A 53,610-nucleotide genomic window follows, 5' to 3' on the forward strand; every position below is an offset into this window, starting at 1 on the left:
AGGTTGCCCGTCGGCTCGTCCGCGAAGACGAGGTCGGGCGCCGTCGCGAGGGCGCGGGCGATGGCCACGCGCTGCTGCTGGCCGCCGCTGAGCTGGTCGGGGCGGTGGTGCACGCGCTCGACCAGGCCCAGGGCGTGCACGAGGTGGTCGATGCGGGCCTGCTCGCTGGAGGACGGGCGGCGCCCGTCGAGATCGAACGGGAGCAGGATGTTCTCGCGGGCGGTCAGAGTCGGCACGAGGTTGAACGACTGGAAGACGAAGCCGACGCGACGTCGCCGGAGGACGGTGAGCTCGTGGTCGGAGAGGCCGGTGATCTGCTGCGAGCCGAGCCAGACGCGCCCGCTCGTGGGGGCGTCGAGACCCGCCATCATGTGCATCAGGGTGGACTTGCCCGACCCGGACGGGCCCATGATGGCGACGAACTCGCCGCGGCGCACCGCGAGGCTCACCCCGTCGAGGGCGTGGACGGCGTTCTCGCCGTCGCCGTAGGTCTTGGTCAGCTGTTCTGCGCGGGCGGCGTAGTCGCCGTCGGTCATCGGAGTGGTCATGGCTCCCACGGTAGGAACGGGGGTGCCCGGCCCGCGTCGGCTCCGCGGACGACATCGCTGGCCCCGCGTCATCCTCCCGGTGGACCGGGTGAAGCAGGGCGAGGGACGGTCGGCGGGACTAGCGTGGGCTCCGTGACTCCTCGACGCCTCTGGCAGATCGCCGTCTGGGTGGCCCCCGTGGTCGCCGTGGTCGTGCTGGTGTCGGTGCTGCGCGGGGCGGGGGTGCCGGTGACGCTGCCGGTGGTGGCCGCCGTCATCGCGGTGCTCGTGGTCGTGCGGCTCGTCGTGGGCCGGCGTCGGCGGCTGCGGAATCGCGGGCGAAAGAACGGGTGAGATGCCCGGCCGCGACCCGGGTCGCACCTGAATACGCAGGTATACATGTTCATGTGCGCATCTGGGCCGGGTCAGGCTGGACCCATGACGACTGCCCCCGACCCTTGGGACGACTTCGCGAGAGAGCTGGGCCTGGCCCTGCTGCGTGCTCGCGGCGAGAAGCGACTCTCGCAGGAGCAGGTCGCGCACGACGCGGGCATCTCGACGTTCACCTACCGCAAGCTCGAGAAGGGCGAGTCGAACCCCGGTACGCCGGCCAACCCGCGTCTGCGGACCCTCGTCGCCCTGTCGGGCGTGCTGGGCGTCCCGCTCACCGAGCTCATTCCCGAGCCCCCGTCGGGGGTGACGGCCGGCCGCTGACGGCGAGTGTCGGAGGTTCGCGTTTAGATTCTCCCGTGCCCACCAACGATCAGTCCGCCCTCCCCCGGGCGAAGCTGCATGAAAGGTCGCGGCATGTCTCGTCAGAATCCCCCCTCCTCCTCTCCCGCCGTCGCTCCCTGCGCGCACCCGTGGTGCGTCACGGCGCACGGTCGCACCCTGCACCCTGACGACGAGACGCACCGCAGCGCGGGCGTCGCGTTCGAGGCGCGGGTGCGGCGCGCGGACGGCCGCGGCCCGGGTCGCGGCACGACGGTCGAGGTGGGGGTGCTGCGCCGCCCGGATGACGACGGGGCCTGGCTCGTCCTCGACGACGGCGGAGACGTGTCGATCGCCCTGTCCGCCGAGGGAGCGCGCGAGCTGCGCCGTCTGCTGAACGAGGACGATGACGTGCGTTCCCTGCTGGACGGCCCGCAGGGCTGACGCGCGCGGGCCCGCCGTCAGCCGCGAGAGGTCGGGGCGCCGTGGGCCGGCACCGCGACGCGCGGGGCGCCGTCCCGGCGCCGGGCGAGGCGCTCCGCCGCGACCACACCCAGAACGCCGAGAGCCGCACCGAGGGTGTTCGCGGCGACATCGAGCGCGCTCGACGTCCGGCCCGGCAGCAGGGTGCCCTGGATGATCTCGATCGTGAGCGACACGGCCCAGCCGAGTCCGACGACGGCGAGCCGGCGGCGCCGCAGCAGCGCGGCCAGCAGGGCGCCGAGCGGAACGAAGAGGACGATGTTGAGGGCGAACTCGACGCGCGGGTAGGTCGCGACCGGCACGAGGCGCTGCAGCCAGGAGTAGGCGGCGCCGGCGTCCTTGTCGATGTGCTCGGGCCAGAGCACCGCGAACGCGAGCCCGACCCCGTAGACGGCCAGCACCGCCCAGATGAGGCGTCGACGTGTCCGCGGCGTCAGGCTCATGGCATCCCGGATCAGGCGGCCGGGGCCGTGGCTTCCTGCAGGACGGGCCGCAGGCGCTCGGCGATGCGCGCGTGCCCGGCGTCGGTCGGATGGATGCCGTCCGCCCCGACGAGTCCGTCACGGTCGGCGAACCACCCGTCGGCGATGGGGTCGATGAAGACGACGCCCGCCGCGCTCGCGGCCGCGGCGACGGCGTCCCGCCGGGCGATCATGCTGGCGGCGACGGCGTCGGGCGAGCCGGTCCACGGGGGACCGACGACGATGAGGCGGCTCTCGGGGGCGGCGGTCCGGGCCGCGGCGATCGCCGACTCCACGCCCGCCTGCAGACCGGCGACGGGGTCGTCGCCGCCGCCGAGGAAGACGATGACGTTCGTGGTGGCGGGCAGGGCCGCCGCGCGGTCCGCGAAGGTCGCGCCGGCGCCGCCGACGAGGTAGCCGGACTCGGCGACGCCCTGGGCGGTGACGTCCGCGTCGAGTCCGAGCAGGGCCGGCCATTCCGGTCCGGTGTTCTGCGCGGTGCCGCTGGTGAAGTCGTCGCCGATGACGACGACGGACGGGGTCGCGGCGGTCGGCGTGGGCGTCGGACCGGCGCCGTAGGTGGGGACGGGCGCGGCTGTAGCGCCCTCGTTGACCCCGGTGTCGCGGCCGAGCGCGAGAGCGGCCGTGCCGACAGCGACGACGCCGAGCACCGCCACGGCGATGATCGCGACCAGACGCGCGCCGGCGTCGTTCTGCCAGTCCCGCCCCGCCGTTCCCCGCGCCATGGTCTCAGAGTACGGGTCTCCGGCTGTGCGTCCGGACGGGACGACGTGTGCGTCAGTCGCGCCGCGCGAAGGAGCGGCGGACGACGCGCAGCAGACCGAGGAATCCGAACAGCCCGATCACCGCGCCGAGCACGGCGAAGAGGGTGACCGAGCCCCCGAGCACCGGCCCGCCGCCGGAGATGATGAGCACGACCGCGAGCACCACCGCGGCGATGGAGACGAGGGTGGATGCCACCTCGCCGCTGATCCGGGTGAGGACGCCGCCCGCGTCGGTGCCGTCCTCGGAGCGCAGGGTGATGCCGATCGAGCCTCGCTCGATCCCCGTCAGCAGGGCGTCCAGGCGGCGGGGGAGCCGCTGCAGTCGCGCGAGGGCGATGGCGGAGTCGGCCTGCATGTCGGTCGCGACGCGGCGCAGCGAGACGGTGCGCCGCATGAGGGCGGGCATGAGGGGGAGCGCCTCGCCGACCATGTCGTAGTCCGCGACGATGACGCGGAGGCATCCCTCGAGGGTCGCGAAGCTGCGGAACGCCGACGCGAGCTCGCCGGGCAGGGCGATGCGGTGCTGACGGATGACGTCGACCATGCGGGTGAAGATCGACCCGGTCGCCGCGGACGCCAGGTGCTCGGTGGTGAGCACGAGACCGATGTCGCGCCGGAACGCCTCGAGGTCGACGTCGGCGGGAGCGTCGACGATTAGCAGCAGCGCGTCGGTCGCGGCGACGTCGTTCTCGCTGAGCGACGCCAGCAGCAGGGCGGTCAGGTGCTGGCGACGGCTGCGCTCGATGACGCCGACCGCGCCGAAGTCGATCATGCCGAGGGTGCCGTCCTCGCGCAGCAGGACGTTGCCCGGGTGGAGGTCGGCGTGGAAGACGCCGTAGACGAGGATCTGCTCGATCACCGTCGCCATGAGCGTCCGGGCGAGGGTCTCGCGCTCCTCGGGACGCAGGGCGGCGAGACGGTCGGCGGACTCGGTGAGCGGGCGCCCGTCGACGAGCTCCATCGTGAGGACCCGGGGCGCGGAGGCCTCGGGGAACGAGCAAGGGATGGAGATGAGCCCGGGGCGGTGGCCCGGCGTCCGCTCGATCCGGGTGAGCGTGGCGCGGATCATCTCCATGTTGCGCGCCTCGATGCGGTAGTCGAGCTCCTCGAGGAGCGTCGTCGTGAAGCCTCGCGCGACGGACTCGATGCGGAGGTCGCGGCCGACGCGGGTGCGCGCCTCGGCGCGGTGGGCGAGGCGGCCGATGATGTCGGCGTCCGCCTCGACCTGCGCGCGGGCGGCGGGCCGCTGCACCTTGACGACGACGGGCGTGCCGTCGCGCAGCGTCGCACGGTGGACTTGCGCGACGGAGGCGGCGGCCAGCGGCGTCGGGTCGACGTGCGCGAACACCTCGTCGAGCGGTCGCCCGAGGTCGCGTTCGACGACCTCGCGGACGACGTCCCACGACAGCGTGGTGGCGTTCGTCTGCAGGGATGCCAGGGCGCTCAGGTACGGCTCGGGGATGAGGTCGCGTCGGGTGGCGAGCACCTGGCCGAGCTTGACGAAGCTGACGCCGGCGTCGTTGATGGTCGCGACGATCGCCCGGGCGCGCTCGTCGGACGTGCTGAGGTCGCGTTCGACCCGGCTGTGCCCGCCGTGGAAGATCCAGCCGACGCCGTGGCGGGAGGCGATGGTGAGGATCTGCAGGTAGCGCCGGGTGCGCTTGCGCTGCCGCAGCGCCGCGCGGACGAGGTCGACGGGGTTCGGCAGCGGTCGGGTGGGGAAGATGGCCTCGCTGGCCACCAGCGCGGCGACCCCGAGGGCGAACATCCAGGCGATCGCCAGGGCGATGATCCCGAGGGCGATCCAGACCTGATCGGGGGTGATGGTGTCGACGGTGGTGCCGTCGGGCCCGCTCAGCGCGGTCTGCCGCAGGACCCATTCCGCGAAGGGGATGCCGAGGGCGAAGACGAGCAGACCGATCACGATGCTGCGCGGCCAGCCGACCGGGGTCCCGAGGACGCGTCGGGCCACGAAGCCCACGAGGACCGCCGAGACGACGGCGGCGAGGGCGATCAGGGCTTGGGCGAGCACGGGGTCAGCGTAACCCGCGCCTCACGCGACGACGAGGAGTCCGCAGCCGGGGCAGCGCCAGACGGCGCGGTCTCCGACGACGTGCGGCTCGAGGGTGAGGAGGCAGCCGGGACAGGTGGGGGCGAAGCCCTGCGTGGTGTCGTCCACGTCCTCGGAGGAGAGCGGGAAGGGAGGCGGGTCGATCGTCCGTCGCGTCATAGCAACATGTTCACATGCCCCACCGACACGGCCGCTGGGAGAGCGGCGTCCCGTGTCCGCTGGGGCGTGACCCGTGTCCGCCGGGTGAAAGAAGAACGGGGGAGGGCGCTGAGCGCCGTCTCCCCCGTTCCGCGGTGGTGGTGTGTCCCTTAGCGGGTCGCACCCCGGCGGCCGACGATGAGGCCGTAGATCAGAAGGACGATGATCGATCCGCCGATGGCCAGCAGCCACGTCTGGATCGAGAAGAAGTCCTGCAGCGGAGCGTTGAACAGAACGCTGCCGAGGAAGCCGCCGAGCAGCGCGCCCACGACGCCGAGCACGAGGGTGATGATCCAGCCGCCGCCCTGCTTACCGGGGAGGATGAGCTTGGCGATGGCGCCGGCAGCAAGACCGAGGATGATCCATCCGAAGAATCCCATTGCTGTGTCCTTTCAGTGGTGTTGCGTGGGCGAGTCCCCCACGTCCAGGTGACCCCCAGGAAGGGGTACTGGTAAAACTGTGGCCCCTGTGACCTATTTGTGGGAACTACTTGCGCAGGCGCCGAAAAGTGCTTTTACTTCTGCGCGCGAGGGCCTTGGCGCGCTTTTCGGCCGATTTGCGCTGCTCCGACGCGAGCTCGGCGACCCGCTTCGCCCGCCGCTCCGCGTTCTTGCGACGCTCCTTCTTCGCCTTCGGGTCGTTCCAGAGCCGGACGAGCTGGTGCCCGACCGACTCGCGCTCCTTCACGCGCACGCGGGGCGTCCGGGTGCCGACGATGAACGCGAGCAGGGCGACCCCGCCGACGAGGATGATCTTGTTGCGCATGGTGGTCTCCGTTGTCGTCCGGGCGGTCAGCGCACGCGGGTGTTGTCGTGGGCGAGCTTCGCGCGCAGGCCGCTGTGGATCGAGATGTAGGTGCGGAAGGACTGGCCCGTCAGCGTCCCGAGGTTCGAGACGAGCGTGTCGACGTGCGTGGCCACCTCGCGGGGCGAGGTGTTCTGGCGCGGCGTGACGGCCACGTGCAGGACGGGCTCGTCGCGGACCTCGCCGGAGGTGATGCGGGCCGAGAGGATCTCGTCGCGGTCCGACAGGGCGTTCTGCAGCGCCTCGGAGGCGAAGCCGTTGGTGACGGTGATCCGGCCGGAGCCCTCGTCGCTGCCGGTGGCCTGCAGCGGAACGCCATGGCGACCGCGGACGGCGGCGGCGGCGATGATCACCAGTAGGACGGCGAGGACCGCCAGGATCGCGACGACGATCCAGCTGAAGGCCGGCTGGCCGACGCTCTCCGCCCAGCCGCGGACCCCGTCCGTCACCGACGTGTACGCACCGGCGGTGCCGGGGAGTGCGACGAGCAGGACGAGCAGGGCGCCCTTGGCCAGCAGGATCAGTCCGACGATGAACAGCAGGGTGCGGTTCACGCCGCGGTGGGTGTTTCTCATCGCAGGGCCTCCTTCGTTGCCGGGGTGGTGGCGGTGGTCGGCAGCGCCCCCGTGGGACGGGCGGCCGCGGCGGGGCGCGCGGCGCCGTCGTCGTCGCCGTCCTTCGGGCGATCGATGCGCACGCGGGTGCGCACGCTCGGGGTCAGGCGGTACGACTCGATCTCCGTCTCGACGCTGCGGCGGACCGCCTCCGCGTCCACGGGGATGCCGAGCGGCGGGCGCACCGTCACGTCGACCGAGCGGTGGGCGACGCCGACGACGATGTCGTCGCGGGCGATGCCCGTGTCGGCGCTCAGGCGCTGGGCCAGCGCGGACGCGACGACGCCGTTGTCGACGACGACGGCCCGCTCGCCGGCCTCCATCTCGTGGCGTGACAGGCGTCCGGGCTTGAGCGCGAGCACGACGAGGATCAGCCCGACGAGGGCGAGCACGATCCCCGCGGCGATCACCGCCCCCGGGGCGAAGGTGCCGAGCGGGTCCGCCAGCGCGTCGAACGCCGCACCGGGGGCGATCAGCAGCGGAGCCGACCCCGTCGCCGCCAGGACGATCTCGGTGCCGGCGTAGGCGAGGGCGAGGAGGAGGAGGATGACGACGGTGAGCATGGCGCCGGTGCGGGGCGAGTGGGTCTCGCGGCGTACGACGGTGCGGAGGGTGGTGTCGGTCATCAGCGCACTCGCTTTCTCTTCGGGGTGGTGGCACCGGTCAGGGTGAGGTCCACGCGGGAGACGTCGCGTCCGAACAGGCGGGTGAGGCGTGTGTGGAGGTCGGCTTGGATGCCGCGGGCGGCCTCGAGCACCGGGACGGTGGTGGTGATGGCGGGGGTGTCGTCCAGGCGTGGGATGGGGAAGGGGGCGTTGACGCGGACCACGACGGTGTCGCGGGAGCCGGTGATGTCGATGGAGACGTCGCTGCGGTCGATGCCGATGGCCTCGGCCGCGGCTTGTTCGGCGGCTTTGCGGTAGACCCGATCTGCCACATCGATCCGACCCCGCGTGGCGGCCGGTGCGCCCGCCGGGGCCGCGGCTGCGACCCCGGTGAGTGCGGTGGTCATGACGTGCTCCGCCCGGTGAAGGCGTTGACGACGTTGCGGATGTCGATCTGACCCGACACGACGCGGCCGACGACGGCGCCGATGGCCATGAACAGAGCCACGAGGATGAAGCCCCAGAAGCCGAAGAGGAGGGCGGAGACGGCGAGGACGAGCCCGACGAGGGCTCCGGTGTAGGTGGGGTTCATCGGACTCGCGAGCTCTCTTCGTTGTTGTCGTCGTCTCCGGCGATGTGGATGTCGTTCACGTCGACGTTGACCTCGACGACCTCGAGGCCGACGAGACGGTGGATGGCGTCGGCGACGTGGTCGCGGACCTGGGTGGCGACGTCCTGGATGGGCGCCGGGTACTCGACGACGATCGTGACGTCGGCGGCGGCCTGGGTCTCGCCGACCTCGACCTTGATGCCCTGGGACAGGTCCGTCGCGTTCACGGCGTCGCGGATCGCGCCGAGGGCACGGGCTCCGCCACCGCCGAGGGCGTACACGCCCGGGATCTCGCGCGCGGCGATGCCCGCGACCTTCGACACGACGCCGTCGGCGATCGTGGTCTTGCCCGCGGTGCCCGATCCGCCGGGCGCGTTCGAGAATGCGCGGTCGACGCGACCGGCCGTCGTGGTGGTCTGGTTTTCCTCAGCCATCGGAGTGTCCTTCCCGTGTACGTCGTGACCCGGGATCATGTCCGCGGGCCGAGCGAGGTTCGCTTACCGGGGAGACGGGTCGAGTCGCCGATTCGTCACGCGCGACGTCGATCTTTTTCCGCGGACGGAGAAGGGATGCCACGCCGACGACGCTCCCTATCGCGCCCGGCTCCGGGCGTCAATGGTGTGCGCGCGGTCGGGTTCTCGCCGAGGCTAAGAGAACCGGCGCGGGGGCGTCGGAGGGGGAACGGTGGGGGCTCAGCAGCGTCGGTGACCGGTCGGATTCCGGCCGGTCACCGCACTCGGGGTCGGAGCCGTCTCAGCGTCGCGGCGCGGGCTGGCGCAGCGAGACCTCCCGCTGCCCGAACAGTCCCCGACGCACGCGCGCCATCGTGTATCCCTGCAGCTGCAGATCGTCGCGCAGCTCGGGCGTGAGCGGCTTGTGCGGTACCCGGACCCACCCCGTCGGATAGCTGTATGCGTGTGTGATGCGATGGAACTGAGCCATGGCGAGTCGGCCTTCCCCCCAGAATGAGCAACGACTGTGCGCGGTGCCCGGACGGCGTGACCCCGGGGCGGTGGACCCGGCGTCGCGTCACCGGTGGCCGCGTCGCGCATCAGCGTAGCTTCGTCATGTGTCCGGCGCATGAACATGACCCGAGGGCGTGGTATGCGCGCGGTTCTGCGGGTGGGGCGTCCCGCGGCGAGTCCCTCAGGAGCCGGAGTCCTCGCCATGCGACTCGCGGATCCGCCGTCCCTCGGCGACGTCCTTCTCCTCCTTCTCGCGGGTCTTCTCGAGCTTCTTCGTGTCGCGCGGGGGGAGCTGCAGCTCCCGTTCGGCCGGGATGCCCGACTGCAGCTGGCGGCCGCGCTCGAGTTCGGCATCCAATTCCGCCCCGAAGAGGATCGCGAGATTCGCGATCCAGAGCCACAGCAGGAACACGATCACGCCGGCGAGCGAGCCGTAGGTGCGGTCGTAGTTGGAGAAGTTGGCGACGTAGAGGACGAACCCGGCCGTGGCGATCGCGAGGATGACGATCGCGGCGATGGCGCCGACGCTGATCCAGCGGAACTTCGGCTGCTTCGCGTTGGGGGCGCCGTAGTAGAGGATCGCGAGGATCACCACCACGATGGCGAGCAGCACGGGCCACTTGACGATGTTCCACACGGTGACGGCGACGTCGCCGAGGCCCAGGGCGTTGCCGACGGCCTCGGCCACGGGGCCGGAGACGACGAGCAGCAGCGCGCAGACGCTCACCAGCACGACGGTGATGACGGTGAGCAGCAGCTGGACGGGCTTGAGCTTCCAGAACGGCCGGCCCTCGTCGATCTCGTAGATGCGGTTCATCGCTCGGCTGAAGGCGCCGACGTAGCCGGACGCCGACCAGATGGCCAGCACGATTCCGGAGACGAGGGCGAACCCGGCGCCGGGGGACGAGGCGATCTGCTCGATGGGTCCGCGCAGCGTCTCCGCGGTGTCGCCGGGGGCGACGTCCTCGACGATGCCCAGGACCGTCGACACGGCGGCGTCGCTCTGACCGACGACGCCGAGGATCGAGAAGACGGCGATGAGGCCGGGGAAGAGCGCGAGCACGCCGAAGTAGACGAGGCTCGCGGCGATGTCGGTGCATTGGTCCGAGGAGAACTCGCGCAGCGTCTTCTGCAGCACGTACTTCCAGGACCGCTTGTGCAGGTCCGTCGGCGACTCGGGCTTCGCGGTTTTCGTCGACACGATGGTGGCCTTCCGTTCCGGGGGGACCTCCGGTCTACGGCGGCCCCCGTCGGGTTGCCACGACCGTTGACGCGGGGTCGTCCGGTGTGAAATGGATGCCGCCGGAGAACACATCTACGAAGGTGAGACGCCCGGCGCAACCGGTTCGTCGTCGCTCCGCGGGTGCATTACTCTGTTATTCGGCCGGAGGGAGGGGTGTCCGGTCGGTGGGATCGAACAAGGTTTCGGATGCGAAGCTCGAACGCGTCCTGGCATCCATCGCCCCGACGACGCTGCCGATGCAGGCGTTCGGACCCGGGCCCGTCGAATGGTTCGAGCGTCCGCGGCCGGTGTGGGCGTGGGTGCAGTGGCCGCATCGCTCCGCCGAGCGCGTCGCCTGCTGGGCGCACGCGGCGAACGATCGCGTGGTGTTCCTGCGGGTGCCGTGCGAGGGCGGGCACTGGGAGCCCGTGGTGTGGCGGAACGCGGTCCGTGTGCGCCGCCCCGACGAGCGCTGACCGGCGGCGCGGACCGTGTGCCCGGTGGCATCCCGTCGGACAATCCGCGCAAAACCGCCGGACCTCGAACGTCCCGAGCGCACACTGGACGCATGCGTCGGATCGTTTACGCGGGTGGGTCCTTCCTCACCACCGCCGAGATCGCCGGGACGCTCATGCGGCTCGCCGTCGGCGTCGCGGTGCTGGGCGGGACGGAGCTGGTCGAGGTGCCGGTCTGCGTGGACGCCGACCGGACGGACACCGCGCAACTCGTGATCGGCCCGGGCCTGCCGCTGCTCAACCTCCCCGTCGACTGGCGCGGCGACGAGCCGGACTTCACGACCGAGAACCTCATGCTGCAGATGCGCACGAGCTACCCCGCGACGGGCGGGAACGGAGAGGCGCTGCCGGCCGACTCCGGTGCGCCGTGGAGCGCCGACTTCGACGAGTGGTGAGGCCGTGCGTCCCTCGGGGGCGGGATGCCGGACGGCCCCGGAACCCGTGGGTCCCGGGGCCGTCGTGGCGTCGGCGCGGCGTCAGCCCAGCGGGCCGTAGGCCGCCGGGGTCGTGCGCTTGTGCGTCGCCTGCTCGTACGCATAGGCGAAGCCGAGCAGCGTGCCCTCGCTGAAGTCCCGGCCGAGGAACTCCATGTTCACGCCGCCGATCGTGCCTTCCGTCGTCTGCCCCATCGGGACCGTCACGGCCGGCAGACCCGTGTTCGGGCTGAGGCGGGTGTTGGCGGTGCTGATGGTGCCGTAGGCGTTCGCGGTCGGGTAGATGACGGCATCCAGGTTCTGGTCGTTCATCATCTGCGTGACGATCTGCTTGCCCTTGGCGAGCTGCAGCGTGTGCGACCCCTGCGGTCCGGCCCAGGCCTGGTACGCCTCCTCGGTCACGGCGGCGCGCTGCCCGTACGGGTTGGTCGCGCGGCCGGGGACGATGTTCGGCGACAGCGAGATGTCGAGCAGGCTGCGCGCCGACACGGCCGGGTTCAGGTAGCTGGCGATGTAGTTGCGCAGGTCGTGGTTGAACTCCGGACCGCTGCCGCTGCCCTCGCCCACGATCGCGGCCCAGCCCTCGGGCAGCACCACGTCGACGACCGTCGCGCCCTGCGCGGTCAGGTCCGCCTTGGCCTGTGCAAACAGGCTCCCGGTGGCGGCGTTGCTGCCGACGAGCGTCGTGAGGACGCCGATGCGCTTGCCCTTCAGGGCGTCGGTGTCGAGGTACGACGTGTAGGTGTCGGGGACGAGACCGGCCTGGCGCTGGGTCACGGGGTCGTTCGCGTCCACGCCCACGACGGTGTCGAGGGCCACGGCGGCGTCGAGCACGCTGCGGGCCATCGGGCCGCCCGTGTCCTGCGACAGGGCGAGGGGCACGATGCCGTCACGGCTGGCGAGGCCGACCGTGGGGCGCACGCCGACGAGCTGGTTGTACGTCGACGGGATGCGGATCGACCCGCCCGTGTCGGTGCCGAAACCGATGCCGGCGAGGTTCGCCGCGATCGCCGCGCCCGTGCCGCCGCTCGAGCCGCCTGCGTTGCGGGTGGTGTCGTACGGGCTCGAGACGATCGACTTCGCGCCGGCCGGCTGGAAGGCCGACCACTCCGAGGTCAGGTTGATCGCGAACTCGTCCATGCTCGCCTTGGCGACGATGACGGCGCCGTCCGCGCGCAGACCCTCGACCATGGAGGCGTCCGACATGGTCTGGTTCTCGTTCCAGCAGCCGCAGCCGGCCGTGGTCGGCATGTCGACGGTGTTGTAGTTGTCCTTCAGTGCGACCGGGACGCCGAGCAGCATGCTCGTCATGCCCTGCTCCGCGCGGATCGCGTCCGCCTCGGCGGCGGCCTTCAGCGCGACCGTGCTCGTCGTGATGATCGAGTTGAGCGGACGTCCGCCCTCCTGCTTCACGGCGCGGTCGTAGGCGGCGATGCGGTCGAGGTACTCCTGCGTCAGCGACACAGACGTGATGACGCCGGCGTTCATCGCCGACTGCATCGACACGACGTCGGCCTCGACGATCTCGAACGGGCCGTCGTCGTAGATGACGCGCTCCGACAGGGCGGCGAGGTCGGACGCGGTGATCTTCGCGTCGCCGTCGAGGTCGAGGTCGGACACCTCCGCCCAGTCCGGGGACGTGGATGCCAGCCCGATCGCGCTCGCCAGGAGGGCGAGGTCGTCGGGGGTGACCTGGTCGTCGCCCGTGAGGTCCAGCTCCGTGTAGTACGGCGCCGCGATCGGGGCGGTGGAGGAGGGAGCGGGCGCGGCGGTCGCCGCGGTCGGGGCGATGACGGCGCCGGCGACGGCGACCGAGATCGCGGCCGAGCCGGCGAACAGGCGGCGGGTCAGAGGGGTCATGGGCGCTCTTTCGCGGTGCAGGGGGGAGGAGGGGGAGGGGATGCCACGCATCACTCGCTCACCCCCTGGCGGCGACGGCGGATGACGAACACGGCGCCCGCGGCGATGAGCGCGACGCCCACGGCACCGGTGAAGAGCCACGGCGCGGCCTCGGACCCGGTGACGGCGAGGTCGCCGTCGGACGAGCCGTTCGCGGCCGGGGCCGGGGTGGCGGTCGCTGAGGGGGAGGCGGTGGGCGCGGGCGAGGCCGTCGTGGACGGCTCCGGCTCGGGCTGCGGCTCCGGCTCGGGGTCGGGGTCGGGGTCGGGGTCGGGCGTCGGCGCGGCGGCGATCACGACGGGCGCGGTCGCGGCGTTCGCGAGCGTCGTGACCTCACCGGTCGACGACACCAGGCGGACGGACGACAGGTCGATCGTCGCCGTTCCCGCTGCCAGGGTCGAGAACGGGATGACGCCGAGGGTGAGGGTCTCGCCCGGGCCCGTAGACAGGCCGGGCGAGGTGCCGAGGCGGGTGTGGGTGAGGATGAGGCTGCCGGCGTCGGTCACGGCGGAGTCGAATCCGCCCTCGGGGGTGCCGGTGATGTCCTCCGCCTCGACCGCGAGCAGCTCGTCGGGGAAGGTCAGCTCGAGGTCGTACGCGTAGAGGTTCGAGACGCCGGTGGCGGTCAGGGTGGCCTCGACCGTGTCGCCGGCCGTGGCCGTCGGCGTGACGGTCAGGGTGAAGACCGCCGTCGGGGCGGCGGCGACGGCGGCGGGGGCCGCGGCGAGGGGGGCCGCGACGGTGAGGGCGGCGACGAGGGCGGCGACGATGCGCCTCGACGTCGCTGATGCCGCGGTCGCCGCGGGGGCGGCTGCGCGGAATGCAGGCATGCGCAAGTAGGGCTCCTTGGTGGGGGTGGTGGATCGCGGCCGCACGGGCCTCTCGGCCGCGATCCGGGGGTATGCCATGACCTTGGCAGCGCGTCGTGTCGCGTTGGTCACGCCGTGTTGCGGCTTTGTGTCGTCGCTCGCGCAGAAGCCGGCGCGGCCGCTCGCCGAACTCCGGAGGTGTGGGGGCCGGCGGCGGGGCCGCTGCTCGTCGAACTCCTGAGGTGTGGGGGGCCGGCCGCGGGGCCGCTGCTCGTCGAACTCCGGAGGTGTGGGGGTCGGCGGCGGGTCGCTGCTCGTCGAACTCCTGAGGTGTGGGGGCCGGCCGCGCGCCGCGGCGCGCCGAACTCCTGAGGTGCGGGGGCCGGCCGCGGGGCCGCCGCTCGTCGAACTCCTGAGGTGTGGGGGCCGGCCGCGGGGCCGCGGCGCGCCGAACTCCTGAGTTTCGGGCTGAATGTGCGGCGACAGGCCCCGGGAGAGGCGGATCCGCCCGGTTTCTCCGGGGCGCGGCTCGCGGTTCTCAGGAGTTCGGTGAGGCAGGGCCGGGCAGAGCCGGGCGGGGCGGGGCGGGGCGCGGCTCGCGGTTCTCAGGAGTTCGGCGAGGCGGGGCCGGGCAGAGCCGGGCAGAGCCGGGCGGGGCGGGGCTCGCGGTTCTCAGGAGTTCGGCGAGGCAGGGCCGGGCAGGGCGGGGCCGGGCCGAGCGGAGCGGGGGTGCGGGGGAGTCGGGAGTTCGGCGGGGGAGGAGGGACCGGGTGAGACTGGGAGCCCGAGCGAAGGAGTCCCATGCGCACCAGGACCGTCGTCATCGCCCCCGATTCCTTCAAGGGCAGCGCCTCCGCGGCTGCCGTCGCGCAGTGGATCGGCGAGGGGTGGGCGGAACGGCGTCCCGGCGACGACATCCGCCGCCACCCGATGGCGGACGGCGGCGAGGGCACCATGGCCGCTCTCGAATCCGCGATGCCGGGAGTGGAGCGGCATCCCGTCGTCGTCCCCGGACCCACGGGGCAGCCCGTGTCTACCTGGTGGGTCGGCATCCCGGCGCCGGACGGGTCGGTCACCGGCCTGGTGGAGCTCGCCGCGACGAGCGGCCTGACCCTCGCCGCCCCGGCTCCGCTGGACGCCGGGACCGCGGGCGTGGGGCACGCCATCCGGGCGGCGCTCGAGGCCGGCGTCGACGAGATCGCCGTCGCGGTGGGAGGCAGCGCCTCGACCGACGGGGGAGCGGGACTGCTGACCGCGCTGGGGGCGTCGATCCGCGACCAGGACGGTCGTCCGATCGCGCCGGGCGCCCGCGGCCTGGCGGCGGCGGCATCCCTCGACCTGGCCGGGTTGATGTCACCGCCGCCCGGAGGAGTGCGCATCCTGGCTGACGTCACCAACCCGCTGCTCGGCGAGCGGGGCGCGGCGGCGGTCTTCGGTCCGCAGAAGGGTGCCAGCCCCGCCGATGTCGTCGCGATGGACCGGGCGCTCGCCGGGTTCGCCGGCATGGTCGGGGTCGATCCGGCGACGCCGGGCGCGGGTGCCGCCGGTGGTGCCGCCTACGCGCTGCTCGCGTGGGGCGGCCGGATGACCTCCGGCGCGGCCTTCGTCGCCGAACGCAGCGGACTCCTCGACGCGATGCACCGAGCCGACGTGGTCGTCACGGGCGAGGGGCGCTTCGACGAGCACAGCGCCCACGGCAAGGTCGTCGGATTCCTCATGGATGCCGCCACCTCACCGCTCCTGCTCGCCGCCGGGGGCATCGCGGCTCCGACCGAGCGCTTCGCCGCCGCTGTCGCGCTGAGCGAGCTGTCCGGCTCGGTCGCCGCGGCCATCGCCGACCCGGAGCCGTACCTGCGGGAGGCGGGCCGCCGGCTCGCCGCCGCGTTCCCGGCCTGACCTTCGCCGCACCGGACTCGGGATGCCGCGGCCGGCCCCGTTCCCGAGCTGCGCTCGCCGGGCCCGACCCGGCACTCATAAACGCTCTCTGCCCTCATAAACGCCGTGTGCACGCGTTTCTGAGTGCAGACAGCGTTTATCGATCGGAGCACCACGCGCGCGGCCGTCACCGGCGCCGGCCGTTGCCGGTGAGCTCGCCCCAGTCCGCGGCCGGGGCCCCGCCGGGACGCATCGACCCGAGGAACGCCATGTGCACCTTGTAGCAGGCGAGCCGCAGCGTGTGCGCCCACCCGATGACCTCGCCGCGGTGAATGGCCTTGTACATGACCTGCTGGCCGTTCATCACGCGGCGGATCTCGATGCGCCCGTACTCGTGTCCTTGCGGGTCGACCATCCGCCACACCCCGGTCGGTCCTTCGACCGCCGCCAACACCGGATGCCATTCGCCCATCGCTACGCCGGATCCTTTCTCCGGCCGAGAGAGCAGCAGGCTACGACCGACCCCCGACATCGCGCCAGCCCCCTCTGCGTGTGGCGTTGACTTGCCCCATATGTACGCCGGCGCCGGGGTGTCGCGTGCATTTGCGCCACGTCATCGCTGGAAGAGTACGGGACAGCACGGAAGCCCCGGGACAGCACGGAAGCCCCGGAACATCACGGCTGCACGCCAGCCCCCTCTGCGTGTGGCGCTGACTTGCCCCATTTGTACGCCGGGCCCTGGCGTCGCGTACATCTGCGACAAGTCACCGCCGGAAAAGGGCGCGACAGCAAGGCAGGGCGGAAGATCGCGCACCCCGCCAGCCCCTTCTCGGATGGCGCTGACTTGCCCCATATGTACGCCGGCGCCGGGGTGTCGCGTACATCTGCGACAAGTCATCGCTGGAAGAGCGCCGGAACAGTACGCAAACCCCGACGGAACAACACGGCAGCGCGCCCGCCCCACGCGGCGGACTGCGCGCGCCGTATCGCGTGTGCGGAATTCGTCCGCGCCGCGTGATCGCCGCGCAGATTCTGCCGGCGCAGCGCGCGGCCGACTCCGTTCGGCACGCCGCAAGAACCGCGGAATTCCGGGGCTGTGGACCGTCGCCGGCCTCATGGGCACCCGGCCGACGACGGCCTCATTTTCATCTAACTCGGTTCCCCCTAGTGACGCTGTCCCCCTAAAGGTGGACAATGGAATGCAGGTGACTCCTCCCCGCTCGGACGGCACCCCCGGCGGGGAGGAGCCCCTCTCCTCTGCGGTCGAGTGCGTCTCCCGCGAACGAGGATCCTGGATGCCACGGCCCCGACGGGCGGCATCCACCCGTCCGACGTGGGCTAGAACGAGAAGCCGGCGCGGTCGCCGGTGGCAGAGACGCGCCGCGCCCCGTGCGGGGTGACCCGGACGTGCTGGACGGCGTCGTCGGACTCGATGATGTCCTCGATGTCCACGCCGAGCAGGCCGATGGCCGCGATGGTCCCCGTCGGGTCGCCGCCGACCGCGCCGAGCGCTCGCAGTGCCCGCGCCCGCGTCCGCTCGACGTACGCCGCGACGGTGCGGGCGCTCGCCGTCAGGGCGACGGTCCGTCCGCTGTACGCGGTGAGGGAGCGCAGGCGGAAGACGTCGCCGCGGTCGTCGCGGTCGACGTCTCAGATCTCGCGAAGGACGGAGATGAGCCGCGTGCGGTGCGCATCCATCGTTCTCTCCTTCGTCGCGTCGGCCGACCGGGCCCGGGGTCATGACGAGGCAGGACGGCGAGAGGACACTCCGACCATAGGGCATGTATGCATGCCCGGACAAGCTTCGCGGTGACGCCGCCGCCGGGTCTGACCGCGCGGCGGTCCCACCCGGCGGGGGAGTTCCCCCCACCTGTCGGGCGCGCTCTGCGTTCCGCGCTGCCAGCGTCGAAAGGTCCGCCCCACGAAAGGTTCCTCGACCCATGTCCCAGAACCGTGAATCGACCGGTGTCCTCCTGCTCGCGCTCGCGGTGGTCGCCGCGCTGCTCGCGTGGGCGGCGCAGCTGACCATCGGCTGGTTCCTGCCGGCGGTGTTCGCCGCCGTCGCCGTCCTTCTGGCGGTCACGGGGCTGGCGTCCGCGCGGCGCCGGCGGGACCAGGACCCGACATGACGTTCGACGTCGCCGCGGCCGATCCGGCGGTCCTGCAGGCGGACGGGATGCCGCCAGGTGAACCGGCGGTCGAGATTCACGGCTGAGCGGGGATTTCCCGCGCAGCGCGACCTAACGTCGAACATCGGGCTCATCGCTCGGCATCCCACTCTCGCACCGAGGAGGTCATCCATGACGTCGCGCGAACTCGCCCGTGAGCCGAGTCACCGTTCCCGCCGAGCCGGGGGAGCGACGGGGGCCGGCGGCGCCCGACGCCGAACGTGCCGAGAGGGGGTCGCGTGATGGCCTGGCACTCCCTCTCGCTGCACCGGCAGCGCGACGGCCGCATCGAGGTGCTCGTCTACTCGCGCCCGACGCATCGCACCTGGGCGCTCGACGGGCTGCCCGAGGTCGTCTCGCCGACCGCGACGCCGAGGCAGCTGGGCGAGGCCGTCGTGCGCGGCCTGAGGCGGTCGCTGCAGGGAATGTGCGTCCGCGAGGACCCGGACTTCGAGCGCTTCCTCGCCTGGAACGGCGCGTTCAACTGGTCGAGCTACTCCCGCGGGGTGCGCGCGGTCGACGTGGTCGCCGACTTCGAGGACGAGATCGGTCCCGTCGGCCTCACCCCGCAGGTCCGCGTGCGGGACGGCGACTTCATCCCGATGATGAAGAAGACCGTCATCGTCGACGGCACCGACGTGACCGCTCTCGGCGATGCCGCCCGCCGCGCGATGATGCAAGCCGGCGGCTGACCCCCGCGTCGCCGGAAGGGCCGATGGATGCCACCGGGTGGCATCCATCCCGCGTCACTCGCGGTTGCGCAGAGCGGCGACGACGCCCATCGTCAGCGTGGTCCCGAAGAGGAGCACGAGACACACCAGGATCGCCACGGTCTCGACCTGTTCGTCCACCCGTTCCCCCTCCGGTCGGAGGCGACGGTACGCCGGGAAGATGACGTCGAGGTGACGGAGGGGCGTCGAGCCGGGGGTCTCGAAGCCGCCGCCCCCGCCCGGGAACGGGAGCCTCGGGCGGAGGCGGCCTCGAGCGGAGGCTCCAGCGAGGTCAGGCGACGAGGTCGCTGGCCCGCGCGGTCTCCCACACGGTGTCCCAGCCCCGCGAGAGCTCCGCGGCGCGCTGGACCGACAGGACGAGGCTCGCCTCGCGGGCGATGCCCTGTCCGGCGATGTCGAACGCCGTGCCGTGATCGACCGAGACGCGGACGACGGGGAGGCCGACGGTGATGTTGACGCCGTCGTCGCCGTAGACCGCCTTGAAGGGGGCGTGTCCCTGGTCGTGGTAGCAGGCGACGACCATGTTCCACTTGCCGCGCACGGCAGCGGGGATCAGCGCATCCGCCGGGATCGGTCCGTGGGCGTTGATGCCGCGCTCGCGTGCGCGCTCCACGGCGGGCGCAAGGATGTCGGCATCCTGATCCCCGAAGATGCGGTTCTCGCCGGCGTGCGGGTTGAGGCCGCACAGGCCGATCGCCTCGTCGGGCTTGCCGAGCGCGCGGACGAACGCCCCGGCGAGGGTCAGCACGTCGTCGGTCCGCTCCGGGCTCGTGCGCTCGATCGCCTGCTGCAGCGAGACGTGCGCGGTGAGGTGGAAGAAGTAGAGGTCACCGGCGGAGAGCACCAGGCTGAAGTTCTTCACACCGAACTCGTGCGCCAGCAGCTCGGTGTGGCCGGGCCACTTGTGCCCGCCGGCCTGCATCGCGGCCTTGTTGAGCGGCGCCGTGACGATGCCCTGCACGATGCCCTCCCGCGCGAGCCGGCACGCCTCGACGACGAAGCGGTACGCGCCGTCGCCCGCCTCGGGGCTCAGCTCGCCCACCGGCACGTGTCCCAGCGAGCCGCCGGTCTGCACGACCTCCACCAGGGCGGGGTCGTTCACCGCGTCGCGCGGGTCGGCGATCACACGGACCGCCGCGGGGTCGAGTCCGACGAACTCCGCACCGCGACGGAGGGCGTCCGCGTCGCCGATGACGACGGGAACGCAGATCTCGCGCAGCTCGGGGTGCTGCAGCAGCGTCTTGACGGTGATCTCGGGACCGATGCCCGCGACGTCACCCAGGGTGAGGGCGAGGACCGGGAGGGCGGGATGCTCAGACATTGTGATCTTCCTTCGGGTGGACGGGGTGGAGGACCGGGTCGGTCGGCGATTCCGACCGCAGGTGGGACACGAGGTCGACGAGGGCGGTCGGCGGGCCGAACCCGCCGGACTTGGAGACGAGGCGCACGCCGTCGGCCAGACCGCCGACGATGATCCCGGTCGGGCAGCCCGCGTCGAGGACGCCGTCAAGGCGGACGGCGGTCGCGCCCAACGCGGCGAGCACGGCGGCCACGCCGTCGCCGCCGACGACGATCAGCGCGCCGACGTCCTGTGTTTTCACGAGTGCGTTCACCCGCTGGGCGAGCTCCGCGGCGACGTCCGACGGACGGGGGCCGCGTTCCACGGGCGGTGTCAGCACGTCGACGTCGGAGGGGAGGGATGCCGCCAGCTCGCTCACCTGACGGGCGGAGACCGGGTGCAGCGAGGTGACCGCGACGACCACGCCCCCGCGGCTCGCGGATGCGACGGAGGCCCGAGCGGGATGCTGCCACCGGCGGGCGAGGGCGGAGGCGAGACCGGCGGAACCGACGGCGACGACGGCGGGGTCGTGATGGACGAGGCGGGCCAGCGCGTCCAGATCGTCGTCCGTCGTGGCATCCGCGTAGGCCCGGGCGGGCATCGACGAGATCGCGCTCGCCGGAGACAGCGGCTGGAACCCGGGCAGCAGTTCGTCGAGACGGCTGGACGTGACGGGCGCGAACGGGTCGCGGCCGGAGTCCGTCTCGCTGACCGGGATGCCGTCCACGAGGACGACACCGTCCACGACGGTGCGTCCGAGCGCCGGGAAGGCCGGGGTGACGACGGCGCGGGCATCAGGATGCCGACGGCTCCAGGCGTCGAGGGCTCCCCGCACCTGCGCGGGCACCGACCCGCGCATCGTGGAGTCGATCTTGAGGAAGAGGCGCTCGACCCCGGCCTCGGACAGTCGGCGGACCGCGGCCGCGGTGACCTGCGCGGCATCCGCGTCGTTCAGGGACCTGGCGCCGGTGGCGACCGCGAGCACGGTGCTCGGTGTCAGGGGGGCCTCATGGTCCGTGTTTGCGGGGCCCACGAGGAGCCGCACCGCCCAGCCGTGCTGCGTGAAGACGCCGGCGGAATCGGCGGCACCGGTGAAGTCGTCGGCGACCAGGCCGACCGTCGCCGGGACGCCAAGGCCGGTGTCGCAGGTCATATCGGTCTCTCCGGTGAGCGAGGGGTGCGGTGCCTCTTGAGCTTAACACGATGGCGCGCGTTTCGCGCGAGAAATTGCGCGCAACGCGCAATCAGGAGACAATCGAGCAGGTCAACAAGGAGGTTTACGCATGAGCGATGACACGTCCGCGGGCGCGATCACGATCCCCGGGACGCCCGTTCCCCTCACTACCGCCGTGCTCGGCACGATGAACATGGGCGACACCAGCGACGCCGCGGCATCGGAGGAGCTCTTCGAGGCCGCCGTGGACGCCGGGATCACCGGCATCGACTGCGCCAACGGGTACGCGCGGGGAACGACCGAGTCCCTCATCGCGCCGTGGGTGAAGCGGCACCGCGACCGCATCGTCGTGGCGACGAAGGCGGGGATGCCGCACGCCGACGCCGGTGCGGACGCGCCCCTGTCTCCCACCGGGCTGCGGGCGAGCGTCCACGGCTCGCTGCGTCGTCTCGACGTCGACCGCATCGACCTCTTCTATCTGCACCAGCCGGACCGGCTCACTCCGATCCGCGACACCATGGAGGCGGTCGCGCAGCTGCACGCCGAGGGCAAGATCGGCGCCTACGGGGTGTCGAACTTCGCGGCATGGCAGGCGCTCGAGGTGGTCCGCCTCGCGGACGAGCTCGGCATCCCGCGTCCCACGGTCGGGCAGAACGTGTACAACCTCGTCGCGCGGCGGATCGAGGACGAGTGGATCGAGTTCGCCTCCGCGTACGACCTGGCGACCATGTGCTACAACCCCCTCGCCGGCGGCATGATCGCGCGCCCTCCCCGTGACGGCGCGGCGCCGACGCGTTTCGAGGGGTCCGCCCTCGCCGAGATGTACAAGAAGCGGTACTGGACCGACGAGCTCGTCGCCGCGACGGCGGCGCTCGCGCAGGTCGCCGAGGAGGCCGGCATGCCCATGTACGAGCTGGCTCTGCGCTGGCTCGTCGGCCGTCCGGGTGTCTCCGCGGTGCTCATCGGCGCGAACCGCACCTCTCAGCTGCGCGCGAACATCGACGCGCTCGCGAAGGGTCCGCTGCCCGCCGACCTCGCCGAGGCGTGCGACGCGATCTCGTCGCCGCTGAAGGGCAGCATGCCGGCGTACAACCGCTGACGCGGAGCGCAAAGAATGCGGGCCCCGCACGTAGAGTGCGGGGCCCGCTTCTGCGAGGGGTGGGCTCAGCCCATTCCGGCCGCCTGGTCGGCGCGCACGGTCGCCGAGATCTTGGCGAGAGCGTCCTCGCTCAGGAGGTTGAACGGCGCGCGGCAGGGGCCGACGTTCTCGCCGGCGGCGTTCGTGGCCGCCTTGACGATCGTGTTCGGGTTGCCGAACACGAAGAGGTTGCGCAGCGCACGGATGGAGGCCTGCGCCGCGCGGGCGCCCTCCAGGTCGCCCGCCGCCCAGCGCCGGGAGATCTCGACCATGGTCCGCGGGTAGACGTTCGCGACGGCGGTGATGCCGCCCGCGCCGCCGGCCTGCAGTGTCGGCAAAATGAGCGAGTCGGTCCCGGCGAGGACCGCGAAGGTCTCGGCATCCGTCAGCTCGATGTACTGCAGGATGGCGTCGAAGTTGCCGGAGGAGTCCTTCACGCCCGCGATGTTGTCGATCTCGGCCAGGCGGGCGACCGTGGCGGGGGAGATGTTGTTCCCCGTGCGCGCGGGGATGTTGTAGAGCAGCACCGGCACGTCGACCGACGCGGCGACGGAGGCGAAGTGCTGGTACAGCTCCTCCTGCGATGCGGCGGCGAAGTACGGCGCGATGACGGACAGGACGTCCGCCCCCGCGGCCTGCATGCGCTCGGCGATGCGCACCGTCTCCGCGGTGCCGACCGCGCCGGCGCCGCCGTACACGGGGACACGGCCCCCGGCGGCATCCACGACGGCCTCGAGGACGGCGATCCGCTCGTCCGCCGTCTGCTGGAAGAACTCGCCGTTCGTGCCGAGGCAGAAGACGCCGTCCGCGCCCGCCTGCACGGCGCGGTCGGCGTGCACGCGCATCTGGTCGAGGTTGAGGGACTCGTCGTCGTGGAACGGGGTGACGAGCGCGTGGATGCTGCCGCTGATGGTGGTGGTCACGAGAGTGCTCCTTCGTGGCGGGGAGGGCCGGGGGTGGTGTCTGTCGAGGGGGATCCGCTATTTCTGCATGACATGGATGGCGAAGCCACCGAACTCCCCGGCGAGGTAGATGTTCTGCAGGCGTCCGTCGTCGAAGTACGCGGCCGTCGCGGCGTTGAAGCCGAAGCCTTTGCCGGTCAGCTCCTCGACGGCGGAGGGCAGGTCCGCGGTCGCCATGCCGATGTGGCCGTGCGTCCCGAGGTACTGCGAGCGCACGCACTCGAAGAAGGTGCCCGCGAATTCCGACTTCTTCCCGTGCCGCGGATCGAGGTTGAACATCAGGCACAGCAGGTCGGCCAGCTCCTGGGCGTCCGTGGCGTCGGCGTTGTTGATGCCCACATGGGCGAGCTCGAAGGTGTTCGTCATGACGGTCTCCGTTCGGATGCCAGGGGCGTCACATCGGGAAGAGGACGAGGGCGCCGGCGGTCAGGGCGAGCAGGCGGATGAAATACATCGGGATCGTGAACTTCCAGAACTGCACGAGCGAGTACTTGCCGACGCCCATGACCATCGCAGGCAGACCGTCGATCGGCAGGAAGTGTCCGTTCCAGCCCGAGATGACGATGGCGATGGCCGCGGCCGTCGGGTCGAGTCCGAGGCCGACGCAGGTCGCGATCGCCAGCGGGGCGAAGACGTACACCGTTCCGATGGTCGACCCGGTGAGCGTGGCGAGGACGCTGGTGAGGACGCAGAAGACGAAGACCAGGAGGAAGGGGCTGACGTTCCCGCCGAGCATCCCGGCGACGGTCTCGCCGACGAGCTGCGTCAGTCCCGTCGCACCGAGCGCCTCGGCGATGCCGATGACGCCGGCGGACATGAGGATGATGGGCTGGCTGATGGCATCCCGGATCTCGGCGAAGTTCAGCACCCGCGTGAGCAGCAGGATGACGACGGAGAGACCCGTGATGGCGTACCCGCCGTCGCCGATGTAGCTGTACGAGATCATGCCCGCGATCGCGACGACGAAGCTGACGTAGGTGGCCAGCTGCTGCTGGCGGGTCAGTGCCGGCGCGATCACCGTGGCCGTGGCGGTCGCGGTGGCCGCGGCATCCGCGATCCCCCCGCTGCGCGGTGCCGGTCGGCCCCCGCCCGTGGTCTCGTCCGCGGCGCGTTCCTCGTCCGTGATGGGGTGGTCGGGCAGCATGCGGTACGCGACGAGGCACCAGATGAGGAAGCCGAGGCTGAGGACGAGGTTGACGAGCGAGAACCGCACGAGGTCGACGCGCTCGTTGACCCCGGCCGCCTCGAGGACGGCGACGACGATGCCGTACTGCAGCGCGACGTTGAAGGGCAGCATCGGGTGGTTCGCGGCGAAGCCGGCCGGCATGAGGACCTTCGACGGCGGCAGCTTCTTGTTGTAGGCGAGCGTCGACAGCAGGCCGATGACCAGCACGTAGTACGCCGTCGAGCCGGTGCCGAAGATGCTGCACCCGACCATGACGAAGACGATGATCAGAACGTACGCCCGGAAGCCGCCCTTCGTCGCGAGGCCGGAGATCGTCCGTTTGAAGCCGGAGACGAGATCGGTCTTCTGCAGGGCCGCGATGACCGCCATGAAGGAGGCGAGCATCACGATCGTCGCGTTCGCGAACCCGCTGAACGCGACGTTGATCGGCACGACGTTGAACACCACCATCAGCAGGCAGGCGATCAGCGGCGGGACGCCGAACGGGAGTCGGTCGATCATGATCAGGATGATCATGAAGACGGTGATCGCGAGCGCGACCATCATGGGAACGGTCATGACCGCTGCTCCTTCGCAGAGAGGTCGGGCCCGGCGGACGTCGGCTGCGACGCCACGATCTCCGCCAGAGCATCAGCACCCAAGTGCACGTGCTTGATGGTCTTGCGGTGCCAGGTGTAGGCGATGTGGAGGCCTCCGTGGCCGTCGGTGATCACGGAGGGGTAGGACAGCTCGCGGTTGAGGCTCTCGCGGCTGTTGTTGGAGAGGCAGTACCCGTCGCCGTTCTCGATGTCGTAGGCGAGCGGCCAGCTGCGCCCGTCGTCGGTCGAGAGCGCGAGGGTCATGGGTGCGCGCGGCGCGCCCCAGAATGCGCTGGGTCCGTCCTGGTCGAGGGCGGGCTCGGCGATCCGCGGACCGTCGTCGTCGGCGAGGCCGTCGTCATCGATCTCGTCGTACAGCGAGACCCGGCGGCTGGTCGCGTCGTCCTTGCTCGCGTAGTTCATCACCATCGCGACCCGGCCGTCGCCGTAGGCCCGCGCCTGGATGGACGAGTTGTTGTTGGGCAGGTCGATCGGATGACAGGGCTCCCACGTCATCCCGCCGTCCGTCGACAGCGACTCGTAGACGTGGTCCGCCCAGCGGGAGCGGAAGCACGCCCACAGCGTGCCGTCCTGGCGGGCGACGATGTTCATGTGGACGCATCCGCCGGACGCGGGCACGGCGACCTCCGACCAGGTCTCGCCCTGGTCGTCCGAGTACCAGATCGAGGCGGTGTCGTCGTTGCCGACCCACTTCTCGCCGGGCACGGTGCGGCAGTTGAAGACGGGCAGCAGGATCCGTCCGCTGTCGAGCACGACCGGCGACTGCCGGACGAACACGCCGACCGGTGCGTCGGCGCCGAGCAGCGCGGTCGGCTCGTCCCAGGTGTCGCCACCGTCCCGCGAGATCCGTCGGCGGACCTCGGAGGTGTCCTGGTTGCCGGCGATCTGCGCGGTGTAGAGCAACCAGAGGGCGCCGTCGGGAGCCGTGAACAGGATCGGGTTCTGCTCGGAGCGCTGCGCGTCGAAGCTCAGCTGCACGGGGTCGACCCAGCGGTCCGTCCCGGCCGGCAGGCGGGACAGGTAGATGGAGATGTCCGACACGCCCTCCTGCGTGCCACCGAACCATACGCACGCGAGGTCCCCGCCCGGCAGGAAGGCGAGGTTGGCCGCGTGGCACTGCACCGTCGGGGTGGGCAGCAAGGCCTCGGCACCTCCGTCGGGGCGGCTTCGCAACAGCCCGTCGAATGCACTCATGCGGGGGTCCTCCAGTCGTCGATGACGGTGGGCGCCAATGGGGGGCGGCGCAGTTCTTCGGTGAACGTTCTTCACGGCCTCGGTCGACTCGGGATGCCGCTCGGCAGGCGTCGTCGCGCGTGTATGAGGTGTCGTCATCCTGACAGATATGCACGAAGTGCGCAACAATCCTGCGTACTACGAGCACCGCGCCGGACGTGAACGCTGCGTACGGCCCGTGTGTGCGCGCTGAGAACGCACGACGAGCGCCCCGGCGCGCGGAACGCGCAGGAGTCGCGCAGAGGTGCGGTCAGTCCGCGAGCAGGACGTCGACGCCGCGTCGACGGAAGGGCTCGAGCTGCTCGTCGGAGGCCTCGGCATCCGTCACGAGGGTCCACGGCGCCTCCAGCCGGACCCACGCGTTGAACGGTGCGGCGCCGAGCTTGGCGGCGTGCGCGACGACGTACACGCGCGCACCGGTGCGCGACATGAGCTCTTTCAAGCGGGTCTGCGTGGCCGTCGCCTCGCAGAGGCCTCGGTCGGCGCTCACCGCGTCGGCGCCGAGGAACACGGCGTCGAAGTACCAGCGCTCCAGGGAGGCCTCCGCCATCGGGCCGACGAAGCTCTGCGACGTCTGCCGGTACCACCCGCCGAGCAGGGACAGCTCGACGCCGTCCGCGTCCTGGAACTCGCGGAAGGGCGTCATCCCGTTGGTGACGACCGTCAGGGGGCGCGTCGCCCCCAGGTGGGCGGCGACGCGGGCGGTCGTGGTGCCGGCGTCGAGGAGGATCGTCTCGCCCGGCGTGACCTGCGCGGCCGCCGTCCGCCCGATGGCATCCTTCGCCCGGTACGCGTCGACCGAGCGTTCACGCAGGCTCATCTCGCGATGGTGCGACCCGACCGCGATGACACCGCCGTAGGTGCGCGCCAGGCGGTTGGACTGCTCGAGCGCCGAGAGGTCGCGTCGGATCGTGGATGCCGTGACGTCGAACGCCCGAGAGAGCTCCTCGACGCTGGCGAGCCCGTTGCTCATCGCCATCCGCACGATCTCTTCTCGCCGCTCTGACGCCTTCATCCGGGCTCTCTCCTCCTGATGCCGCGCCGTCGGGGCGCCGCATCGCCCCACGCTACCAACCGCAGCTCCGGCGGCCGGGGGAGCGGGCGGCCCCTCCGGTTCCGTCTCGGCGGGGCGGTCGTCGGCCGCGGCCTCGCCTGGACACGGAAACGCCCCCGGCAACGCAAGCGCTCGCCGGGGGCGTGAGACCTCAGAGCTGGACGGTCTTGTTCTCGGAGGGGAACTCGTCGGGGTCGTTCTTGTTGACGGCCCGGACCATTCCGAGCAGCTGCTTGACCTTGCTGCTGGAGGCGTCCCAGTACTCCGCCGTCTCGCCGTTCACCTTGAGCAGGATGAGCCCGGGGGTGTCGAGCCCGTCCGGGAACCACGCCTCGAGCGGCTTGGACCACAGCTCCTCCGCCTTGGCCCGGTCGCGGACGACCTCGGCGGTCCCGCTGATAGACGTCCACTCGCTCTTCTTCTCGTTGGCGAGGGCCACGTTGACCTGAGGCGAGGACTGGATCTGGCGGACCTTGTCGGAATCCTCGTAAGAGAAGAACCAGAGGTCGCCGTCGAACTCGACCTCCTGGACGGCCATCGGCCGGCTCACGTGCCGGCCGTCCTCGGTCATGGTGGTCAGCATGGCCGTGTGGGCCCGGTCGATCAGCTTGATGACGGTCTCGTGTGCGTCGGTGTCCGCAGACATGAGTGCTCCCTTCGAGCGGTGGTCCGTGTGGGCCCACTCTTCTCGTCACCGGGGTGCGCGTCTGCCGGTTGACAGACCCCGCGGAATCGCGTCTCAGGATGATCGGGCCGACAAAAGCGCCATCTCGCCAGTCCCGGGCTCACAACGGGTTCATGATGGCGGCGGAAAAATAATCCTGGGCTCCCCAACGATGTGCTGAGTGTCGAGAAGTACCCCGTGCATTCGGGCCTAGACGCGTAGTCGGAACGCGCACGTTGCGAGCACCAGGAACTTCAGCGCATATGCGACCGAGACACCGGTCATAGCTCCTGTTGGACCAGCTAGCAGGGTGCCGGTCACGGCGGACACGAGACCCAGGACCGCAAAAATGACTGACGTAGTCGCGACGGTACGCGCGGCACCGCGCGCTTGCAACAAGCTCGCCATGGGGGAGCTGAGAGCTGCAGCAGAGACCCCGACGAGACCGACCTGCAGAACTGAAACAGCGTCGTCGTAGCCCTCGCCGACAGTCAGCTGAACTATCGCCGGCGCAAGGGCGCCAATTGCAACTCCGACAGCACTTCCGGACCCCGCAAGTATGAGAAGGGCCAAGGCCGAGCGTCTCACCGTCCTGTTGTCGACGCCCGGTCGCGACAGCTTGGCGAGCGTCGCCTGGGCCACCGACGAAGCGATCAGCTGTGCTGGCTTCAGTATCCGCGAGGCGATTGCGAAGTCCGCCGCCGACTGCACCGAACTCACAAGCTGAACCGTTCCAACCTCGAGCTCACGAACCTGCGCCGAACCGACCGCAATCCAGTAGGGCAGGGCACGAGAGAGAACGCCAGATCCGACAACCCGGGAGCTGACAGCGGGGAGGGTGCGGCCCAAGGCGGTTCTGGCGAGCACAACGCCCACTAGGCCTCCAACCGCCTGCCCAGCAGCGAACCAGATATCTGCGCCCTCCCCCTCTGTGAGAAGAAGAAAGATGCCCATCACGCCAAGGGGAAGGACGCGTCGTAGAATGATGAGCGCAATAGTTAGTCGGTTGCGCGCGTCTGCGATCGCGAGCGCCAACCAGGTCTCAGAATTCCGCTCAAGTAGCGTCCAACCGATGAGAAGAAGCCCGACCGTTGCCGTCAGTTGACCCGAGAAGAAGACCGCGAACAAGACGCAGAGGACTATCGCGAGGGCGGTCATGCCGAGAGCATTGACTCGCAGGATTGGCCGGATTAATGGGCTTTCCTTATTGGACGCGCGCTCGCGGATGAGAAGAGTTCCGACTCCCAAATCGGCAATAGCCACGCCGAAGGTGGCAACCCCTACAAGAGAAGCTATGGCGCCGAATTCAGACGGACTGACGAACCGAGCAAGCAGCAGAAACGACACCGTCTGCGCCAGTCCGCCGACGAGTCGAGCGGAAAGCAGTGCGAGCGCGGTCATCGATCGAGCGACGCCCAGACGTCGCGCATGCGTCCTGAGAATTCCGACGTAGAGAACTTCTTTGCATACGCGTGGATCTCACGGGGATCCCAGTCCTGGGATTCGAATGCGGTCAGCGCCGCATGAAGCGCGGTTGTCGTCGGCTCTCGGAAGCGAATACCAACTCCCTCCCTAACCGTCTCGGCGGGTCCACCGCCATCCCAGGCGATAACCGGCGTCCCCGACGCCATCGCCTCGATGGGGACCATTCCGAAGTCATCCTCTGACGGAAAAATCAACGCTTTACTTCCGGCAAATATAGACGCCAGCTCGCTAGTCTTCTTGCGGCCGACGAAGGTGACATTCGGAGGTGCCGCGGATTCCAAACGCGCCCGGTCACGCCCATCGCCGACCACAACAAGCTGACGTTTAGTATTTCGAAACGCTTCAATCACGAGACCCAGCCGCTTATACGGCTCGACAATGCGGCCCGCCCATACATAGGTCTCTCCCCGCTCAATGGGTTCAGAGAAGAATCTGTCGTCGATGGGCGGCGGGACTATGGCGTAAGGGATCACTCCGTAGAATTCCGTTACGCGACTGGCAACCACCTTGTTAGTCGCGACGTATGCATCGGCGCGTCGCGCCGCCGCACGGTCAATCTTGCGAAGTGGGCCAGAAACGCCACGCAACGCTAAACGGTTCGCCAGGCGGCCTCTCGCGTAATCACCGCGTCCGGACCAAATCTGTCGTAATGGAGAATGACAGTAGACCAGGTGAAGTCCCGTCGCTCTGAGGTGATGAATGAAAGCGTATGAGGAAGATATCAGATTCCCCTCGATCAGCTCGCGGTGCAGTTTGACGGGAGCGGCTAGGGAACGGGTTCGGTAATTGTTCGCGTTTAGGCCTGCGGACCCGATAATCTTGGTCCGCTCCAACTGCAGCTCGCGCATAATGCGCTGATCGCCCCCTAGGGCTATCACTGCGCTACCTGCGAAAGTCTCATTTGCGAGCGTCGAGGTCACTCTTTCCGCGCCGCCAAATTGGAAGAAGAAGTCGTGACCCAGCGTCAAGTGGGTCATGGCTTGACGCTCCTCAAGTAGCCGTTCAATACTCGTTCGAGGGATCTTTCAGTGCCCACACGGTTTCGCGCAGCAGTCGCTAAATCCTGACGGTATTTGTCATCACGAAGCGCAATAATTGCCGCGGCGGCCGATTGTACGTCGCCGGGGGAATAAGTGAGACCTTCGACAAGGTCGGTGAAATATTCCGGGGCTCCTCCGGTGGTCGGGGTTATCGGGACCACCCCGTAGGACATCGCCTCGCCCACCGTTCGACCGCTAGGCTCGAGGGCGTTGCCAACGAATAGCGCGTCGATGGCACTATAAACTTCGCGCTGGTCCCGTCGTCCGTGCCAAAGTACTGAAGCTCCTAGTTGATGCGCCAATGACTTCATAGCCGTTTCGTATGCGTCGGAAGTTCCGAACTGCGCGCCGTAAACGTGGAGCTCAGCTTCCGCTGCCTGCGTTGCACGAATGGCAATTTCGATGTCCTTCTCGGGGGAGATGCGGCCAACAATGCCCACACGAAGGGGGCCAGCGGCTTGCCTCATGGGTACGGCAGCGACAGCATCGATTGGCCGTGGAACTACCGAGACCTTCCGAAAACCGATACCCCAGGCGGACGCGAACTCGCTAATCGATATGGCGCCTCGATAGAATTTGGCGAGCGTACGCATTGTCATGCGAGTGATTAGCTTGTCGGGGGTGTCATGTATATCGAAGAAGACTGGTGCACGACGATACAGGCCGGCTAAGGGCATGAGATCCAGGCTGAATACAATCAAAGCGTCTGGGGTAGGAAGGTTCGAGACAAGCTGCCTGACTCGAAAATTGGATTGCAGACGGTTGCCTGGTTTGTAATGAACCATGTGGGCCGTGGACTGTCCGACGTATTCAGCCGCTGCGCCGCGTGGAAATACGCAGTGAACTTCATGACCAAGCTCGATTAGCCCCTTGATTATGCGAAGTAGGCTCTGTTCAGCACCCCAGGGGTCTCTGGCCGAACTAGCGAATATCAGTCGCATCGGTTTCCTTGGTGATATTTTGTAGGCGCGCCGAAGTCAACTTCATGAAGGCGTCCTCGCTGAAACTTTCCGAACCCGACAGGACCGCAGCGCTCTGCTCGTTCCAAAGCGAAGCGTCGGTACTCAGGCGCACGCAGGCGTCGGCGAAACTTGCTGCAGTATCGAACGCGTCCAAGCGAAGGGGGGCGAGGCCACGGCGTCCAACGCTCGTTGTCACGATTGGTATCCCTAGTGATGCCGGCTGCAGCATTTTCATGTTGATGCCACTCCCGCCAAAAATCGGGTTCACGAAAATTCGGCATTTCGAGAAAAATTCGACGTCAGACTCGATCTCACCGAGGTAGTTAATGCCTGGGGTGCTGCCGAGCCGCTGGGCGACCGAGAGACTTGCCCGACGCCCGGCAATCGTGAATTTGGCGCCATCTGCCGATGCGCGGATTGTCGGCCAGACATGTTCAATGAACCAAAGCAACCCGCTCACGGTATGCGGAATATCCAAAGCTCCAAAAAACCCGAAACTCGAAGCATTTGGTGTTCGTTTTTCGACAGTCGCCGCGGCGGTGTGCGTACCAGATATCGCAGCGATGGGCGGGATTACGGCGGACTTAGAGCCGAGTCGTGCGTACATTGCGCTATCTTCCTCGGTCAACGCCCAAACTTCTGCCGCCGAGGCGGAAGCTCTGCGAATAAAACTATACGAAGTTCGTGCGGATTCCAGTGCGGAGTACAATCCGCGAACCCCTTTTGCCGACCTTGCCACATCACGCATGAATGCACGTTCATCGTTGTGGCTTCGAAGGATGATCGAGACGTCTGCAAATTTCGCCTGGACTTGGCGGGCTGCAGAAATCGACCACTCGTGGTTCGCGATGATTGCCTGCGGCGCCGCCGTTCCCGCGAGCTCGGTCAGGGCGGCTTCCGGAATGTGGCGGCTGGAGGATTGATAGGGCGTTAACGGTGATTTGAGCAGGGTCGTCTTCAAACTGCGGCGGGCTATGAACATGGCGGGAATATTGCGGTTGGCCATCCATTCCCGTGAGGCAGCAGTGCTTTCTCCGTGGTGATGGAATGCGACCACACGTAACTGGTGTTTTTGTGCTAGTGCATCTATCTCTGACGCCAGTACCAATCTATTCCCGCTGTTAGTAGGCGTCGGCAGATCGTCAGAAATCAGCAGTATGTCCATTTTTTGCTCCTGTGGCGATCGCCGTGCTTACGCCCAAGGCGCCTCCCAGAAGGAGGGCCTGGTCCCATGCGAACGGTGTTGAAAAGTATGAGCTTGCAACCACGAGGACTGTCGCACCTGCGAGGTATGCGCCGCGAGACACCACGACTCTCCCGGCCCGGCCCATGAGCGTATGCCAAGCACCGATTGCCAGAACAGCCACCCCGGGGACTCCCCAATAGACGGCTGCGAGCGCTGGCAAAGTTTTTGGAGCCAACGCGTTCCCGGATGGATTGATGCTCACGTTGAAGGCTTCCTGCATATCGCTCAGGGGAAAAGACGTACTCAGTCGCTGCGCAGCTTCCCCCACCATCGGTCTCAACCAAATGCCAGGGCCCGCATATCCTTGACCGACAGGAAATTGTCCCAGGGTCCAAGCGCCCACCGATGACCATACGGAGCGGGTTGCATCGGACAGAGCAGCGCTCATGCTGCTCCAGGCCTGGCTGGTCACCAACGTTGGAAGAGCGAAGGCGGCTGCGGCAGAGAACAGAAGGACAATGACTGACAATGTGGCGCGTGACGTGCGGGAGGGTCTTCTCCTCTCGAGAAGTAGCCAGATTCCGACCGCCGTGAGCACAGCTACGGCTACGAATGACCCCCGGCTTTGGGTAACAAGCAGTATCGTCCAGGCCGCGGTGATGAATAGCAGAATTCCAGCTCGTCGCTTAACGCGGAGCAGCGATCCCCCGAGGGCAATGAGTAGGCCGGCCCCGAGCGCTGCAGCTTCAAATCTGAATCCGCGAATTCGCTGGGCAAAGTTAGGGGTGAAATGAAGAACGCCGTTCTGTTCGATTAGTTGCGGTACGCTGGCGGAAACAAGCGCGGAGAAGAGCAAAAACACGAAGCTCAGGCAGAACGCTGCGCAAAGTACGGTTGGTGTGTGATGTGCCGCACGCACTCCTGTACGCAAGACTAGTACGAATATCAGAAGATTTAGCGCGACTCGTATGCCGCTATCTATGGGTACATCTCCAGAATTTGCGCTCGCAAGAATCGGCAGAGTGAGGAGGGTCACAAACAAGCCGCCCGCCCACAAATACAGGAGGATTTTCTCCACCCGCCGCCCGCTGGTTGAAGAGGGGGGTGGAAGAAGTAGGCCCGCGGTGACGAGAGCAATCCACGCCGGTGATTTTGCGAGGCCCCCGCCTAGTTCGGCTAGAGGGGCCAGATCATCAAACGGCATTAACAATCCGCCGGTCAATAGCAGGATTACTGCGGAGCGACGTCGGGCATTGGTAAGCGGCCTCACCCTGAGTCTTGATCGTTCAGTTCGTGAGACTGTCGAAAACGTTTCAATCACTCCCATTCGACACGATCTCGTATAATCTTTGCGGGAGCGCCAGCCACCATAGAGAACGCTGGAACGTTTCGCGTGACAATGCTTCCGGCCGCGACCACGGCGCCGTTGCCGATGGTTACGCCTTTCAAGATTGTTGACCGCGCCCCAATCAACACGTGATCTCCGATGTGCACTGGTGCTGATCTCTGGCGCGAAAGTCCGTCATGGTAATCGGTGTCCACAATACACACGTCCCAGGAGATTGCGCAGTCGGCGCCGATGGAAACTTTGGCCTCGCTGAATATCTCTACACGGCGATTGAGGTAGGTGCGAGCTCCGATATGTATCTGAGCTGCAGGGGTGTCCAGGTGAAACCTGCAATCTGGGAAGATGCGCGCGCGGTTTGCAATGGTCAGCAAACCTCCTCTTTTGGAGCGGATTGACGGCAATCCGTCGACCCTGACGAGGCCGTCTATACGCACGCAGCGGGATATAGACAGAATGACGCCTCGTAGAGCTCCGAGCAGCTTGTTTAGTGAGGTCATGAGGCAGTCTCCCCTGGCGCCAGAGCGGCCTTGGCGGTCTTGCCGAGGATGACTGCGTCGCCGAGCAGCGTCCAGTTCTCGACATACGACAAATCGAGCCGCACGGACTCCTCCCACGACAGGGAGGAGCGACCGCTGACCTGCCATAGGCCGGTGATGCCGGGCTTGGCGAGGAAGCGACGGTGGACGTGGTCGGCGTACTGGGCCACCTCGGAGGGCAGCGGCGGGCGCGGGCCCACGAGCGACATGGAGCCGCCGAGGACGTTGAACAGCTGCGGCAGCTCGTCGAGGCTGAACTTGCGCATGATGCGGCCGATAGGGGTGACGCGGGGGTCGTTCTTCATCTTGAAGAGGACCTCATTCCCGGAGTCGCGCTGCTGCTTCGCGAGTGCCTCGAGCAGGTCTTCGGCGTTGACGACCATCGAGCGGAATTTGAGCATCGTGAACTCGCGGCCGCGGTAGCCGACGCGCTTTTGTCGGAAGAGCACCGGGCCCTGGCTCGACAGGCGCACCGACAGCGCGAGGAATGCGAGCAGCGGGCTGAGCACGATGATGCCGAGCAGGCTCGCGACGATGTCGACCGTGCGTTTGAGGAACGACTGGCCCTTCGAGAACCGCGGCGTCTCGACGTGGATGAGGGGGAGGCCCGCAACGGGACGCGTGTGGAGGCGCGGGCCGGCGATGTCGGTGATGCTCGGCGCGAGGACGAGGTGCTGACGGCCGGCCTCCAGGCTCCATGAGATCTCCTTGACCTTGTCGGCCGGGAGGTCGTCGGCCGAGGTCACCGCCACGGTGTCGGCGCCGGTGGCGTCGAGGGCGGGGAGGATGGCATCCACGCTCCCCATAACCGGGACGTCGGTGCCGGGGATGGTGTCGGCCACCTTGCCGCTGGGGACGCATGCCCCGACCACGCGGTAGCCCGCGCTGGGGTTGCGGGCGAGCTCGCGGGCGAGCTGCGTCACCGATGAGAGGGAGCCGACGAGGAGCACGTTCGCGGAGTACTTGCCGCGCGACCTCTTCATGACGAGCCACTGCCGCCACAGCCATCGCGTGAAGACGAGGACGACGATGCCGACGGGGAGGCTGATGAGCAGGTACCCGCGGGCGACGTCGACCTGCGTGAGGAACGCGATGATCGCGATCGTCCCGAACAGGCGGAAGCTCGCGTCGACGATGCGGATGTACTCCTGGGAGCCGGTGCCGATCACGCGGTCGCTGCGGGAGTCGATGAACGACAGCGACCACATCCACGCGACGATCAGCACGATCGAGAAGACCCAATAGGAGATGTCGGTTATGCGGCTGTCGTTCACGGCGGCGAGCTGCGCGTTGCCGAGCCCGAACCAGGCGATCTGCGTGCCGTACACGACCCACACCAGTGCGGCGAGGTCGGTGATGATGAGGTTGCGGCGGTACTTCTGGCGCCACCGGCTCCGCACGGGCGCACCGGAGCCACTGGTCGCCCCGCGGCCAGCCGGCAAGCGGTTGGTATCTGCGCGCGGCAGCACTGCGTCATCGGCACCCTGCGACGTCGATGTCGCGCCGACCGTTAGGTCAGACGTCACAGCGCGGTGGCCCCTTTCACCCCAAAAATGCCCCAGTTTTCGGTTCTCCCCGGACGGACAGTAACACGATGCAGCGAACAGTCATGCACGGGCGAGGTTACGAAGATATTTCGCCGCGTAGCGCAACCCCTTGTTTGGTCGACGGTGCTATGCGGTCGGGCCGCAAGCGGTGTCCCCCGAAAGGTGGACAAGACGAAAGTCCCGGACAGGCAACGATTCTGCGCAGCGTGCAAAAAGACACATCCCGAACATGAGGAACCGCTAATGTGCACATTCGGGGATCTCGCAGGCTAACTACTTCCGACCCCGACAGTGGAGACGATCGGGGTGCCGAATGCGAGAGGGGGAGTGGTGACGACATCGTCCTTGGGGGTCGAGATTCTGGATGCCACCCCTCTGCGCCTCGGCATCCCGATCGCGTCCACCGCTCCGCGTCCCCCAAAGAGGGGACACCGTTTTTCCCTGACCCGCACGACAATCGATATGTGCGTTCGGGGGGTAGCCACCGCCCCCACCACCCGGGTTAGCCTCGACACCGCGGCCCGACATGTGGCCGCGACAAGGTGGCATCCCTCTCCGACGCCGATGACGCGAGGAAACGCCTTCCGCGCGCCGTCGAATCTCGCCGAACAAGGATCACCGTGAACAACACCGCCTCGCAGCTGTCGCCGGAAACGCGCCGGTGGATCACCGCCTTCGCCATCGGTCTGGTGGTGGCGCTGATCGCCGTCGTGGTCTCGGTCGTCTTCGACCATTCGGCGGTCGCGGTGTTCTACATCGGTCTCGGTGTGCTGCTCGTGGTGACGGGCCTCGCCTACGGCGCCTGCGTCCTCAAAGCCCGCCGCCGTTGAGATGAGCGCGCTCCTCGCCGAGGCCCTGTCATGACCGCGCGGAGATGGATGGCCGTCGTCGCGGGGACCGCTGCCGTGGTGTTCGGTGCGGTGACCGTCGTCTTCCTGCTGCAGCCGTGGCGGTCGTGCGAGTACGAGGACACCGCCTTCGGCTGCGCGATGCTCGCCGGAGACGTGGATCTCATGCTGGCCGCCGGCTTCGCGACGCTCGTGTGCGTGGCGGCGTTCTTCGGAGCCCTCAGCTGGAAGACCGTGCCCCGGCGCTGACGCGGCCGCGAGGAGCGGCATCCATTCCGTCGAGAAAGGGGCCGTCCCCGATCGCAGGAGCGACCGGAGATGGCGAAGGGTCAGCGGCCGAGGCCGACACGGTCGACGCGGCGGTGGTAGCGCATGCCGGCGAGACCGCCCAGGATCGCGCCGACGAGGGTCACCACGGCGGCGCCGAGGGCGGTCAGGATGCCGGTGGTCGTCGCGCTCTCGGGGGTGACGGGGATCCGCGGGAAGCTGTTCAGGTTGCCGAGGATGTCCCACTGGCTGCCGGCGATCGCGGTGACGATGGCGACGACGATCGCGATGACGACCGCCCAGATCCACACCGCGATGCCCTGCTTGAGGCCGCTGAACCGTGCCATGCGTCCCGCGACGTATCCGCCGGCGTAATAGGCGACGAACAGCACGACGGCGATGACGATGACGCCGATGATCCCGACGGTGTCCGCGTTCTGCGTCGCGGCGTCGGCTGCCTCGTCGGCGGAGCCGGTCTGGCTGAGGCCGATGCCGGCCCCGATGGCGGCGGCGAGGGCGGTGAGCAGGACGGTGAGGCCGGTGGCGGTCAGCCAGCCGAAGAACGCCGAGCCGAACTTGAAGCCGCCGAACTCCTCCTTCTCTCGGGCGACCACGTCGTGGCGGAGGGAGGAGTCGGAGTCGACGGGGACGGCAGCACTGGAGGAGGAGCTGTCGAAACGTGCGGCGGGATCGTGCCGCTCGCCGCGGGGCGTGTTGTCGTCGTTTCTGGGGGAATTCATGGGCGCGACGGTAGATGCGCGCAGAATCGCCGACCTACAACGTTGCTTACGGCGTAAGTCACGCGTACACTCCCTCCGCCCACGACGCGAGCCCCCTGTTGCGCCTCCCGGAGGTGCCAGACTGGGCCCTTCGGGAGGGGAACCGAATGGTGCAGGACGGCAAGACGACGCCGCGCGGGGGTGCCCGCAAGCTCAGCCGGGAGCTGATCATCGACGCTGCCCTCGGGCAGATCGACCGGGTCGGGGCCTCAGGCCTGTCGATGCGGAACCTGGCGCAAGAGCTCGGCGTCGAGGCGATGTCGCTCTACCGCTACGTCAACGGCCGGGAGGACCTGCTCGAAGGCGTCGTCGCGCTGCTGATGAACGATGTGCTCACGAGCATCCAAGGCGCCGTGAACGAGCAGTGGCAGGCCTTCCTGCAGATCACCGCGCACGAGATCCGCGGCATCGCCGTCGCCCACCCGCGCGCGTTCCCCCTCGTCGCCACCCGCCACCCGGCGGCTCCCTGGCTGCGGCCGCCGCTGCGCAGCGTCGACGTCGTCGAGGTCTTCCTGTCCGCGCTGATCGCGCACGGCTTCTCCGACGGGCAGGCCGTCAACGCCTACCGCGCGTTCAGCAGCTTCCTGCTCGGACAACTGCTGCTGGAGTCCGCCGTCCGCGGCGCCGAGACGGGGCCGGCGGAGGAGCCCCTCGACGAGGGCGGGGCGGACATCCCCGGCAAGGACGGCGAGGCCACCCTCGACGACGCCCCCACCGTCCGCAAGCTCCGGGCGATGCTCAGCGAGGACCGCGCCGACGAGGAGTTCGAGGTGTCGCTGGAGTCGCTCCTCGACCGCCTCGACCGCGAGCTCTCGCAGTAAGGGCGTTCGGGGGATGGATGCCACGGCATCCCTGTCCCGTATGTGACGCTCCGGCGTTCGCTGGGCTCGGGGGAGTGGCATCCCTCCCTGGAAATGACGACGCGGGCCGGCCCCGGCGGTGATGCCGGAACCAGCCCGCGTCGTGAGGGGGTCAGACCTGCGGGGGCAGCGGGGGACGCTGCGCCTGGGTGCGGGTCGTGGGCTCGGCGGTGCGGGTGGTGTCCTGCGAACGCGTGGCGTCCTGGACGGCACGGCCGGCCTGCTTCGCCTGCTCGGTGACCGAGGGAGCGCCGTTGACCTCCTGCTGGATCTTCGGGGCCTCCTCCTCGGCCTTGGTCAGGAACTTCTCCCAGCGCTCCTGCATCGGCTTGATGAGGCCACCGCCGGCGCCGACGATGATGACGCCCGCGATGATCGCCAGCACGGTGATGAGGATCGGGGTGGTGACCGTCGTGGCGACCTCGATCTGGTTCAGCGCCGCGGTGACGCCGAGGAACAGGATGAAGATCGCGACGATGTTGCCGAGGACCTTGCCGTACGACAGGCCGCCCAGGGTGTTCTGGATGAGGCCCTTGGCGCCGGCGGCGATGGCCGAGGCGATGACGATGATGATGATCGCGACGATGATCTTCGGCAGGAAGGCGATGATGCCTTCGAGCAGGTCGCTGACCGGGTTCGGTCCGAAGACGCCGAAGGCGAACTGCAGGACGAACAGCACCAGGGCGTAATAGACGATCTTCGCGACGATGTCGGACGCGTCGAGCTTGGACTTCGCCAGCGCCTTCTTGATGCCGCCGCGCTCGACGAGGCGGTCGAAGCCGACCTTCTCGAGCAGTTTCTCGAGACCCTTCGAGATGAGCTTCGCGACGATCAGACCCACGATGAGGATCAGGAGGAACAGCAGGGCGAGCGGGACGAACGCGATGACCGCGGCCAGACCGTTCTGGAGTACAGCGGGAACATTCATGGGACAGTCCTTACTTCTCTGACGCATCGCGTCCGGAAAGGCGGGTGGGGCCGCCGTTTACGCCGTAAGTCTGTCAAGGGGAATTTCTCAGCGGAAAAGCTTGAGCCGCATATCGAGCCTGTGGTATTGCCTGCGAGCATCCGGCTTGACGGTGCCGCGGAGAACCTGCATGCTGTCATACAGCTGACAGGTTGCACCCGCGGTACGCCCCGCTCGACGACGAGAGAGACCTCATGGCATCCATCCCCGATCTGGCCGCCCTTCCGCCGGTCGCCGCCCCCGATATCGACGCGCTCGCCGCGCGCGTGGCCGACAGCGGACGCGTGTTCGTCGTGCTGGACGACGACCCGACGGGGACGCAGTCCGTCGCCGACCTGCCGGTGCTCGGCGGGTGGGGCGTCGAGGACTTCGCCTGGGCCTTCGCCTCTGGCGCCCCGGCCGTCTACGTGCTGACGAACTCGCGCAGCCTCGCGCCCGCCGACGCGGAGCGGATCAACCGCGAGGTCGTGCGCGCGGCGCTTAGTGCCGCGGCGACCGCCGACATCCGCGTCGACTTCGTCAGCCGCAGCGACTCCACCCTGCGTGGGCACTACCCGCTGGAGCCGCTCACCATCGCGGACGAGGTCGCCCGCGCGGGTGGCGCCCGCATCACGAACACGGTCATCGTGCCGGCCTTCCCCGACGCGGGCCGCATCACCGTCCGCGGGGTGCACGGCGTCCTCGACGGCGACCGCTTCACCCCCATCGGCGAGACCGAGTTCGCCCGAGACTCCACCTTCGGGTTCGCGTCGTCGCGACTGGCCGACTGGGTCGAGGAGAAGACGGGCGGTGCGGTCGAGGCCTCCCGCGTCGTCGAGGTGACCATCGACGCGCTGCGTGACAGCCCCGCCGCGGTCGCCGAGATCCTGCGCTCCGCGCCGGACGGGGCGCCCATCGTGGTCGACGCCGTCGTTGAGGAGGACCTGCTGCAGCTCGCCCTCGGCCTCGAGATCGTCGAGTCCGAGGGGCGCGCGTTCGTCTACCGCGTCGGACCGCCGTTCGTGCGGGCTCGGATCGGCCAGCGACGCCGCCCGCCGCTCGACCCCGACGGCGTCATCGCCGACCGGGCCACCCGCGGCGGCCTCGTCGTCGTCGGCTCGCACGTCGGGCTCACCAGCCGCCAGCTGGCCCACCTCGTCGACCACCGCGACCTCGCCGCCGTCGTCGAGATCGACGTGCCGCGTCTGCTCGACCCGGCCACGGGGAGCGACGAGGTCGCGCGCGCCGTCGCCGCGGTGACGTCGGCGCTCGTCCGCGGCGACGTGGTGCTGCACACCAGCCGCACGCTCGTCCGCACCGACGACCCCGACGAGAGCCTCGACATCTCACGCCGCGTCTCGCAGGCCGTCGTGGACACCGTCCACGCCGTCGCCGAGCAGACCACTCCGCGCTTCGTCATCGCCAAGGGCGGCATCACCTCGAGCGACGTCGCCACGCGCGGCCTCGAGATCCGCCGCGCGCGGGTGCGGGGATCGCTGTTCCCCGGCATCGTGTCGGTCTGGGAGGCGGCGGACGGTCTGGCCTCCGGCATCCCGTACGTCGTCTTCGCGGGCAACGTCGGCGACGACACCACGCTCACCGGCGCGGTCGAACGGCTGTCCGCCGGCTGAGCTTCGAGGCCGTGCCTACGGGGCCTGCGGGCGGTTTCGGGCCCGGGATGCCACGGGTCGGGGCCGCGGGGCCTACGGCGCGGTCACGACCTTGACCTCGCGGTCGTCGAGCACGAAGCGGAGCGTCTGGCCGGCGTCGTAGCGGGCCGACAGCTCGGGCGGGGACTGCGGTCCCACCACGACCTGGACCGTCGGGCGGAGGGATCCCGACCCGCACGAGCGCTCGAACGACTCCACACTCTCGCTGCCGTCGCGCGAGACGTACAGGCACGACACCGCCGAGTCATCCAGGTCCCACCCCGTGCTGACGATGACCAGGCCGAGGAAGTCGTCGTGCCGGACCGAGTGCTCGGGGCGCGGGACCAGGGCCTCGGGCCAGGCGAGGGACGGCGCGGCCGCTAGGCGCGCGATCTCCGTCCGCTTCATCCGCGGGCCGTCGAGGGCGAACCAGAGTGCGGCGACGACGGCCGCGGTCGCGACGACCGCGATGCCGACGGCGATCCATCCCCGGCCGCCGATCCCCGCGCGCGGCCGATCGCGGAGATGCGGGGCGGGCGAGGCGTTCATCTGGGGGCCTTCATCTGGAGTCGTTACCGCGAGTGTGCGGAACGGTGCTAACGGCGACAACCCCACTTGTCCTCGACCAAGATGGGTGTATGCGGGCTCGCGCGTCGAGCCTCCGCGCATTCTTCTTCGCTCGACGGATGAAAATCGGGGTGAATGTAAGGAAACGCCTTTCTCGTGTCAACCCCATCAGGCGGAATCCTTTCTTGGTGTACCCGTGCGCGACTCGTAGACTTGCCCTGCGATTCGGCCCTTCGGTCCCTCGCGACATGACGTCCTCGCCACGGGAATCGCGGAATCGGCGGGGGAACGAGCCGCCGAGAGGATCCACCCCATGACCCACGCCCCGCCGCCGACGCGCCCGCGGCGCCGACGCTTCGGAACCGGCGGGGTCATCGCCGTCGTGATGATCGCCGTCGTCGCGATCACGGCGGTCGCCCTGGGGTCGGTGACGATCCCCGCCGTCATCACGAGCATGCGGCAGGACACCGTGCTCTTCGCGACGCCGACCCCGGAGCCGTCGAGCGCGCGTCCGACCCGGACGCCGACCCCGACCCCGACGGCGACCCCGACGCCGACTCCCACGCCGACGCCGACCCCCACCCCGCCGCCCCCGCCTCCGCCGCCGCCGGTGCCGGCGTCGCCCGCCGCCCAGGCCTGCGACGGCGGCGCGACCACGCTGACCGTCTGGGCGCACCCCGACGACGACATCATCTTCGGCAACCCGACCATCTCGGACGCGATCGCGGCCGGGCAGTGCGTGCGTTCCGTCTTCCTCACAGCGGGCGACGCCGGACGAGGGATGCCGTACGTCACCTCCCGCGAGCTCGGCATCCTCCGCGCGTACAACCACATGCGCGGCAGCGGCGAGTTCTGGACCAGCGAGGACGTCACGCTCAACACCGGCGTGCACGTCACCCGCTTCTCGCCGAAGGACAGCGCCCGCATCTCGGTGCTGTTCCTGCGGCTGCCCGACGGCAACATCACCGGCGCCGGTTTCCCGTCGACGGGCTCCGTCACCATCAGCAAGCTCATCGACGGCGCGATCCCCGCGATCGCCCCTGTGGACGGCGGCCCGGCGGTGACCGCCGCACAGCTGACCGGCAGCGTCACCGAGATCGCCGAGGCGCTCCAGCCGACGCAGACCCTCACCCACATCCCGAGAGGGAGCGCCTTCGCGCCCGGCGACCACCCGGACCATTCCGTGGTGGGCACCATCGTCCGCGGATCGGTGGGCGCGGTCGCGGCAGCGGCTCCCGGCATCCGGTATCTCGTCGGCTATCCGTCGATGGACCTGCCCGCCAACCTCGGCGGATCGCAGCTGGACGAGAAGGTCGAGACGTACCGGATCTACGCGAAGGAAGACAGCGTCATCCGCTGCGCCGACCGTGCCGCGTGCCTGGCCACCCGCAAGTTCGGGCAATGGCTGCAACGCTCCTACCCCAAAACCGAGGCCGAGCTGCAGATGCAGTGACGCGTGCGTGCGTGCGCATGCAGCACAAGCCTCGATGAGGCGCAAGCGGTGTGGCATCCCTCGCCGGATCGGGTTTCGTGGAGAACTCGGAACCAAGGAGGCGACATGGGTGTAGGACGTTGGATCGGCACGGGAGCCGTCGGAGTCGCGGGCGCGGTGTTCGCCAAGACGGCGGTCGGACGCGCCGTGACCGCGGGCACCATCGCCTACCGCGTGTGGAAGGACCCGAAGGTGCAGAAGGTGCGCCGCAAGGTCGCGTCGAAGGTGCTCAAGAGCCGCCAGGCGCGGCGCCCCTGACGACACGAGCCCGCCGACGTGACAGGTGCTGTCGGGTCGGCGGGCTCGGTGTTCGTCCGGGGTCCGTCCGGGTCCGTCCGGGGCCGTTCGGAGTCCGTCCGGGTCGGTCCGGTGTTCGTCCGGTGTTCGTCCGGGTCCGTCCGGGTCAGGGGTGGGATGCCGCGCGGGCGCTGTCGCGGACGGGGTCAGGCCTCCGTCGTGGCGTCCTCGACGCGGGCACGGGCCTCGCGCTCGGCGATGATGTCGACGAAGTCCTTGACCGGCGCGTCGGCGAACTTCTCCACCGCGGCCACGGCCTCGTCATGCACGACCGCCGGCTCGGCATCCGGGAATCGCGCCTTCACGCGCTCCTCGACGCCGGCGATGGTCCCGTCCTTGTCGAACCCCTCCGTGCGCTGAGTCATGTCCCGACCTCAGTGCGCGTAGGTGCCGTGCAGGATCGCACGGCCCAGGGTCTTGAACGCCAGGTTGAAGGACACGACCGCGGGGGAGGCGTCGGGCTCGGCGCCCAGCTTCTCCTCCGCGACCGCGTGGACGACGAAGAAGTAGCGGTGCGGCTGGTCGCCCTGCGGCGGGGCGGCGCCCATGAAGCCGGACTTGCCGCCGTCGTTGCGGACGTGGAAGGCACCCTCGGGCAGATCCCCCGCGGCGAACCCGGTCGGCAGCTCCGTCGTGTCGGCGGGAAGGTCCACGAGCACCCAGTGCCAGAACCCGCTCGGGGTCGGCGCGTCGGGGTCGAAGCACGTCACGGTGAACGACTTCGTGCCCTCGGGCGCATTCGACCACCGCAGGTGCGGCGAGGTGTTGCCCTTGTCGGCGACCTGGTCGTCCTTCAAGGGCTGGCCGTCGGTGACGTCGTCGCTGACGACATCGAACGACGCCGCGGCGGGAAGCAGCGGATACGGATCGGGGCTCTGCGGTCTGGTGAGGTCAGCCATGAGCGGCACGATAGGACGTCGACCTGACGGGACCGGGGGTCTTGACGGCGGCTTCCGTCGCCGTGGTTGCGCGCGTGCTGCGGGGGTTGGCCGTGAGTTGGCGCAGATGTACGCCGCGGGGGTGCGGCGGCGTGCATTTGCGGCAAGTCAGCGTGGTTTCCGGGGTGGGCGGGGGCGCGTGCTGCGGGGGTTGGCCGTGAGGTGGCGCAGATGTACGCCGCGGGGGTGCGGCGGCGTGCATTTGCGGCAAGTCAGCGTGGATTGCGGGGTGGGCGGGGGCGCGTGCTGCGGGGGTTGGCCGTGAGTTGGCGCAGATGTACTCCGCGGGGGTGCGTGGACGTGCATTTGCGGCAAGTCAGCGTGGATTGCGGGGTGGGCGGGGGTCGCGTGCTGCGGGGGTTGGCCGTGAGTTGGCGCAGATGTACGCCGCGGGGGTGCGGCGGCGTGCATTTGCGGCAAGTCAGCGTGGTTTCCGGGTCCGCGCCCGGACGGCTCCGCTGGGAGTGCCGATGCCGCCCGGGCTGTCCGGGGCTCCGAAGCCGAGGCGGTGACCGGCCATCTTCGGCTTGGATGCCTCACGCTACGACCGCCGTCGCCGCCGACCCCGGGCTTGACGAGCCCCCCTGACGTCTGCCCGGCCGGGGTGTGAGGCCTCGCGCTCGGGCGGTGGGGCGGTGGGAGTGGCCCCGGGGCGCCGGAAGTGGCCCCGGGGCCACTTCGATAGAAGGGGAGAGGGCCGGCGGCGGGGTCAGGCGTCGGTGAGGGGCAGCGAGAGGAGCTCGCGTGCGGCCGCGTGGCATCCATGAGGCGAGGGGATGCCGTAGTCGGACTCGACCACGGCGTGGAGGTCCGCGGCGAGCTGTTCGACCGAGGTGCCGTCGGCGAGAGCGGCGAGGACGGGGACGATCAGGTCGTCGTACTCGTCCTCGGGCCAGCCCGCGCCGATGTCGTGGACACCGATCGGGTCCCAGGCGTAGAGGACGGCACGAACACGCAGGGCGTTGGGCGACAGTGACCGCGGCGGCGAGGACGTCTGCATGCCTGGGAGTGTTCCCGGCCTCTCTAGGTGTGGGCTGTGCGGGGTCGATGCACCCGGTGAAGAGACGCGAAGACCCGCCGGGCGGGTGGGTGGGCGGTACCTGGGCGGCGGGGATGGTTCCACCTCGCGGCGCTCGTGCGGCGGCTCCGCGGCGCGTGGGATGGAAGCCACGTGTGCCGGTGCGCGGTCCCTGCAGCGGTCCGCCCGGCCGTGACCCGGGAAGGACACCGTGCAGCCCGACGACCTCGAGACCCCGAGCGACCGTGTCCGCGCTCGCCGTCTCGCCCGCCGTGCGACGCTGACCCGCCGCGGGCTGCTCGTCGGAGGTCTCGTCGCCGCCGGAGGCGCGGTCACCGCGTTGGTCGCGGCGACCCTGCCCGACGGGGGCTCGCTGGATGCGGCGCCGCAGGGGGTGGCATCCATCCCCCCGCCCGTACCGACTGAGGGGCCCGTCTCGCCCGCCGCGGAGCCCGCCGGCACGCAGACGCTCCTATCCATCTGGGCGCACCCCGACGACGACATCATCTTCTCGAACCCCGGGCTGACGGAGGCGATCGCGGAGGGAGCGACCGTCCGGACGGTGTTCGTCACCGGCGGCGACGCCGGACGCGGGCTCGACTACATGCGGTCGCGCGAGCTCGGCATCATGAAGGCGTACAACCGCATGCGCGGCAGCACCGCCGACTGGACCCCGCGGCAGATCACCCTGCTGACGGGCGCGCGCGTGACGAGGTTCGTCCCGGACGACGACCCGCGGTTCTCGCTGACCATGCTGCGCCTTCCGGACGGGAACCTGGATGCCACCGGCTTCGCCGCCACCGGACGCACGGGTCTGACGCAGCTGCTCGACGGTCGGGCGCCCACGCTCAGCCCGCTCGACGGAAGTCCCGCCCTCGACGTCACCCGGCTGCGGGCGAGTCTCGCGGAGCTGGTGGGGGCGGCCCGGCCGACACGGGTGTCGACGCACATCCCGCGGGGGAGTGCTTTCGCGGCCGGCGACCATCCCGACCACTCGTGCGTCGGGGAACTCGCCCGCGGCGCGATGCCTTCGGCCGGGGTGTCGGCGGCGGCGGTGTCGTACTTCCTCGGCTATCCGTCGCAGTCGCAGCCGGCCAACGTCGCCGGCGAGCGGCTGGACGACAAGGTCGAGACCTACCGCACCTACGCGCAGGACGACCCGGTGATCCGCTGCGCCGACGCCCACGCCTGTCTCGCGCAGCTCGGCTTCGGGCAGTGGCTGCAGCGGTCGTACAGCAAGAGCGACGCCGAGCTGTAGCCGCGCTGAGCCTGCCCGCCGCGCGGGCGGGGGTCGGTGTCGTGGGGCGTCGGTCGGTGTCGTGGGGCGTCGGCCGGCGCTGCGGGGCGCTGTTTGTGCACGGGGGCGGTCGATGCTCGCCCCGGTGCACGAATGGCGCCCCGGACGGGAACAGGAGGGGAGCGTCGGGTCAGGCGTCGGCGGAGCGCCGCGGGACCGAGACCGACAGCCGGAACCCGCCGTCGGCGGGCGAGGCCTCGAGGTGGCCGCCCAGCAGCTCGGCGCGCTCGCGCAGACCGCGGAGGCCCGTGCCGCTGGAGGGGAGGGTCAACGCGTCCATGGTCCCGGACGAGTTGCAGACCACCACGTCGATCGTCGTCGTGGTCGCGACGGCGCTCACGTCGACCCGCGCCCCCGGAGCGTGCTTGCGGGCGTTGGTGAGACCCTCCTGGACCGTGCGGTAGACGGCACGCTGCACCGCCGGAGCCAGATCGTCGGGCAGGTGCGTGCGGAGGGTGGCATCCATCCCGCTCTCCTCGACGAGGCGGGGGAGGTCCTCGATCGTCGGCTGCGGCGCCTCGGACGGGGTGACCACGCCCTCGGCGCGCAGGACCCCGACCATCTGGCGGAGCTCGTCGAGCGTGCGGACGGCGAGGGACCGGATGACGCGGGCGCCCTGCTGCGCCGTCGGATCGGCCGACGCGACCTGGAGCGCCCCGGCCTGCACCGCGATCAGGCTGACCTGGTGCGAGACGACGTCGTGCATCTCGCGCGAGATGCGGGCGCGCTCGCCGCGGAGGACGTCCTGCTCGTCGCGACGGCGCTCGGCCTCCCGCGCGGCCGAGAGGTCGGCGAGGCGGTCGGACAGCTCGTGCCGTGTGCGGACGAGCGCGCCGAGGGCGATCGGCGTCGCCGCGTACATCAGCGCGTACAGGAGCGACGGCGCGAGGTAGTCCAGCGGCGGCATCTGCCAGTCCGGGAGCAGGAAGCAGAGGAACGTCACCGCGCCGGCCACGACCATCGGCCAGACGCGGCGGGTCCGGACCGACAGCGCGTAGAGGACGATCGGGGTGGCGATCGTCATGGCATCCACGACGAGTCCCGGCAGGACCATCGCGAACGCCACCCACGGCAGCCGGCGGCGCAGCAGCACGCCCGCGACCGCGACGACGGCGAGGGTCGTCTCGAACGGCGACCACCAGCCGACCGCGACCGCGACGTCGACGAACGCGGCACCGGCGAGCACGACGTCCACGAGCAGGGCGAACCACCACCGGTGGCGGATCTCCGCGAAACGGCGGCGGAGGGATGCCACGGCGGAGGGCGCCGCGGGGGAGGGGGTCTCGCGGGGGCGGGACTCCGCGGCATCCCTCATCTGCGGTCGCTGCCCACGCGGGCGCGCTCCGCGATGAGCGCCGCCTCGAGACGAGACGACACGGCGAGCTTGGCGAGGATGGCGCTGACGTGGTCCTTGACCGTCGCGCCGCTCAAGTGGAGGCGGCGGCCGATCTCGGCGTTCGACTCGCCCGTGGGCAGCCGGGACAGCACGTCTCGCTCGCGCTCGGTGAGGAGGCTCACGCGCTGCAGCGCGTCGCGGTCGGCGCCGCCGGCGTACCCCTCGACGAGGGTCCGCGACACCTGCGGGGAGAGGACGACGCCTCCCGCGGCCAGCGTGCGGACCATGGCCGCGAGGTGTTCCGGGGCCGTGTCCTTGACGAGGAACCCCGAGGCGCCGTCCTGCAGCGCGCGGGCGATGTACTCGTCGGTGTCGAAGGTCGTCAGGATGCCGATGATCGGACGCATCGGCTCGTCGCGCAGCTCCGCGAGCACATCGAGGCCGCTGCGACCGGGCATGCGGATGTCGAGCAGCACGACGTCGGGGTGCAGACGGCGGATCGTGTCGACCGCGTCGTCGCCGTCGACCGCGGCGACGACCTCGATGTCGTCCGCGGCTCCGAGGATCAGCTGGAAGCCCGAACGGACGAGCGCTTCATCGTCCACCACCACGACACTGATCACGACAGACACCATACGATGTGCGGCTCTCCGCGTGCTGGAGGGGGTGAAGCCCCGGGCCGGGGGCGGGTGAGGTGGGGCCCTCGGGCCAGGGGGGGGGGGGGGGCGGGCGAGGCCGGGGTGGGTGAGGTGGGGGCGTCGGGCCCGGGGTGCGGCGGGCGGCCGGGGTCGGACTGTCGGCTCGGGCAGGGCCTGTGGCATCCATCCGGGGCGACGACGACAGGGGCGGGAACGCCAGAGTGCCCGAGGCGGGGATGCCACGGGGGCACCGGTGCCTCGGGCACTCGCGGGTGCGGCACCGTGGGGGCGGTGCCGGCGGGTGCGGCGCCGTGGGGGTGGCGTGCCGCGATGGACCGGAACGGGATGCTGCGTGGGGGTGCGGCACCCCGCCCCGGCCGTCTGTGGGGGTCAGTCGTCGGAGACGGTGACCGTGACCTCGATATTGCCGCGGGTGGCGTTCGAGTAGGGGCAGACCTGGTGCGCCTCGTCGGCGAGCTGCTGGGCCAGGTCGTGCTCGACGCCCGGGAGGACGACCTCGAGGAGCACGGCGAGCTGGTAGCCGCCCTGCCCGTTCGGGCCGATCTGGACGCGGCCGCCGACCGAGGAGTCCTCGAGCGTGATCTTGTGACCGCGGGCGACGGCGTGCAGCGCACCGTGGAAGCACGCGGCGTACCCGGCGGCGAAGAGCTGCTCGGGGTTGGTGCCCTGGCCGGAGCCGCCCATGTCCTTGGGCGGGGCGACCTCGAGGTCGATGTAGCTGCCGGCGGTCACGTGACCGGTGCGACCGTGACCGGTCGAGATGGCTTCAGCGGTGTAGAGAACGTCCATGGGGTGTTCCTTTCTCTGGACGGGGGGAGGGATGCCGCAGGCGCGGGGCTCAGGCGGAGCGCCGACGCGCGGTCGTCTTGGGGCGGCGGGGCGGGGCACCGACCGCGGAGAGCACCGCGTCGGGCTGGTCGCGCAGGCTCTTCATCGCGTCGGTCAGCTGGTGGAGGGCGTCGACGAGCTCGCGGGCGCTGTCGGCGTCGGTGAGGCCCGCGCCGTAGGCGATGCACTGCGGTACGTGCGCGAGCTCCTCGCGCATCTCGCGGCCGCGGTCGGTGAGGGTGACCGCGACCACGCGCTCGTCCTCTACGCTGCGGCGGCGGACGACGTAGCCGGCGTCCTCCATGCGGGCGAGCATCGGGGACAGGGTGCCGGAGTCCAGCTGCAGCGCCTCGCCGAGGCTGCCGACGGTCTGGTCGCCATCGGACCACAGCGTGACGAGGGCGATGTACTGCGGGTAGGTGAGGTTCCAGGGTTCGAGGAGCACGCGGTAGGCCTGGGTGGTGGTGCGGTTCGCGGCGTAGAGCGCGAAGCAGACGAGGGCGTCGACGGCGGGCATGCGCCAAGCATTGCACACAACTGAATTGTGCACAACTCTCCTTCGATGGTTCTCCGGCCGCGCTTCAGGCGAAGTGGGCGGCGTTACGGCGAGGGCCGACACGCCCGGCGATCCGTTGGTCCCGCGCGATGTCAAGCCCTGCCGCAGAGCCCGGTCGCGCCCTGAACATGGTCCGCATGACCCCCCGAAGCGACGCGAGCATGACCTCGTCGTCCGGTCTTCCCGCCGACGGAGACCGCGACCTCCTCGCCATCAACGGGCACCACTTCGATCTCGGCATTCCGGAGTCGTCGGTCGGCTGACCGGCATCCGGCGCGTGCTCCCGCGGGGGCGCACACCCGCCTCGTGCCGTGCGTCCGGGGTGGCCTCTCGCCGCCTCGCTTAGGGCGTCCGCCGTCCGTCCGGCGCGCTCACGCGAGTGGCCCCGGGGCCACTTTGCGCGCCCCGGGGCCACTTGCGTGCGTGGGTGTCGGGGCCAGAGCGCGGGCGTCGGCGCGGGGGCTGAGCGGGTGATGCGGGGCAGTGGTTGGCGAGTGGCCCCGGGGTCACTTTGCGCGCCCCGGGGCCACTTGCGTGCGCGGGTGTCTGGGCCAGGGCGGGCGTCGGCGCGGGGGCTGAGCGGGTGATGCGGGGCCGTGGTTGGCGAGTGGCCCCGGGGTCACTCTGCGCGCCCCGGGGCCACTTGCGTGCGCGGGTGTCTGGGCCAGGGCGGGCGTCAGCGCGGGGGCTGAGCGGGTGATGCGGGGCCGTGCATGGTGAGTGGCCCCGGGGCCACTTTGCGCGCCCCGGGGCCACTTGCGGAGACCGGGCGGAGCTGCGGTCGAATGGCGTCGAGAGCGTCGCCTACTCCGCGGCGCGCTCCACCGGGGCCTCGGCCGCGTCGTCGTCGCCGATCACGTGGCGGGTCACCAGCAGCTCCGAGACGCGGCGGCGGTCCACGGCGCTGACCTGCAGAGTCGCGCCCTCGACCTCGACGATGTCGCCCACGCGCGCGAGACGGCCCAGCCGCTCGATGACGAAGCCGGCGACGGTGTCGGAGGCACCGCGGGGGAGCGCGACGCCGGTCGCCTCCTCGAAGTCCTGCAGGTTGAGACGGCCCTCGACCACGCCGTGCTCTCCCTCGGCGAGGGGCTGTTCGGCGTCGGTGTCGTATTCGTCGAAGATCTCGCCGACGACCTCCTCCACCAGGTCCTCGAGCGTGACGATGCCGTCCGTGCCGCCGTACTCGTCGACGACGACGGCGATGTGACTGCCGTCCGCCCGCATGGACGTCAGCGTGGGCAGCACGCGGGCCGTCGAGGGGATGTACCGGATGGTGCGCATCACGGACGTGATGGGGCTCTGCGGGTCGTCGTACAGGTCGCGGACGTGCACGAACCCGATGACGTCGTCGATCGTCTGCTCGGCCACGGGATAGCGGGAGTACGGAAGGTCGCGGACCTGCTCGATGGCCTCGCCGATGGTGCCGGCGGCATCCAGGGTCACCACCTCCGGACGCGGGCGCATGACCTCGCTCACGTGCCGGTCGCGCAGGGAGAGCACGTCGTCGAGGATGCGCCGCTCGTCCGCGGGGAGACCCTCGTGGCTGGAGACGATGTCGCGCAGCTCCTCCTCGGTGAGCTCCTCACCCGTCTTGTTCGGGTCGCCGCCCAGCAGGCGGACGAGGAGGTTCGTCGAGAGGGACAGCAGCCAGATCACGGGCCGCATGAGCGTGGCGAAGCCGTTCAGCACGGGGGCGACCGCGTACGCGAACGACGCGTTGCGCTGGATCGCCAGACGCTTGGGCACGAGCTCGCCGAGCACCAGCGACAGGTACGCGATGACGAGCGTGAGGGCGATGGTGGCGACGGTGCCCGCTGCCGCTTCGCTCAGTCCGAGCGAGACGAACAGCGGCGTCACCGACGGCGCGATCGAGGAGGCGCCGTACGCGGCCGACGCGAAGCCGGCGACCGTGACGCCGATCTGCACGGCGGACAGGAACGTGTTGGGGTTCCGTGCGAGGTCGGCGACCTTCTGCCCGCGCTTGCCGCGCGCCGCGAGGCCGTTCACCTGGCTCTCGCGCAGCGTGACGAGGGCCATCTCGGTCGCAGCGAAGACGCCGCCGATCAGGACGAACACGACGACCAGGACGATATTGAGAGCGAGGTCGTTCATCGATTCACCTCCCCCGTTCCGAGAGACGCGCCCGGGGTCACCCGGGCGCTCGTACTATGACCGTCGGAATCGGCAGAAAGGCTCATGTCCCGAGTGTAGTGAGGGCAGGCTGAACGGATGCCGCCCGGCCGGGGGCTTGCGCACGGGAGAGTCGCTGTGATCGCGGGCCGGCGCTCAGCGATCGGTGCGCAGGATCGCGCCGTCGGCGGCGGAGACGTACACGTCGACGTCGTCGCGGAAGCCGACCTCCCACGCCCACGTGCCGTCCTCGTCGTCCAGCGTGACGTCGTCGATGCCGGCACCCGACGGGTTCTGGGCCGCGGCGATGCGGATCGCGTCGGCGAGGGTCGTCACGGCGCTGTCGAGCGCGGCGCGGTCCTCGTCGTCGTCGCGCGAGGAGTCCACGGTCGAGCCGTCGGCGCTGACGCGCACCTCGACCTCGCGGTCGCCTGCGGCGACGTGGACCTCCCACGTTCCGTCGTCCTCCTGGTCGAGCTCGATCGCGCGACCGCCGGCGGAGGACTCGGCGGTGGTGGCCGCGGCGACGGCCGTCTCCCACGTCGAGGCGGTGTCGCTGCCGCCACCAGTGGGGGCCGGGGCGGCGCTGCTCTGGGCGCCGGATCCCTGGTCGGCGGTGACGGTCACGGTCGGTGCGGCGGCGTCGCTCCCGTTCGAGCACGAGGTCAGCACGAGCGCGGAGGCGACGGCGAGCAGGGCGAAGGCGGGGGTGCGGTTCATGCCCCGAGGGTAACGACCGACCTCGTCCGTCACGGCCCGCTTGCGCCCGCGGCATCCCCTGTGCCCGGGATGACGCGGCGACCGGTCTTAGCGGAGGCCCGCGCGACCGTCAAGACGTGGGGTTCGGTCAGGTTCGGTGTCGAATATGTCGGCCATGAGCGAGATCACCGCACACCACGGACTGCTGACCGACATCAACCTCCACGTGGACGACACCGGCGGCTCGGGCCGTCCCGTCGTCCTCATCCACGGCTGGCCCCTCTCGGGCGAGTCCTGGGCCCACCAGGTCCCCGTCCTCGAAGAGGCCGGCTACCGCGTCGTCACCTACGACCGCCGCGGCTTCGGCCGGAGCGACAAGCCGCGTTCGGGCTACGACTACGACACCTTCGCGGACGACCTCGAGGCCGTCCTGACCTCCCTCGACCTGCGCGACGTCACGCTCGTCGGCTTCTCGATGGGCGGCGGCGAGGTGGCGCGCTA

At 69.9% G+C, this 53,610-nt stretch carries 61 protein-coding genes (2 of these 61 cut by a window edge); 18 read left to right on the forward strand and 43 right to left on the reverse strand.

Going from position 1 to position 53,610, the window contains the following annotated elements:
- Positions 1–548, reverse strand: the 5' portion of a protein-coding gene (locus tag ACO03V_RS13035; RefSeq protein ID WP_367728823.1) for an ABC transporter ATP-binding protein. It extends 217 nt beyond the left edge of the window; 548 of the gene's 765 nt are visible here — the first part of the coding sequence; it begins with the start codon at positions 546–548; the stop codon falls past the left edge of the window.
- A 132-nt stretch (positions 549–680) separates the two neighbouring features.
- Here ACO03V_RS13035 and ACO03V_RS13040 point away from each other — a divergent pair, with 132 nt between their 5' ends.
- The 3 genes from ACO03V_RS13040 (at position 681) to ACO03V_RS13050 (ending at position 1,682) form a co-directional block, all read left to right on the forward strand.
- On the forward strand, positions 681–881 hold the full coding sequence (locus tag ACO03V_RS13040; protein ID WP_423137861.1) for a hypothetical protein: 201 nt from the start codon (positions 681–683) through the stop codon (positions 879–881).
- A gap of 84 nt (positions 882–965) precedes the next feature.
- The gene (locus ACO03V_RS13045; protein WP_367728827.1) at positions 966–1,241 is read left to right on the forward strand and encodes a helix-turn-helix domain-containing protein; all 276 of its coding nucleotides are present in this window, start codon (positions 966–968) and stop codon (positions 1,239–1,241) included.
- A gap of 93 nt (positions 1,242–1,334) precedes the next feature.
- The gene (locus ACO03V_RS13050) at positions 1,335–1,682 is read left to right on the forward strand and encodes a DUF6907 domain-containing protein (RefSeq protein ID WP_423137862.1); all 348 of its coding nucleotides are present in this window, start codon (positions 1,335–1,337) and stop codon (positions 1,680–1,682) included.
- Positions 1,683–1,699: 17 nt separating this feature from the next.
- On the opposite strand, the gene ACO03V_RS13055 is transcribed toward ACO03V_RS13050, so the two are convergent.
- The 13 genes from ACO03V_RS13055 to ACO03V_RS13115 form a co-directional block, all read right to left on the reverse strand.
- On the reverse strand, positions 1,700–2,164 hold the full coding sequence (locus ACO03V_RS13055) for a VanZ family protein (RefSeq protein WP_423137863.1): 465 nt from the start codon (positions 2,162–2,164) through the stop codon (positions 1,700–1,702).
- Between the two features lie 11 nt (positions 2,165–2,175).
- Positions 2,176–2,928: an SGNH/GDSL hydrolase family protein gene (locus tag ACO03V_RS13060; RefSeq protein ID WP_423137864.1), complete on the reverse strand. Its 753-nt coding sequence runs from the start codon at positions 2,926–2,928 to the stop codon at positions 2,176–2,178.
- 52 nt (positions 2,929–2,980) lie between these two features.
- Positions 2,981–4,999 (reverse strand): ABC1 kinase family protein, encoded by a 2,019-nt coding sequence (locus ACO03V_RS13065; RefSeq protein WP_423137865.1) that lies wholly within the window; start codon positions 4,997–4,999, stop codon positions 2,981–2,983.
- Positions 5,000–5,020: 21 nt separating this feature from the next.
- Entirely contained in the window at positions 5,021–5,197 is a 177-nt protein-coding gene (locus tag ACO03V_RS13070) for a hypothetical protein (protein ID WP_423137866.1), read from the reverse strand.
- Between the two features lie 149 nt (positions 5,198–5,346).
- Positions 5,347–5,616 carry a GlsB/YeaQ/YmgE family stress response membrane protein gene (locus ACO03V_RS13075; RefSeq protein WP_367728833.1) on the reverse strand — a complete coding sequence of 90 codons (270 nt, stop codon included), beginning with the start codon at positions 5,614–5,616 and terminating at the stop codon, positions 5,347–5,349.
- A gap of 106 nt (positions 5,617–5,722) precedes the next feature.
- Complete coding sequence (locus ACO03V_RS13080) at positions 5,723–6,001, reverse strand: hypothetical protein (RefSeq protein WP_423137867.1); 279 nt, start codon at positions 5,999–6,001, stop codon at positions 5,723–5,725.
- Positions 6,002–6,027: 26 nt separating this feature from the next.
- The gene (locus ACO03V_RS13085; protein WP_367728835.1) at positions 6,028–6,615 is read right to left on the reverse strand and encodes a hypothetical protein; all 588 of its coding nucleotides are present in this window, start codon (positions 6,613–6,615) and stop codon (positions 6,028–6,030) included.
- On the reverse strand, positions 6,612–7,280 hold the full coding sequence (locus ACO03V_RS13090; protein ID WP_423137868.1) for a DUF6286 domain-containing protein: 669 nt from the start codon (positions 7,278–7,280) through the stop codon (positions 6,612–6,614). The genes ACO03V_RS13085 and ACO03V_RS13090 overlap by 4 nt, the downstream gene beginning before the upstream one ends.
- A complete protein-coding gene (locus ACO03V_RS13095) occupies positions 7,280–7,666 on the reverse strand; it encodes a hypothetical protein (protein WP_423137869.1) in 387 nt (128 codons plus the stop codon). Before ACO03V_RS13095 ends, ACO03V_RS13090 begins: the two co-directional genes overlap by 1 nt.
- Positions 7,663–7,851: a DUF2273 domain-containing protein gene (locus tag ACO03V_RS13100; protein WP_367728838.1), complete on the reverse strand. Its 189-nt coding sequence runs from the start codon at positions 7,849–7,851 to the stop codon at positions 7,663–7,665. The genes ACO03V_RS13095 and ACO03V_RS13100 overlap by 4 nt, the downstream gene beginning before the upstream one ends.
- The gene (locus tag ACO03V_RS13105; RefSeq protein ID WP_367728839.1) at positions 7,848–8,303 is read right to left on the reverse strand and encodes an Asp23/Gls24 family envelope stress response protein; all 456 of its coding nucleotides are present in this window, start codon (positions 8,301–8,303) and stop codon (positions 7,848–7,850) included. Before ACO03V_RS13105 ends, ACO03V_RS13100 begins: the two co-directional genes overlap by 4 nt.
- A 319-nt stretch (positions 8,304–8,622) precedes the next feature.
- Positions 8,623–8,811: an alternative tryptophan synthase beta-subunit gene (locus ACO03V_RS13110; RefSeq protein WP_367728840.1), complete on the reverse strand. Its 189-nt coding sequence runs from the start codon at positions 8,809–8,811 to the stop codon at positions 8,623–8,625.
- A gap of 204 nt (positions 8,812–9,015) precedes the next feature.
- Positions 9,016–10,035: a YihY/virulence factor BrkB family protein gene (locus tag ACO03V_RS13115; protein ID WP_423137870.1), complete on the reverse strand. Its 1,020-nt coding sequence runs from the start codon at positions 10,033–10,035 to the stop codon at positions 9,016–9,018.
- Between the two features lie 206 nt (positions 10,036–10,241).
- On the opposite strand from ACO03V_RS13115, the gene ACO03V_RS13120 reads away from it, so the two are divergent.
- Both ACO03V_RS13120 and ACO03V_RS13125 read left to right on the forward strand, forming a co-directional pair.
- Positions 10,242–10,532, forward strand: a complete 291-nt coding sequence (locus ACO03V_RS13120; protein WP_423137871.1) for a hypothetical protein — start codon at positions 10,242–10,244, stop codon at positions 10,530–10,532.
- Positions 10,533–10,624: 92 nt separating this feature from the next.
- On the forward strand, positions 10,625–10,966 hold the full coding sequence (locus ACO03V_RS13125; protein WP_423137872.1) for a hypothetical protein: 342 nt from the start codon (positions 10,625–10,627) through the stop codon (positions 10,964–10,966).
- An 81-nt stretch (positions 10,967–11,047) separates the two neighbouring features.
- On the opposite strand, the gene ACO03V_RS13130 is transcribed toward ACO03V_RS13125, so the two are convergent.
- Positions 11,048–12,865 (reverse strand): amidase family protein, encoded by a 1,818-nt coding sequence (locus ACO03V_RS13130; protein ID WP_423137873.1) that lies wholly within the window; start codon positions 12,863–12,865, stop codon positions 11,048–11,050.
- Between the two features lie 50 nt (positions 12,866–12,915).
- A complete protein-coding gene (locus ACO03V_RS13135) occupies positions 12,916–13,734 on the reverse strand; it encodes a cohesin domain-containing protein (RefSeq protein WP_423137874.1) in 819 nt (272 codons plus the stop codon).
- Between the two features lie 780 nt (positions 13,735–14,514).
- Between ACO03V_RS13135 and ACO03V_RS13140 the strand changes: the two genes are divergently transcribed.
- Positions 14,515–15,609, forward strand: coding sequence for a glycerate kinase (locus tag ACO03V_RS13140; RefSeq protein WP_423137875.1), 1,095 nt, complete (start codon positions 14,515–14,517; stop codon positions 15,607–15,609).
- Positions 15,610–15,775: 166 nt separating this feature from the next.
- Here the strand turns inward: ACO03V_RS13140 and ACO03V_RS13145 are convergent, their stop codons facing one another.
- On the reverse strand, positions 15,776–16,060 hold the full coding sequence (locus ACO03V_RS13145) for a hypothetical protein (RefSeq protein WP_387056087.1): 285 nt from the start codon (positions 16,058–16,060) through the stop codon (positions 15,776–15,778).
- 1,468 nt (positions 16,061–17,528) lie between these two features.
- Here ACO03V_RS13145 and ACO03V_RS13150 point away from each other — a divergent pair.
- Positions 17,529–17,717: a hypothetical protein gene (locus ACO03V_RS13150; protein WP_423137876.1), complete on the forward strand. Its 189-nt coding sequence runs from the start codon at positions 17,529–17,531 to the stop codon at positions 17,715–17,717.
- Between the two features lie 281 nt (positions 17,718–17,998).
- Complete coding sequence (locus tag ACO03V_RS13155) at positions 17,999–18,448, forward strand: hypothetical protein (RefSeq protein WP_367728860.1); 450 nt, start codon at positions 17,999–18,001, stop codon at positions 18,446–18,448.
- A gap of 310 nt (positions 18,449–18,758) precedes the next feature.
- Here the strand turns inward: ACO03V_RS13155 and pdxA are convergent, their stop codons facing one another.
- Positions 18,759–19,808 (reverse strand): 4-hydroxythreonine-4-phosphate dehydrogenase PdxA, encoded by a 1,050-nt coding sequence (gene pdxA / locus ACO03V_RS13160; RefSeq protein WP_367728862.1) that lies wholly within the window; start codon positions 19,806–19,808, stop codon positions 18,759–18,761.
- On the reverse strand, positions 19,801–20,979 hold the full coding sequence (locus tag ACO03V_RS13165) for a four-carbon acid sugar kinase family protein (RefSeq protein WP_423137877.1): 1,179 nt from the start codon (positions 20,977–20,979) through the stop codon (positions 19,801–19,803). The genes pdxA and ACO03V_RS13165 overlap by 8 nt, the downstream gene beginning before the upstream one ends.
- 130 nt (positions 20,980–21,109) lie before the next feature.
- Between ACO03V_RS13165 and ACO03V_RS13170 the strand changes: the two genes are divergently transcribed.
- The gene (locus ACO03V_RS13170; RefSeq protein WP_423137878.1) at positions 21,110–22,099 is read left to right on the forward strand and encodes an aldo/keto reductase; all 990 of its coding nucleotides are present in this window, start codon (positions 21,110–21,112) and stop codon (positions 22,097–22,099) included.
- Between the two features lie 65 nt (positions 22,100–22,164).
- On the opposite strand, the gene dapA is transcribed toward ACO03V_RS13170, so the two are convergent.
- From dapA to ACO03V_RS13230, 12 genes are all read right to left on the reverse strand, one after another.
- Positions 22,165–23,061 (reverse strand): 4-hydroxy-tetrahydrodipicolinate synthase, encoded by an 897-nt coding sequence (gene dapA, locus ACO03V_RS13175; RefSeq protein WP_423137879.1) that lies wholly within the window; start codon positions 23,059–23,061, stop codon positions 22,165–22,167.
- Between the two features lie 57 nt (positions 23,062–23,118).
- Positions 23,119–23,466 carry a hypothetical protein gene (locus ACO03V_RS13180; RefSeq protein ID WP_423137880.1) on the reverse strand — a complete coding sequence of 116 codons (348 nt, stop codon included), beginning with the start codon at positions 23,464–23,466 and terminating at the stop codon, positions 23,119–23,121.
- Positions 23,467–23,494: 28 nt separating this feature from the next.
- Positions 23,495–24,844: an SLC13 family permease gene (locus tag ACO03V_RS13185; RefSeq protein ID WP_423137881.1), complete on the reverse strand. Its 1,350-nt coding sequence runs from the start codon at positions 24,842–24,844 to the stop codon at positions 23,495–23,497.
- A complete protein-coding gene (locus ACO03V_RS13190; protein WP_423137882.1) occupies positions 24,841–26,079 on the reverse strand; it encodes a sialidase family protein in 1,239 nt (412 codons plus the stop codon). The genes ACO03V_RS13185 and ACO03V_RS13190 overlap by 4 nt, the downstream gene beginning before the upstream one ends.
- A gap of 289 nt (positions 26,080–26,368) precedes the next feature.
- The gene (locus tag ACO03V_RS13195) at positions 26,369–27,133 is read right to left on the reverse strand and encodes a DeoR/GlpR family DNA-binding transcription regulator (protein WP_423137883.1); all 765 of its coding nucleotides are present in this window, start codon (positions 27,131–27,133) and stop codon (positions 26,369–26,371) included.
- Positions 27,134–27,323: 190 nt separating this feature from the next.
- Positions 27,324–27,818: a pyridoxamine 5'-phosphate oxidase family protein gene (locus ACO03V_RS13200; protein ID WP_423137884.1), complete on the reverse strand. Its 495-nt coding sequence runs from the start codon at positions 27,816–27,818 to the stop codon at positions 27,324–27,326.
- Positions 27,819–28,046: 228 nt separating this feature from the next.
- Positions 28,047–29,237, reverse strand: coding sequence for a lipopolysaccharide biosynthesis protein (locus ACO03V_RS13205; protein ID WP_423137885.1), 1,191 nt, complete (start codon positions 29,235–29,237; stop codon positions 28,047–28,049).
- Positions 29,234–30,298 (reverse strand): glycosyltransferase, encoded by a 1,065-nt coding sequence (locus ACO03V_RS13210; RefSeq protein WP_423137886.1) that lies wholly within the window; start codon positions 30,296–30,298, stop codon positions 29,234–29,236. The genes ACO03V_RS13205 and ACO03V_RS13210 overlap by 4 nt, the downstream gene beginning before the upstream one ends.
- Positions 30,295–31,302 (reverse strand): glycosyltransferase family 4 protein, encoded by a 1,008-nt coding sequence (locus ACO03V_RS13215; protein ID WP_423137887.1) that lies wholly within the window; start codon positions 31,300–31,302, stop codon positions 30,295–30,297. The genes ACO03V_RS13210 and ACO03V_RS13215 overlap by 4 nt, the downstream gene beginning before the upstream one ends.
- Entirely contained in the window at positions 31,283–32,488 is a 1,206-nt protein-coding gene (locus ACO03V_RS13220; RefSeq protein WP_423137888.1) for a glycosyltransferase, read from the reverse strand. The genes ACO03V_RS13215 and ACO03V_RS13220 overlap by 20 nt, the downstream gene beginning before the upstream one ends.
- 1,338 nt (positions 32,489–33,826) lie before the next feature.
- Entirely contained in the window at positions 33,827–34,354 is a 528-nt protein-coding gene (locus ACO03V_RS13225) for an acyltransferase (RefSeq protein ID WP_423137889.1), read from the reverse strand.
- A complete protein-coding gene (locus ACO03V_RS13230; RefSeq protein ID WP_423137984.1) occupies positions 34,351–35,835 on the reverse strand; it encodes a sugar transferase in 1,485 nt (494 codons plus the stop codon). The genes ACO03V_RS13225 and ACO03V_RS13230 overlap by 4 nt, the downstream gene beginning before the upstream one ends.
- Positions 35,836–36,560: 725 nt before the next feature.
- On the opposite strand from ACO03V_RS13230, the gene ACO03V_RS13235 reads away from it, so the two are divergent.
- Together ACO03V_RS13235 and ACO03V_RS13240 are read left to right on the forward strand one after the other, a co-directional pair.
- Positions 36,561–36,770 (forward strand): hypothetical protein, encoded by a 210-nt coding sequence (locus ACO03V_RS13235; RefSeq protein WP_387056109.1) that lies wholly within the window; start codon positions 36,561–36,563, stop codon positions 36,768–36,770.
- A gap of 30 nt (positions 36,771–36,800) precedes the next feature.
- A complete protein-coding gene (locus ACO03V_RS13240; RefSeq protein ID WP_423137890.1) occupies positions 36,801–37,037 on the forward strand; it encodes a hypothetical protein in 237 nt (78 codons plus the stop codon).
- Positions 37,038–37,117: 80 nt separating this feature from the next.
- Here ACO03V_RS13240 and ACO03V_RS13245 read toward each other — a convergent pair whose 3' ends face one another.
- Positions 37,118–37,795, reverse strand: a complete 678-nt coding sequence (locus tag ACO03V_RS13245) for a hypothetical protein (RefSeq protein ID WP_423137891.1) — start codon at positions 37,793–37,795, stop codon at positions 37,118–37,120.
- Positions 37,796–37,941: 146 nt separating this feature from the next.
- Between ACO03V_RS13245 and ACO03V_RS13250 the strand changes: the two genes are divergently transcribed.
- A complete protein-coding gene (locus ACO03V_RS13250) occupies positions 37,942–38,655 on the forward strand; it encodes a TetR/AcrR family transcriptional regulator C-terminal domain-containing protein (protein WP_367728925.1) in 714 nt (237 codons plus the stop codon).
- Between the two features lie 151 nt (positions 38,656–38,806).
- Here the strand turns inward: ACO03V_RS13250 and ACO03V_RS13255 are convergent, their stop codons facing one another.
- Positions 38,807–39,622 (reverse strand): mechanosensitive ion channel family protein, encoded by an 816-nt coding sequence (locus ACO03V_RS13255; protein ID WP_387056114.1) that lies wholly within the window; start codon positions 39,620–39,622, stop codon positions 38,807–38,809.
- 233 nt (positions 39,623–39,855) lie between these two features.
- Here ACO03V_RS13255 and ACO03V_RS13260 point away from each other — a divergent pair, with 233 nt between their 5' ends.
- Positions 39,856–41,271: a four-carbon acid sugar kinase family protein gene (locus tag ACO03V_RS13260; RefSeq protein ID WP_423137892.1), complete on the forward strand. Its 1,416-nt coding sequence runs from the start codon at positions 39,856–39,858 to the stop codon at positions 41,269–41,271.
- A 72-nt stretch (positions 41,272–41,343) separates the two neighbouring features.
- Here the strand turns inward: ACO03V_RS13260 and ACO03V_RS13265 are convergent, their stop codons facing one another.
- On the reverse strand, positions 41,344–41,838 hold the full coding sequence (locus tag ACO03V_RS13265; protein WP_423137894.1) for a hypothetical protein: 495 nt from the start codon (positions 41,836–41,838) through the stop codon (positions 41,344–41,346).
- A gap of 331 nt (positions 41,839–42,169) precedes the next feature.
- Between ACO03V_RS13265 and ACO03V_RS13270 the strand changes: the two genes are divergently transcribed.
- A complete protein-coding gene (locus ACO03V_RS13270; RefSeq protein ID WP_423137895.1) occupies positions 42,170–43,309 on the forward strand; it encodes a PIG-L family deacetylase in 1,140 nt (379 codons plus the stop codon).
- Between the two features lie 105 nt (positions 43,310–43,414).
- On the forward strand, positions 43,415–43,606 hold the full coding sequence (locus ACO03V_RS13275; protein WP_367728939.1) for a hypothetical protein: 192 nt from the start codon (positions 43,415–43,417) through the stop codon (positions 43,604–43,606).
- Positions 43,607–43,791: 185 nt separating this feature from the next.
- On the opposite strand, the gene ACO03V_RS13280 is transcribed toward ACO03V_RS13275, so the two are convergent.
- The 3 genes from ACO03V_RS13280 to ACO03V_RS13290 all read right to left on the reverse strand — a co-directional run bounded on the left by ACO03V_RS13280 (position 43,792) and on the right by ACO03V_RS13290 (position 45,583).
- On the reverse strand, positions 43,792–44,010 hold the full coding sequence (locus tag ACO03V_RS13280; RefSeq protein ID WP_423137896.1) for a three-helix bundle dimerization domain-containing protein: 219 nt from the start codon (positions 44,008–44,010) through the stop codon (positions 43,792–43,794).
- A 9-nt stretch (positions 44,011–44,019) separates the two neighbouring features.
- Positions 44,020–44,544 carry a YbhB/YbcL family Raf kinase inhibitor-like protein gene (locus ACO03V_RS13285; RefSeq protein ID WP_423137897.1) on the reverse strand — a complete coding sequence of 175 codons (525 nt, stop codon included), beginning with the start codon at positions 44,542–44,544 and terminating at the stop codon, positions 44,020–44,022.
- Positions 44,545–45,292: 748 nt separating this feature from the next.
- Positions 45,293–45,583: a hypothetical protein gene (locus tag ACO03V_RS13290; RefSeq protein WP_367728949.1), complete on the reverse strand. Its 291-nt coding sequence runs from the start codon at positions 45,581–45,583 to the stop codon at positions 45,293–45,295.
- A gap of 229 nt (positions 45,584–45,812) precedes the next feature.
- Between ACO03V_RS13290 and ACO03V_RS13295 the strand changes: the two genes are divergently transcribed.
- Entirely contained in the window at positions 45,813–46,859 is a 1,047-nt protein-coding gene (locus tag ACO03V_RS13295) for a PIG-L family deacetylase (RefSeq protein WP_423137898.1), read from the forward strand.
- A 169-nt stretch (positions 46,860–47,028) separates the two neighbouring features.
- On the opposite strand, the gene ACO03V_RS13300 is transcribed toward ACO03V_RS13295, so the two are convergent.
- The 4 genes from ACO03V_RS13300 to ACO03V_RS13315 all read right to left on the reverse strand — a co-directional run bounded on the left by ACO03V_RS13300 (position 47,029) and on the right by ACO03V_RS13315 (position 50,238).
- Positions 47,029–48,213: a sensor histidine kinase gene (locus ACO03V_RS13300; RefSeq protein WP_423137899.1), complete on the reverse strand. Its 1,185-nt coding sequence runs from the start codon at positions 48,211–48,213 to the stop codon at positions 47,029–47,031.
- On the reverse strand, positions 48,210–48,857 hold the full coding sequence (locus ACO03V_RS13305; protein ID WP_423137900.1) for a response regulator: 648 nt from the start codon (positions 48,855–48,857) through the stop codon (positions 48,210–48,212). Before ACO03V_RS13305 ends, ACO03V_RS13300 begins: the two co-directional genes overlap by 4 nt.
- Before the next feature lie 405 nt (positions 48,858–49,262).
- A complete protein-coding gene (locus tag ACO03V_RS13310; protein WP_367728960.1) occupies positions 49,263–49,682 on the reverse strand; it encodes an organic hydroperoxide resistance protein in 420 nt (139 codons plus the stop codon).
- Between the two features lie 49 nt (positions 49,683–49,731).
- On the reverse strand, positions 49,732–50,238 hold the full coding sequence (locus ACO03V_RS13315) for a MarR family winged helix-turn-helix transcriptional regulator (RefSeq protein ID WP_423137901.1): 507 nt from the start codon (positions 50,236–50,238) through the stop codon (positions 49,732–49,734).
- Between the two features lie 176 nt (positions 50,239–50,414).
- Between ACO03V_RS13315 and ACO03V_RS13320 the strand changes: the two genes are divergently transcribed.
- A complete protein-coding gene (locus tag ACO03V_RS13320; RefSeq protein WP_367728964.1) occupies positions 50,415–50,540 on the forward strand; it encodes a hypothetical protein in 126 nt (41 codons plus the stop codon).
- Positions 50,541–51,081: 541 nt separating this feature from the next.
- On the opposite strand, the gene ACO03V_RS13325 is transcribed toward ACO03V_RS13320, so the two are convergent.
- On the reverse strand, positions 51,082–52,392 hold the full coding sequence (locus ACO03V_RS13325; protein WP_423137902.1) for a hemolysin family protein: 1,311 nt from the start codon (positions 52,390–52,392) through the stop codon (positions 51,082–51,084).
- A gap of 174 nt (positions 52,393–52,566) precedes the next feature.
- Positions 52,567–53,130 (reverse strand): PepSY domain-containing protein, encoded by a 564-nt coding sequence (locus tag ACO03V_RS13330; RefSeq protein ID WP_423137903.1) that lies wholly within the window; start codon positions 53,128–53,130, stop codon positions 52,567–52,569.
- Between the two features lie 154 nt (positions 53,131–53,284).
- Here ACO03V_RS13330 and ACO03V_RS13335 point away from each other — a divergent pair, with 154 nt between their 5' ends.
- Positions 53,285–53,610, forward strand: partial view of an alpha/beta fold hydrolase gene (locus tag ACO03V_RS13335; protein WP_423137904.1) — the 5' portion only. It continues 511 nt past the right edge of the window; the window shows 326 of its 837 coding nt (coding positions 1–326); its start codon is at positions 53,285–53,287; its stop codon lies beyond the right edge, outside the window.

The sequence above is a fragment of the Microbacterium sp. HMH0099 genome (genome assembly GCF_049384025.1).
Classification (GTDB): Bacteria; Actinomycetota; Actinomycetes; order Actinomycetales; family Microbacteriaceae; genus Microbacterium.

What these genes read in the sequence shown, in the direction of transcription:
- ACO03V_RS13045 (WP_367728827.1), top strand. Translation starts at nt 966, where the DNA reads ATGACGACTGCCCCCGACCCTTGGGACGACTTCGCGAGAGAGCTGGGC.
- ACO03V_RS13050 (WP_423137862.1), top strand. Translation starts at nt 1,335, where the DNA reads ATGTCTCGTCAGAATCCCCCCTCCTCCTCTCCCGCCGTCGCTCCCTGC.
- ACO03V_RS13055 (WP_423137863.1), bottom strand. Translation starts at nt 2,164, where the DNA reads ATGAGCCTGACGCCGCGGACACGTCGACGCCTCATCTGGGCGGTGCTG.
- ACO03V_RS13060 (WP_423137864.1), bottom strand. Translation starts at nt 2,928, where the DNA reads ATGGCGCGGGGAACGGCGGGGCGGGACTGGCAGAACGACGCCGGCGCG.
- ACO03V_RS13070 (WP_423137866.1), bottom strand. Translation starts at nt 5,197, where the DNA reads ATGACGCGACGGACGATCGACCCGCCTCCCTTCCCGCTCTCCTCCGAG.
- ACO03V_RS13075 (WP_367728833.1), bottom strand. Translation starts at nt 5,616, where the DNA reads ATGGGATTCTTCGGATGGATCATCCTCGGTCTTGCTGCCGGCGCCATC.
- ACO03V_RS13080 (WP_423137867.1), bottom strand. Translation starts at nt 6,001, where the DNA reads ATGCGCAACAAGATCATCCTCGTCGGCGGGGTCGCCCTGCTCGCGTTC.
- ACO03V_RS13085 (WP_367728835.1), bottom strand. Translation starts at nt 6,615, where the DNA reads ATGAGAAACACCCACCGCGGCGTGAACCGCACCCTGCTGTTCATCGTC.
- ACO03V_RS13090 (WP_423137868.1), bottom strand. Translation starts at nt 7,280, where the DNA reads ATGACCGACACCACCCTCCGCACCGTCGTACGCCGCGAGACCCACTCG.
- ACO03V_RS13095 (WP_423137869.1), bottom strand. Translation starts at nt 7,666, where the DNA reads ATGACCACCGCACTCACCGGGGTCGCAGCCGCGGCCCCGGCGGGCGCA.
- ACO03V_RS13100 (WP_367728838.1), bottom strand. Translation starts at nt 7,851, where the DNA reads ATGAACCCCACCTACACCGGAGCCCTCGTCGGGCTCGTCCTCGCCGTC.
- ACO03V_RS13105 (WP_367728839.1), bottom strand. Translation starts at nt 8,303, where the DNA reads ATGGCTGAGGAAAACCAGACCACCACGACGGCCGGTCGCGTCGACCGC.
- ACO03V_RS13110 (WP_367728840.1), bottom strand. Translation starts at nt 8,811, where the DNA reads ATGGCTCAGTTCCATCGCATCACACACGCATACAGCTATCCGACGGGG.
- ACO03V_RS13125 (WP_423137872.1), top strand. Translation starts at nt 10,625, where the DNA reads ATGCGTCGGATCGTTTACGCGGGTGGGTCCTTCCTCACCACCGCCGAG.
- ACO03V_RS13130 (WP_423137873.1), bottom strand. Translation starts at nt 12,865, where the DNA reads ATGACCCCTCTGACCCGCCGCCTGTTCGCCGGCTCGGCCGCGATCTCG.
- ACO03V_RS13135 (WP_423137874.1), bottom strand. Translation starts at nt 13,734, where the DNA reads ATGCCTGCATTCCGCGCAGCCGCCCCCGCGGCGACCGCGGCATCAGCG.
- ACO03V_RS13140 (WP_423137875.1), top strand. Translation starts at nt 14,515, where the DNA reads ATGCGCACCAGGACCGTCGTCATCGCCCCCGATTCCTTCAAGGGCAGC.
- ACO03V_RS13145 (WP_387056087.1), bottom strand. Translation starts at nt 16,060, where the DNA reads ATGGGCGAATGGCATCCGGTGTTGGCGGCGGTCGAAGGACCGACCGGG.
- ACO03V_RS13150 (WP_423137876.1), top strand. Translation starts at nt 17,529, where the DNA reads ATGTCCCAGAACCGTGAATCGACCGGTGTCCTCCTGCTCGCGCTCGCG.
- ACO03V_RS13155 (WP_367728860.1), top strand. Translation starts at nt 17,999, where the DNA reads ATGGCCTGGCACTCCCTCTCGCTGCACCGGCAGCGCGACGGCCGCATC.
- pdxA (WP_367728862.1), bottom strand. Translation starts at nt 19,808, where the DNA reads ATGTCTGAGCATCCCGCCCTCCCGGTCCTCGCCCTCACCCTGGGTGAC.
- ACO03V_RS13165 (WP_423137877.1), bottom strand. Translation starts at nt 20,979, where the DNA reads ATGACCTGCGACACCGGCCTTGGCGTCCCGGCGACGGTCGGCCTGGTC.
- ACO03V_RS13170 (WP_423137878.1), top strand. Translation starts at nt 21,110, where the DNA reads ATGAGCGATGACACGTCCGCGGGCGCGATCACGATCCCCGGGACGCCC.
- ACO03V_RS13180 (WP_423137880.1), bottom strand. Translation starts at nt 23,466, where the DNA reads ATGACGAACACCTTCGAGCTCGCCCATGTGGGCATCAACAACGCCGAC.
- ACO03V_RS13185 (WP_423137881.1), bottom strand. Translation starts at nt 24,844, where the DNA reads ATGACCGTTCCCATGATGGTCGCGCTCGCGATCACCGTCTTCATGATC.
- ACO03V_RS13190 (WP_423137882.1), bottom strand. Translation starts at nt 26,079, where the DNA reads ATGAGTGCATTCGACGGGCTGTTGCGAAGCCGCCCCGACGGAGGTGCC.
- ACO03V_RS13195 (WP_423137883.1), bottom strand. Translation starts at nt 27,133, where the DNA reads ATGAAGGCGTCAGAGCGGCGAGAAGAGATCGTGCGGATGGCGATGAGC.
- ACO03V_RS13200 (WP_423137884.1), bottom strand. Translation starts at nt 27,818, where the DNA reads ATGTCTGCGGACACCGACGCACACGAGACCGTCATCAAGCTGATCGAC.
- ACO03V_RS13205 (WP_423137885.1), bottom strand. Translation starts at nt 29,237, where the DNA reads ATGACCGCGCTCGCACTGCTTTCCGCTCGACTCGTCGGCGGACTGGCG.
- ACO03V_RS13210 (WP_423137886.1), bottom strand. Translation starts at nt 30,298, where the DNA reads ATGACCCACTTGACGCTGGGTCACGACTTCTTCTTCCAATTTGGCGGC.
- ACO03V_RS13215 (WP_423137887.1), bottom strand. Translation starts at nt 31,302, where the DNA reads ATGCGACTGATATTCGCTAGTTCGGCCAGAGACCCCTGGGGTGCTGAA.
- ACO03V_RS13220 (WP_423137888.1), bottom strand. Translation starts at nt 32,488, where the DNA reads ATGGACATACTGCTGATTTCTGACGATCTGCCGACGCCTACTAACAGC.
- ACO03V_RS13225 (WP_423137889.1), bottom strand. Translation starts at nt 34,354, where the DNA reads ATGACCTCACTAAACAAGCTGCTCGGAGCTCTACGAGGCGTCATTCTG.
- ACO03V_RS13240 (WP_423137890.1), top strand. Translation starts at nt 36,801, where the DNA reads ATGACCGCGCGGAGATGGATGGCCGTCGTCGCGGGGACCGCTGCCGTG.
- ACO03V_RS13245 (WP_423137891.1), bottom strand. Translation starts at nt 37,795, where the DNA reads ATGAATTCCCCCAGAAACGACGACAACACGCCCCGCGGCGAGCGGCAC.
- ACO03V_RS13250 (WP_367728925.1), top strand. Translation starts at nt 37,942, where the DNA reads ATGGTGCAGGACGGCAAGACGACGCCGCGCGGGGGTGCCCGCAAGCTC.
- ACO03V_RS13255 (WP_387056114.1), bottom strand. Translation starts at nt 39,622, where the DNA reads ATGAATGTTCCCGCTGTACTCCAGAACGGTCTGGCCGCGGTCATCGCG.
- ACO03V_RS13260 (WP_423137892.1), top strand. Translation starts at nt 39,856, where the DNA reads ATGGCATCCATCCCCGATCTGGCCGCCCTTCCGCCGGTCGCCGCCCCC.
- ACO03V_RS13265 (WP_423137894.1), bottom strand. Translation starts at nt 41,838, where the DNA reads ATGAACGCCTCGCCCGCCCCGCATCTCCGCGATCGGCCGCGCGCGGGG.
- ACO03V_RS13270 (WP_423137895.1), top strand. Translation starts at nt 42,170, where the DNA reads ATGACCCACGCCCCGCCGCCGACGCGCCCGCGGCGCCGACGCTTCGGA.
- ACO03V_RS13275 (WP_367728939.1), top strand. Translation starts at nt 43,415, where the DNA reads ATGGGTGTAGGACGTTGGATCGGCACGGGAGCCGTCGGAGTCGCGGGC.
- ACO03V_RS13280 (WP_423137896.1), bottom strand. Translation starts at nt 44,010, where the DNA reads ATGACTCAGCGCACGGAGGGGTTCGACAAGGACGGGACCATCGCCGGC.
- ACO03V_RS13285 (WP_423137897.1), bottom strand. Translation starts at nt 44,544, where the DNA reads ATGGCTGACCTCACCAGACCGCAGAGCCCCGATCCGTATCCGCTGCTT.
- ACO03V_RS13290 (WP_367728949.1), bottom strand. Translation starts at nt 45,583, where the DNA reads ATGCAGACGTCCTCGCCGCCGCGGTCACTGTCGCCCAACGCCCTGCGT.
- ACO03V_RS13300 (WP_423137899.1), bottom strand. Translation starts at nt 48,213, where the DNA reads ATGAGGGATGCCGCGGAGTCCCGCCCCCGCGAGACCCCCTCCCCCGCG.
- ACO03V_RS13310 (WP_367728960.1), bottom strand. Translation starts at nt 49,682, where the DNA reads ATGGACGTTCTCTACACCGCTGAAGCCATCTCGACCGGTCACGGTCGC.
- ACO03V_RS13315 (WP_423137901.1), bottom strand. Translation starts at nt 50,238, where the DNA reads ATGCCCGCCGTCGACGCCCTCGTCTGCTTCGCGCTCTACGCCGCGAAC.
- ACO03V_RS13320 (WP_367728964.1), top strand. Translation starts at nt 50,415, where the DNA reads ATGACCCCCCGAAGCGACGCGAGCATGACCTCGTCGTCCGGTCTTCCC.
- ACO03V_RS13325 (WP_423137902.1), bottom strand. Translation starts at nt 52,392, where the DNA reads ATGAACGACCTCGCTCTCAATATCGTCCTGGTCGTCGTGTTCGTCCTG.
- ACO03V_RS13330 (WP_423137903.1), bottom strand. Translation starts at nt 53,130, where the DNA reads ATGAACCGCACCCCCGCCTTCGCCCTGCTCGCCGTCGCCTCCGCGCTC.